We start from the raw sequence: 57,671 nt of genomic DNA, 5'->3' as shown, positions 1-57,671 counted from the left end.
ACCATGTTTGGACCCATCAAGGTCATATCATACTTAGAAGTATAAATTTTAAGTCCTTGATCATTGTCTAATTGAACAGGATAGTCCGGATCTTTTTCATCAACCCAAATAATTGAAAAATGTGAGCCAATACTGCAGCCGCCACCCTTGATGGAATATTTGCCGCCGCCATCATCGGTAATTAAGATCAAAGTCTTGTCAGCAATTTCTCTTCTTTTTAAATAATCTAATGCGGAGTCAGTAAATGTGATTTTTAGCATATTCGTTACTTCCTGTCTAAATCTCTTTACTTGTTAACTAGATTATACAAGAAAAAATTAGATAAGAAATTGATTTAGATCAAGAAAAGCTAACTTTTTAGTCGCCCCAGATGACGATCATTTCTTGCCATTCGCCACTTTGACCGATATTACGAAATTCTAAATTGAATACTTTGGCGTTCATATGGTTTTCTTGCCATTTTTCATAAGCTTCATTAGGCATATCTTCAGTTGATTGATACTTAAAAGAATCAACGTGTAAATTTTTAGCTAAAATAGCATTTTTGTCATTAAACATAACAATCACTTCTTTTCATATATTATTGTAGTCGATTTTCTAATGGTTGATACAAAAGCAGCTTATAATAGAAGTAAGAAGAAAATGATGTAATAGAAGAGAGGAAGAGCAATGCCACTTTGCCAATTATTTATTGATAAAAACAAATCACAATTTATGTTAATGAAAATGCCTGATGAAGTTACACCTGATAATTATCAAGGTTGGGTAAGTCAAAAAGAAGCTGAGAGTACTATTCAAGCATTTGAATTCCCTCAAAAGTTGCTAGATCAAATTGCTATGAAATATTTAGACGATAGTCAAGGGAGCGCCCCATATGAGGCTAAATATGTCTTAATGAAAGCGTCTGATGAAAATGTATTATTTGTTTCTAGCTTGGAATTAAGTCGTAATGGCGATGAAAAAATGGATGTAATTAGAAATGGTTTATTAATTGTGTTTGATGAAAACGAATTGCAACATTTTAGTGATGTTTTGCAAAAAGCGTGGAATGAAACAAATTAATAGTCTAAAAAAAGATAAGAAGGGGTAAGAATGACCCGTAAAATTGTTGATCAAACTTTTGAAGATGATCAGAAAAAGGATAATTATATTTTTATTTCTGACATTCATGGCAATTTAGAGACAATTGATTTAATTGAACAAGCCAAGAAAGACTATCCATTAGCTCAATTGGTTACCGGTGGTGATTATATTGATGGACGTGAACATGTTAAAGAAGTTTTGGATTATTTAATAGATCAGAAAAATCAAGGTGCCCTTGTTTTATTAGGTAATCATGAACAAATGATGCTTAATTTTGCTGAAGGAACTGAGCATCAAGATGGAATCTGGTTCTATAACGGCGGTGGGAAGACTTTAACCAATATATTTGGCCGGACGATTTTGCCCGATGAAGTTAGAGAAAGTAAATATTATCGTTTCTTAAAATCATGTCCGACAATGTATGATACACCGCAGATTATTTTTGTTCATGCGGGTGTGCGCCCTGATGAAAAATATAATGATCCCACTACATACAATAAGGTAGTTTATGGTTTGAAGTTTGATTATGACTTTTATCGGATTTGGGCACGAGAAGAATATTGGTATTCTGATCAAGCGGAAAAAATGATTTCCCATAATCGAACTGGTAAAACAATTGTGACGGGTCATACGCCTACAGCTGTTTTAGAAGGTAAATACGATGATGGGCGAAAAATGAAGCAACTGCAAAAGGATGACTGTATTGTTAGAAAAATGCAGTATCCAGGTGAACCAGCCAGAATTTTTACTGATGGTGGATCACATTCTGATCCTTTAATTTATCCACATAATGATGGCAATGTTGTAGTGCTTGATGGAAACGGTGAGATTGTTCGCGTTTATAATTGGAAAAATCCACAAGGAACAAAGTTTGATGAATAAGAAAAAGCATCCCGATTGGGATGTTTTTTAGATTTAGAGATCAAAAATATTAATTAGTCTTCAACTTTCTTAGCTTCGTTCATAGCCTTCATGATTGAAGGGTTCTTTGAGTGACAATCTTTGATCATTTGTAAATCTTCTTCAGTTAACTTAACTTCGTATTTAGTCATGATTTATTCCTCGCTTTTATTTAAAAATACATTTTTACTATAGCACTTAACTTTCTAACTGGAAAGAATCTATTTTGTTTGCAGCAATATTTCAGCTTGTTAAATACGAACATGCTTTTGCACATAGCAAGTTAAAAATAAAAGTGCTAGAAACCTTGATAGATCAGTATTTTGTATTATCTAAATAAATTTACACTAATGTTACAAATGTTACAATAATGTCATATTAAGTAATATTTTCTTAATGATTGAGTGATATTCTTGTTATGGTTCTGAAACGAAAAGCTTGTAGTATATACGATGTCAATTGAATACAGACAGACGAATAAGTGAAAATTCGTTACTTATATTATTTTTTATAACTTTAAGGAGAGAATTTTTTTGAAGATTAAATCTATCTTAGTTAAGTCAATTGCAGTAGCTGCTATGTCAGTTACAGGTTTAGTAGTAGCAAACAACGCAGGCTCAAACACTGCACAAGCTGCTATCGTCCAAAACGATGCAAGCGTAGTAACTGTAAACTACGTTTCAGATAATTCAATTACTGTATATAACAACTATGAAAACCCAGTAGCAACTGGTCAAACTTTAGCAAGCGACACTTCATGGAAAGTTATCAAGACTGCTTACGATTCAAAGGGCCACAAGTGGTACGACTTAGGTAAGAACCAATGGGTTCGTGCTAAGTACGTAACTATTGGTTACCACGCAGCTGCTATCCAAACTCAAACTACTGCTCAAGCTTCAACTCAAGCTCCAGCACAATCACAAACTCAAAATACTCAAACTGCTTCAAATACTAGCGCTTCATCATACACTTCAAACGCATCAGGCTCAGAAGCAAGTGCTAAGGCTTGGATTGCTAGCCGTGAATCAGGTGGCTCATACAGTGCTTCTAACGGTCAATACGTAGGTAAATACCAACTTTCAGCATCATACTTGAACGGTGACTACTCAGCTGCCAACCAAGAAAGAGTTGCTGACCAATACGTACAAAGCCGTTACGGTTCATGGACTGCTGCTAAGTCATTCTGGCAAGCAAACGGCTGGTATTAATCAGTTAAAAACTAAATAACAATTGAATAATAAAAAGGAGGCACTTTTCCAGATTCGGAGGGGTGTCTTTTTTGTAATTTAAAAGACTACGATATAATAAAACTATAATGTTGACAGTGCCTAGAAAGTGAGGACAATTATGAAAAAGAAAATGATGGTGACATTGCTCACTAGTGTCTGTTTAATGGGACCAGTTGGCATGCTTACGCAAACTCATCCTCAAGTAGTGCAAGCAGCCAGCAAAGGCAAACTGCGAGTAAAAGGAAATAAGAAAGTACGTCTTTATACCAATCGTGGTAAAAAATCTAAATATTACGCTTATACAAGCAGAACATATTCTTATTCTGCTAAGAAATATCTAAAAATTGGCAAGAAAAAGCATTTAGCTTATAAAATTGGTAATAACTCACATTGGATTTTAGCTAAGAATGCTAAATTGGTGAAGAAGACGGTTGAAAGATATAGTCAGGCCGTTATTAAGTTGCCAAGTGGTTATACACGTTCTGAACTATTAGAAGCATATAAAGGCCACCCAAGTGAAGAATTCATTGCCGCTTCGATGAAGGGCATGGAAGAAAATAATTTCTCACGCGTTGTCACAGGTGATACTGCAAGCGATAAAAGACTTATCAATCCAGACAAGCTTTCTGCAAGTGAACAACATGAATTAGCTGATTTTTCGTTAAGAGTAATTAATAGTGCTCGTGAACAATTAGGTCTTGAACCTTGGATTTATAGCACTGGCACGCAAGAATTAGCTGATGATATTGCTAAGGAATATGAAGAACACGGCCGTAGCATTAAAGATCAAGGACATTATGTGGAAGGTATTGTTAAAGCTTGTCAAAAGCATGGTCTTAAACTAGATGATAACTATGTAGAAGATATGGCCGGCTTTACTATTAATAAAACTACTATGCCAATGGGTGAAATGAAGCGCAACGTTTACTTTGGCTTAAAACAAATGATTTTTGGTTTTGCCGGATCTGGTGAAGATGAGCGTAAAAACAAGTCTTTGTACCGCGAATGGGAACATGCAGGTGACTTGTTCAATACTCAAGGATCAAGTCATGATGGCGATCATAATTATTATGGCTTTAGTATTTCTAAGACGGGCAAGATTTATTCAATGCACTTCATTAGCGTTCCAACTTTTATTGTGGGAAGTGAAAAGTACAACACCAACTTTAGGCCGTAAAAGTTAAATTAAGCACGTATTAAGCGTGCTTTTTTGATATGATAGATAAAAAATACTACGGAGGAAGCAATGAAAAAAACTTTATATTTACTGCGACACGGACAGACATATTTTAATTATTATCACAAGGTGCAAGGAAGGTGTGATTCTCCATTAAATGAGATGGGAATTCGTCAAGTAGAGATGGCACGCGACTACTTCCAAAAAAATAATATTCATTTTGACAAGGCTTTTTCATCAACCCAAGAACGTGCTTGTGACACTTTGGAGATTGCTACAGATCATCAAATGCCATATAAGCGATTAAAGGATTTGCGTGAAAAATGTTACGGTATTTTTGAAGGTCGAGATGAATTTTTGCTTCCTTGGAATTACAATAATCCTAATGTTGATCCAACTATGGAAAAGGACGAAGATGTTGTTAATAGAATGCATCGTGCAGTTGTGGAAATTTTAGACAACATCAACGATGGCGAAACTGCATTGATTGTTGGCCATGGTGACATTTTGGCCAAATATGTAAGAGATGTTGCTGATCCTAACTTTGCTGGTTTTGCCAATGCTTCTATTGTTAAGTTGTCAGTTGATGGTAAAAATGTTCATTTGGATAAGTATGTATGGCCTGCGGAGGGTTTGAAACAAATTTAAATGGCGATAAATTTATATTTAGTACGACATGGACAGACATTATTCAATGCCCAACAAAGAATGCAAGGTAGCTGTGACTCTGCTTTAACTAAGTTAGGTATTAAGCAGGCTGAAGCTTTGCGTGATTATTTTAAGAAAAAGCAAATAGTATTTGATAAGGCTTATTGTTCAACGCAGGAGCGCGCTAGTGATACGCTAGAAATTATTGTTGGTCCTGAAATGGATTATGAACGTTTGAAGGATTTAAAAGAGAAAAATTATGGACCATTTGAAGCTAAGAAAAACTTTTGGTGGCCGCTTATGAAGTTTAGATCCGGTTCAATGGAAGATAATCGTGAAGTGGTTGAACGAATGGAGCGCGGAATTAATTTGATCTTGCGGGATGCCAAAGACGGCGAAAATATTTTAGTAGTCGGTCATGGCGATAGCATGAGTCGGTATATTCGTGAAAAGGCTGGCAACCACAAGTTCCATGGCTTTCACAATGCTGAATATGTTCAACTGAAGAGCAACGGACATGAAGTTGAATATGTAAAAAGCTGCTGGCCTGCTAAAAAATTAAAAATTGAACAATTAACTGAAAAATAAAGAGTTCATTTTTTTACATTAGCTTATAATTAAGTATGCAAAGAATAAAAAACGAGGCAAGAAAAATGGATGAAACACCAATTTTTAAAATTACTAAATTAAATATTGCAGAAAATGATCGCGATGAATATATTCGCAAGGCTGAAAAGTATATGCGCGATTCTATCCCAGCTGAAGAAGGAACTTTAGTAATTGGCAGCGCTCATGATGATGCTAAGGGTGAAGACAATTACAAGATCGAATTATTCCGTAACAAGGAAGCTGAAGACGTGCACATCGCATCAATGTCAGCAGTAGATTTTGAAGAAACTGTAGATAGCATTAGCACTGACAAGAAGATCATCAACTTAAAGCCAGAAGTAATCACTACTCATGCACAAAAGGCTTTGAACAGCTATGCAGATAATTTCGTTATGCGTCTGGTAACTGTTGAAGTTAAAGAGAAAGATGCTGAAAAGTTCTCACATTCAGTTAAGAAGGAAATGACTACCAGCATTGCATCTGAACCAGGTATGGAAATTATGATGTCAGGTACTAACAAGGATAATCCTAACGAATGGAACTTTGTTGAAGTTTATGCAAACGATGAAGCATATGATAAGCATGTACAAAGTCCTCAATATAAGGAATATATTGAAGAAACTGATGGTATGGTTATTAGAAGAGATGTTAAGACTCTTGTACGTGATGCATTGGCAACTCAAGGTGCAATTGTGTTAGATTAATTTTGAAAAAGGGATGCTGCCGTAAGGTGGTATTTTTTTGTAGGGTAAAATATGACAGAAACAATTATTTTTGCTCACCGAGGCTTGCCGGTGAAGTTTGCAGAAAATTCTTTAGAAGGTTTTCGCTATGCAGCAAAGCATGGTGCAGAAGGCGTTGAGTTTGACGTGCATATGACTAAAGATAAAGTCCCCGTAGTTATGCATGACGAAGAGATTGATCGGACAACTGATGGTAGTGGCTATATCAAGGATTATACGTTGAATGAGATCAGGAAGTTTCATCTGAAAAATGGTGAGCCTGTACCTATGTTGAGAGAACTTTTTGAAATTTTGCAGGATAAAGATTTGTACATTAACTTAGAGTTCAAGACTAATAAGATTCACGATAAGGGAATCGAAGCTATTGTTTTGGCACTGGTAAAAGAGTATCACTTCGTGCATCCCATTATCTTTTCGTCTTTTAATTATCAAACGTTAAAAAACTGCCAGCAAATCGATCCGCATCAGCAATATTGCTTTTTAACCAAGGTTCCGGTTATTTTTCCACAAAGATTTGTTAGAAAAAATCATTTTGCGGCAATTCATCCACATTGGTACTTGCCAAGCAAAATTACACAGCGCATTTGGACTGTGGATAATCCTAAATTGGCTAAAAAATATATGAAACGCGGCGTAGCAGGCATTTTTACCAACAATTTTGAATTAATGAATCAGTTGAAAAAAGATTATTGAAGTATAATGAAAAAGAAAGTGAAAAAAAGAGGTGATAAAAGTGGCAACTATGAAGGATGTTGCTCAAAGAGCAGGGGTAGGAGTAGGTACGGTTTCTCGTGTGATTAATCATGTGCCAGGAGTTAAAGAAAGTACTCTAGTTAAGGTTAATCAAGCAATTAAAGAATTAAATTATATTCCAGATGAATATGCTAGAGGATTGAAGACCAATTCCTCAAGAACCATAGCTCTTATTTTGCCTTCAATTTGGTATCCATTTTTCTCAGAATTCGCTTATTATGTAGAAAAACGTTTAGATAATGAAGACTATAAAATATTATTATGTAATTCTAACGGTAATCCAGCAGAAGAAGCAAAATATATTAAGATGCTGAAGCAAAATAAAATTGATGCAATTATTGCGATTACCTACAGTGATATTGGTCAATATATTTATTCCAATATTCCATTCGTTAGTTTAGACCGTTATTTTGATAAAAAAGTATCTTATGTTACATCGGATAATTATGAAGGCGGGAAATTAGCTGCTAAAGAATTGCTAGAGCATGGTGCTAGAAACTTAGCTTATGTTGGTAGTCATAGTAAATATCTTAATGGGACTATGCTAAGAAGAGATGGTTTTAGAGATTATCTCGAGGATATTGGAATTGATTATAAAGAGATCTTTTTGCAAGAACCTGTAAAAGACTTTACACCGTATCTTTTAGAGATGTTAAAAGATAATCAAGAAATTGATGGAATTTTTTGTCATACAGATTCATTATTGCTGAAATTAAGAAAAATTTTGAATCAACATGGATATAGAGTTCCTGAAGATATTCAATTAATAGGATTTGATGGGATGAATTTGTCCTCAGATCTTCCATTAGGGATATCTACAATTGCCCAACCTGTTGAGCAATTGGCCAATGGTGCAGTTGACTTAGTTTTACGCAAAATTGCGGATCCTAGTTTGAAAAATGAAGCTAAAATGTACCCAGTAAGATATGTTGATGGAAATACCACAAAATAACTGTTGACAAGTTATGAAAGCGGTATTATTATTTAAATGTAAGTTGAAACGTTTCCAAAAAGGGAATGAAAATAGTTTTGTGCTAATAATTATTTTTAAGGCAAAAATAGAAACGTTTCAATTAATTAGAATTATGTTAGAGATAAGAAGCGTTTTATTTTTTGAATAGAATTGAAACGTTTCAAAGGAGAGAGACTATGAAAAAGTGGAAATTAGGAGTTGCAACAGTTGCCGCTATTGCAGCACTAGGTTTAGCAGGATGTAGCAATAACCAAGGGAGCAGCAACAGTAAGAACGTGACAATGTGGGTACACGTTTCAAATACTGACCCTGAAGGTAAGGCTCTTCAAAAGAATGTTAATGACTTTAATAAAGAAAACAAACACGGCTATAAAGCCAAAGTTCAATTTATTCCACGTTCTGGTTCAGGTGGTGGTTATGAAGATAAAGTTAATGCCGCTTTGAACTCCGGAAGTTTGCCAGATGTTTTAACTTTGGATGGTCCTAACACTGCTGCTTATGCTCATTCAAAGATTATTCAACCAGTTGGAAAATACATTCAAGGAAAAGATGATTTTGTAAAATCAATTATTGACCAAGGTACATATAACAAGAAGTTATATGCGATTGGTTACTCAGAATCAAGTATTGGATTCTATTACAATAAAAAAATGTTTAAAGAGGCTGGTATTAAAGATTCAGAACTTCCAACTTTGAGTAAGCCATGGAATTGGAATCAATTTAAAGATATTTGTAAGAAGATTACAAATCACTTCCACGAACCAGCAATTAACATGAACTTAAACGACCACTCAGAAATGGCTCTTTACTCATTTGCACCATTTGTATGGTCAGCTGGTGGTAGCATCACTAACCCTGCAGGTACTAAAGCTGTAGGTTACTTCAACTCAAAGCAAACTACTTCCGCCTTCCAATTAATTCAAGACATGGTTAAGGATGGTTACACTACTATTTCACCAAAGGATAAAGGCTTTGAAACTGGTAAGTACGCAATGTTTATGACTGGTGTGTGGGAAGTTCAAACTTTGCAAAATCAATATAAGAATTTAAAGTGGGGAGTTCTTCCATATCCAGTTTCACCGAAGACTAATAAAGAAGTTTCACCTACTGGTTCATGGCAATACGCAATGTCTTCAGCGGCTAAGAACAAGAAGGCAGCTGGTGCTTTGATTAATTATTTAGTAAGTAAAAAAGCTTTGATGACTAATGAACGTATTATGGGTAATACTGTTTTACCAGTACGTAAAAGTGTTGCTAAAGAATTAGTTCCTAAAGTTGGTCCAGCTATGAAATTCTTCATTAAGCAAAACCAAACTACAGGTCACGCTCGTCCAGTCCTAGTAAACTACCCACAAGTAACTAGAACATTTGCTGATACTGTTCAAAACGTAACTTTGTACAAGAAGAACCCTAATGTTCAAAAGGTAATGGACGAACAAGCTAAAGTTATTCAAAAGTACCTTCAGAAATAGAGAAGTAAAGGGGAATCTTTATGCAAGCTAAAGGTATAAAGAGACAGATCGGATGGCTGTACGTTTTCCCAGCAATTCTGATTCTGTTAACATTTTTAATCATTCCGTTCCTGATGTCATTTAGCTATTCTTTTACGAACTATAACATTTTGACACCATGGGCTAAACAATATGTAGGTTTTACAAATTACATTAATACTTTTAAAGATCCCGTATTTCTACAAAGTTTAAAAAACATTGCACAATTCGTCATCTTTATTATGCCAATTCAGGTTGGTGCAGCTTTAGGATTAGCTTTAATTGTTAATAAAAAGAGACCTGGAAATACATTTTTTAAGATTTCATTCTTTGCACCACAAGTTGTTTCATTAACTGTTGTTTCTATTCTTTGGATGTACATTCTTAATCCAGATCAAGGTTTGTTAAATGGTATTTTAGGTATTTTCCATATTAAACCTCAACCATTTTTGACTTCACCTAAACAAGCTATGTTTGCCATCATTGGGGTATCTGCTTGGCAAGGTGCTGGTTATCAGATGCTAATCTTCTTAGCAGGATTACAAAATATTCCAGATTCACTTTATGAAGCAGCTGAACTGGATGGCGCTAATGGTTGGCAAAGATTTTTACACATCACATTGCCAATGCTTAAACCAACTTCAATCATGATTTTAACGACTACTTTCATCAGTGCATTCAACTTGATGATTCAGCCAATGATCATGACGCAAGGTGGACCCGAAAACGCCACAATGACACCAATCTACTACATTTATCGTACTGGTTTTACTGACCGTCAATTAGGTTATGCAAGTGCTATGAGTGTAATCTACGGCATTATCATTATTATCTTTACTATTATTCAAAGAAAGATCACAAACGCCGGAGGTGACGAGAATGCATAAATTTATGACACGTAGAAGGTTTCATATAATTTGGACCACGGTGTTAATTACAATTTTAGCTTTATTCTTCTTGTTCCCATTGGTTTGGATGATCGTTTCTTCAATGAAACCTGAATCTCAAATTTATGCCAACATTAGTAACTTTAAGGCGTTCTTACCTTCAGGCAATATCTCTGATTGGGGCAAAGCTTATGTAAGCATCTTCCATAGATTCCCAGTAATGAGATACATTTTAAACAGTGTATTTTATGCAACAAGTGTAACGATAGGTTCAATTGTAGTAAATGCTTTAGCTGGTTATGGTTTCGCAAAATTCAACTTTACAGGACGCAAACTACTCTTTGGCTTATTAATTGCATTATTGGTTATCCCAGGTACTACACTTTTAATTCAGCAATTCCAAATTGCTAAAACTATTGGTATTTTGAATACGCCTTTGGCAGTTATTTTGCCAGGTATGTCTAGTCCATTCTATATTTACATGTTTAGAAATGCTTTCGCAGCAATTCCAGATAGTATTACAGAAGCTGCTGAACTAGATGGGGCAAGTAATCTAAGAATTTTCTGGAATATCCTTTTGCCAATGACGCTTCCTACAGTTGCGACAGTTGGAACACTATCATTCATAGGTAGTTGGAATGATTATGTATGGCCATTAATGGTATTGACCAATTCTGATCAATTCCCACTACAAGTAGCTATTACGAATATTAACAGCACGAACCCAGTTTACATGAATCAAGTTATGGCTATTTTGACCATTTCTACTGTTCCTTTGGTTTTAGTTTACATTTTCTTCCAAAAGTACCTTACTCAAGGAATGGGTTCTGTAGGTAATGGTGATAAATAATGAAAGAAAATTCATACTTGTATAAGAAAATAAGAAAAATTGATGATGATGAATTACGGCCAACTTTTCATTTTACTGCTCCAGTAGGATGGATTAATGATCCGAATGGATTAATTCATTATAAAAATTATTATCAATTGTATTATCAATATAATCCTTATGCTCCTCATTGGGACAACATGCATTGGGGACACGCTCGCAGCAAGGACGGTCTTCACTGGGAAGACATGCCAATTGCTATGAAACCTGATCATGAATATGACAAAACCGGTGTTTTTTCAGGTTCAGCTATTGAAAAAGATGGCAAGTTATATGTTCTTTATACAGGACATGTAGATGAAAATGGTCAAATTACGGAAACTCAATGTGTAGCTGTTTCGGATGATGGTGTTGATTTTAAGAAATATGAAAATAACCCAGTAATGACGGTAGCAGATTTGCCTGGAGAAACAGACGATAGCAACTTCCGTGATCCTAAGGTCTTTAAGCACGGTGACAAGTATTATTGTGTGGTTGCCGCAGCACTTGAAAAACATGGTAGCTTAGTTTTATTTGAATCAGATGATTTGCTTCATTGGTCATTTAAATCTGTTTTGCTTCAAGGTGAAGAATACGGCATTATGACCGAATGTCCCGATTACTTTAATATTAATGGTCAAGATTATTTAGCCTTTAGTGTAATTTTAGGCGATGGCAGAAATAGTGTTGTTTATCTTGCTAAGGGACATATGGATTGGCAAAACTTTAAGTTTAAGTTAGAAGAACAACATCGTTTAGATGATAGCGATGACTTCTATGCTTCTCAAAGCTTTGTAGATGAAAAAGACAATCGAATTATTATTCCTTGGTTGAGAAGTGCTGATCATGTTAACTATCTTGAAGAATCCGGTCATCTTTGGAACGGTATGATGGGGATCCCAAGAATGCTGACTACAATTAATGGTCAATTAATCCAAAAACCAATTGGAACAATAAATGATATGTCATTATCTGACAGTCAAGATATTGATTTAGGCAGTTATAAATTAACTGAAGAAATTCCTATTGATCATAGTTTGATATTAAAAGGCGATAATGGTGAGATTCACATTACTCGCAAAAAAGAAGATCAATATGTAATTGAAATTCATTCACCTGTATTTATTAAAACTGTTTCATGGCATCCAGATAATCATAAATTGACATTGGTGATTGATAATTCGAGCTTTGAACTCTTTAGTCAAAGTAAGACTTTAAGTATTGTTACTTTTGTTGCTGGAATAAAACAAGCAATGCTTAAAAAGGTAAATTAGCAAGGAAATGAAAAATGACAGAAGTAGATTTAAACCATATTTATAAAAAATATGATGGCAATGACAAGTATTCTGTAAATGACTTTGATTTGCACATCAAAGATAAGGAATTTATCGTTTTTGTCGGTCCTTCAGGTTGTGGTAAATCAACAACATTAAGAATGATTGCCGGTTTGGAAGATATTACCGAAGGTACGCTTGAGATTGATCATAAAGTCATGAATGATGTTGCTCCAAAGAACAGAGATATTGCGATGGTTTTCCAGAACTACGCTTTGTATCCACATATGACTATTTATGACAACATGGCCTTTGGATTAAAGCTTAGACATTATTCTAAGGAAGATATTGATAAAAAAGTAAAGCACGCAGCTGAAATTTTGGGTTTGACTAGCTATTTAAAGAAGAAACCCGCAGCTCTTTCAGGTGGTCAACGTCAGCGTGTTGCTTTGGGACGTTCAATTGTGCGGGATGCACCAATCTTCTTGATGGATGAGCCTCTTTCAAACCTTGATGCTAAATTACGTGTATCTATGCGTGCAGAAATTGCTAAACTTCATCAAAGATTAGGTACGACAACAATTTATGTTACTCACGACCAAACTGAAGCTATGACTTTAGCTGATAGAGTAGTAGTTATGTCAGTAGGTAAGGTACAACAAATTGGTACGCCACTTGAAGTTTACAACAAGCCAAAGAATATGTTTGTAGCCGGTTTTATTGGTTCACCACAAATGAACTTCTTTAATGTTCATTACAAGGATGGCCGTATTTCCGATGGTAAAGGCTTAAACATTGGCATCCCAGAAGGTAAGGCAAAGATGCTTAATGAGAAGGGCTATAACGATAAGGACATCGTATTTGGCATTCGGCCTGAAGACATTCATGCTGAGGAAGCATTCTTGGAAACGTGGCCTGATGCTGTAATCAGTTCAACAGTTGTAGTTTCCGAATTGCTTGGTGCTACAATTCAACTGTATCAAAAAGTCGATGGTACTGAATTTGTAGCCGATGTAAATTCACGTGATTACCACAAGCCAGGTGATCATGTAAAGATGGGTTTCGATGTTAATAAAGCTCACTTCTTCGATAAAGACACTACAATGGCTATTTACAATTAATAATTTTCTCTCCCCCCTAATTTTTGAAAAACAATTCGACATAATCCTCGATGATCAAAAATATTTATAGGTTCGATCTTTTCCCGAAGATTGAACCTATTTTTGTAAAGAAGGTTTAAAAATGAAATTACAAAATAAAGCGATGTTGATAACTTATGCAGATAGTTTAGGTCATAATTTAAAAGATTTATCTTACGTAATGGACCATTATTTTAAAAAGGCAATTGGTGGCATTCACTTATTGCCAATTTTCCCATCAAATGGTGACCGTGGCTTTTCGCCAACACGATATGATGTGGTTGATCCTAAATTTGGCTCTTGGGAAGACGTTGAAAAATTAGGTCAGCAATATTATTTGATGTTTGATTTTATGATCAATCATTTATCCAAGCATTCAGCTTATTTCCAAGATTTTGAGGCTAAGCATGATCAGAGCAAGTATAGTGATTTGTTCTTAAGCTGGGATAAGTTCTGGCCTGCTGGTCGACCAATACAAAAGGATATTGATTTAATTTATAAACGTAAAGCTAAAGCTCCATATCAAGATATTGAATTCAAAGATGGCAGTCATGAAAAGATGTGGAATACTTTTGGCCCCGATCAAATGGATTTGGATGTAAGAACTAAGACCACTCAAGAATTTATTAAGAATAATTTGCAAAATTTGGCTAAGCATGGTGCTAGTCTGATTCGTCTGGACGCTTTTGCTTATGCCATTAAAAAACTAGATACCAATGATTTCTTTGTGGAGCCTGAAATTTGGTCATTGCTTGAAGAGGTAAATGATTATTTGAAAGACACTCCAGCAACGATTTTGCCAGAAATTCATGAGCATTACACTATGCCATTTAAGGTGGCTAAGCATGGCTACTTCATCTATGACTTTGCTTTGCCAATGGTCTTGCTATATTCACTTTATAGCGGTAATAGTATACAATTAGCTAACTGGTTAAAGAAGTGTCCAATGAAGCAATTTACTACGCTAGATACTCATGATGGGTTAGGGGTAGTTGATGCTAAGGATGTCTTGACCGATGAACAGATTGATTATACAACCAAAAAGCTCTATCAAATTGGCGCAAATGTTAAGAAGAAGTATTCAAGTGCTGAATATCATAATTTGGATATCTATCAGATTAATACTACTTATTATTCTGCATTAGGTAATGATGATAAAAAGTACTTCCTTGCTCGGTTATTGCAGATCTTTGCACCAGGTATTCCTCAAATTTATTATGTTGGTTTGCTTGCTGGTGAAAATGATATTAAATTGCTGGAAAAGACTAAAGAAGGTCGAGACATTAATCGTCACTATTACGAATTAGATGAAATCGAAAAACAAGTTCAAAGACCAGTGGTTAAATCATTAATTAAGTTATTAGAATTCCGCAACTCCGTGCCTGCATTTGATTTGAATGGATCAGTTGAGGTAGAAACGCCTAGTGAACATGAAATTGTGATTACTCGAATAAATAAGGATAAGACAGAAGTAGCTAGTGCACATGTAGATCTTAAAAATTTGACTTATCAAGTTAAATATAATGATCAAGTATTTGGTTTTTAAAAGGCGTTGAAAAATGCAAAGATTATAATCATGATACTTTTGAGCAAATGTGAAAAAATCAAAATTTTTTTGAATTTTTCCTTGATATTTTTTCTTCATTCCCCTATACTAATATCTGTTGGGTGATCGAGAGGTCATTCAAATAGAACCAATCAAGTAAAAGGTTTGAAGATTGGGTTATAGCCAAGTGGTAAGGCAATGGTTTTTGGTACCATCATGCGCTGGTTCGAATCCAGCTAACCCAATAGGTGAGATCAAGCGGTGAGCTTGATCTTTTTTGTATTTAAAATTGAAAATGCTTTGACAAGAAACGAAGAAGTGTTTTTATTTAAGTTAACTTCAATTTTGCTCTTATTTACATTATGAGGTGACTAGTATGGTTGACTTAACAAAGCATATGAAAAAGGGATTAGTTGAACAAAAGCCAGGCCAGATTTTAGCTTTTAAGGTGCCTTTTACATTTTTGCCAAAATTTCGGCAGAATTAGAGCAGGCTGATACCAAGTTCATTTATGACCTAGTTGAAAAGGGACATGTTGCCGTAATTGCTGGATCATTTTTTGCTAAAGGCGGTGCAGGATACATTCGTTTGTCTTATGCAACTTCGATGGAGCAAATCAAGGAAGGCTTGAAGCGATTAGAAAAATATGTTGCAGAAAATAAGAAATAGTTGCAAATCAAAAGGACCGATGTTCGTGCATCGATCCTTTTTTTAAAATTCTAATTATTCCTCATTATCAAATGGATAAGTCATGCCCCAGGCAGTTCTAATACTGGTTAAAATATGGGCGATCATGCGAGATTTTTCTAATTCACCTTCGTCATGACCTTGTTCAATATACTTTTGAAAATCAGTGACTTCATATTTAAGTGCTTGGTCAGCCTCTCCAGCAGTCACCTTATCATAGCTTTCTTCATGGGCACTCTGGGTGTAAGTAATGTCCGCTTCAGTGCCGCGTGGGTATTGATTGATTTCAAAATAACCTTTGGTACCCGAAACTAAACCACGCTTAGGCTGCTTAGCCCGCATTGAGAGGGACATCACTGCCATTTGACCTTTTGAATTCTTCAAAATGATGCCGCTTTCTTCGTCAACGCCAGTTTCAAAGAATTTCACCGTGGTGTTGATACTTTCAGGATATTCATCCATAAAGCTGATAGCAAAAGCTGTTGCATAGCCACCAATATCCAGCAATGCACCACCAGCAAGGTCTTTATTAAAGAAGCGATTCTGCGGATCGTAGTCCTTGAGTGAGCCAAAATTAATTTGGATCATTTTAATTTCGCCAAATTTGCCCGCCTTAATCAGGTCTTGCATCTTTGGGTAGATTGGCATGTGATAAAGGGTAAAACCTTCCATTAAGATTAGGTGCTTCTCTTTAGCTAATTGAGCTACCTCATCAAATTGGCGCGCATTGATGGTAATTGCTTTTTCACAAAAGACGTGCTTGCCCGCATTGAGGGCCTTCTTAATGTAATCGTAGTGGAAAGTGTGCGGGGTAGCGATGTAGATGATATCAATGTTAGGATCGTTGATCATTTCATCAGGATTAGTGAAAGCATGTTGCACGTGCTTTTCTTGGACAAAGACATGTAGTGCTTCTTCATTGGGATTGGCGGCAGCATAAATTTCACCGTTGACTTTGTTCAAGGCGTCAGCCATGTCGTGTGCAATCCAGCCAGTACCGATAATTCCCCAATTAAATTTTTTCATGATTATTACCTCTCTTGAGTTCAATAATTTTTCCATCTTTTTCAGTAATTAATGAAGTAGCTAAGTCTTCAAATAGCGAAGAGCTGACTACGCCATTTTGTAAACAAATTTTGCGATTAAGTTCAGAAATATTGTGCCAATCTTCGTTAAATACATCAATTAAGTAGTTGCCCAAAGGCGTACGAGTGAAAATTGCTACTGATTTATCTTGGCGAATCTTGCTAGTCAAATGCAAATTGCTTAAATACTTCTGCACTTGATTAACACATGGTGGTGACACTTCAAGACAAAGCGGAATCTTCGGATTCAAAACAGGTTGTATTCTTTCACTAGGCAAGAGGAGGATAAACTGCTTGGCAATTTGGGCTGCTTGCTTTTCAAAAAGATGAATTCCACCTAAACTTTTTAAAACGTTAAAATTCTTATCGATACTGTCGCAGCCGTCGAAGGCTATATCGATCTTGGTTGCGGCAGTAGAAGGAAGGAGTTCTAATCCGAGTTCTTTGCACTTAAAGCAAGTAAGTTCGGATGGAGAATATAATGTGATGTTCAAGTTATGCTGCGCAATAGCTTGAGCTAGTTTAAATACAGTGCTTCCGCCACCAAGAGAAATAGTCATTTTCGGCTTGATTTTACTCAAGGCTAGTTCACTTATTGAATTAATTTTCATTTTGTTTTCTCCTGTGAAAATTATTTACAAGTATATATTAACTTGGTAAATGATTTTCGTCAATCAAATTATAAATTTATTTTCTTGAAAAATAAAACTATGAAAATTAATTACAGAGATGATATAATTTTGGCACAGAAAAGGTGAAAATAATGACTAAAATTATCGATACAATCTATAGCGAATTATCTACAATGTCAGCCAGTGATCAAAAGATTGCTCAAGTAGTCCTAAAACAACCTGAACAGGTAGTAAATTACACGATTTCAAAATTAGCAACTGAAGCTGGAGTAAGTGATGCTTCGGTGACACGCTTTTGTCATAATTTGAATTTAACGGGGTTTCACGATTTGAAAATTCAATTAGCCCAGAATGCGACTGAAAGTGTTTCACTTCAAAATATGTCACGTGATGATGCTAGTGCTAACTTGGAATTAATTGAAAAAAATAAAGTCGCAGAGATTAAGGCGACTTTGGAGAATGTGACTGAAGCCAAATTAGATCGGGTATTGCGGCTTTTGACTGAAAGCAGAATTGTGCAGGTTAGTGCAGAAGGTGATACTTATCCAGTGGCTTCTGATGCAGTGTATAAATTTAATCAGATTGGCTTGTTAGCGATTGATTCGGGCGGCACGATTGAAACGGCGATTGCACAGACAATGAATCTGAATAAAAAGGATTGTTTACTGGTGATTTCAAATTCAGGTGAAGCGGCTGGAATCATTAAGCAAATTAAGGTAGCTAAACAAAAAGGGATGCAGGTGATTGCGATCACCAATCGTGCTGATTCGCCGATTGCGCTATTAGCTGATGTGCATTTGAAGACGGCAGTCCGGCAGACAGTGATGCAGTCGCAGTATTATTTCTCACGGGTGGCAAGTATGACGATGATTGAAGCGCTGTATTTGTTGCTTATTGCGAGGGATGCAGAACGAGTTGAGCATATAAAAGAACATGAAGCGATCATTTCTAATCAAAAAATCTAAAATTACAATTTTTCAAGCGAACAGATGTGAAAATTACCCTTTTTTAACACACATAAAGGCAGTCATAAATCAATAACTTGTTTAAAACTTCACAAAAATGTAACGCTTTGAATCTTAATTGTAAAAGTACGGTAACTACAGTTTAACAAATAAAAGGTACAGTATTACTGGTGATTTTAGGAGGTATTCTTAAGATCACACACACGAGTCGATCCTGTTTTTAGTAATCAGGTTCGTAACATGCTATAATTATTTCACAAGCAGAAGGAGATATAACTTACTGCTTAGGATGAATTTCTGTTTCAGAAAGGAAAGGCCACATAATTATGAAAAAGAATACAAGAATTGTAAGTATGGCTGCTGCCGCTTTGTTGGCAGTTGCTCCTGTTGCAGCTTCAGCTGTTCCGGTTAATGCTGCTATTAGTTTAGGTACTGTAACTAATACTACTGGTACCACAAGTACTACTACAGCAACAACAGCTAAGCCAACTGATCGATCATACTTTACATATGGCAATCAAGTAATTGACGCTGCAAGTACTACCAATAAAACAGCTAATGTTGTACCAACTACTATTTCTATTAAGGTTAAAGATACTGTAGCTAGCGTTACTAAGTCAATTAATGATTTAGGATTGGTTTTCTTCAGTACAAATAATGCTAGCGGAGAAAAAGTTAACCTTAAAGATAGTGAAGTTGCTGCTATTCTTAAGAATGCAGGCGTAACTCTTGATAAAGATAACAAGAATATTACTGCAGTACCAACTAGTGATTTCAGTCTTACTTTAACTGGTACAGGTTCTACTTCTACACAAACAGCTACTGTGCAAATCCCAGTTGTAGTTTCAGGTTCAAGTTCAACTACAGATACTACTCAAAATCCAGTGATCAATTGGTCATTGAATGGTCAAAGCAAGGGCAGTGTTAATGGTCAAATATTCCAAGTAGCCGTTGGTTCACAATTTGATCCAACTAATTTCGTAAATAGTAATGGTGAGCCAGTTATTATTTCAGCTGTACAAAACAGCAATAATAATACTGCTGCTTCACTCGAAGCAACTTCAAATCCTGTTAACACTTCAGAAGCTGGTCGTTACTACAATGTAACTTTGACCGCTACTGGTTTAACAGGTAAGAAGACCACTGCAACATATACTGTTTTGATTACTTCAAGTCAAAAGCAAACTCTATATGCTAATGGCGCAAGTTCAATCGCAACTTATAGAATTTATGCTAATTATGTTTTAAGCGGCTCAACCACCTTTAAGGATGGCGATCAAGTTTACGTTGCTGACCAAACTAGAACTATTGATAACGTATCATACTCACAAGTTTCAACTAAGTCTAAGTCAGATGCTAATTCAAGCAACATTTGGGTTAAGACCTCATCGCTTGTTAAGCCAGCTGGTGATACTAACACCAAGACTTTGCCAGTAATGGTTGACTCAAGAGCTTACGACAAGAACGGTAACTACTTAGGTCACATGTACTATGCTTACAATGACATTGAAATTGTTCCAACTATTGTAACTATCAACGGTAAGACATACTACAAGGTAGCTAACAAGGACGAATACGTTCGTGTAACTAACATTACTGGTACTCAACGTAAGTTGCGTCACAATGCCTACATTTACTGGTCATCATACCGTCGTACCCCGGGTACTGGTAAGATGTACAAGGGTCAAACTGTAACTACTTACGGTGCTTCATACAGATTCAAGAATGGCAAGAAGTACTACAGAATTGAAGGTTGCAGAAACAACAACAAGCGTTACATCAAGGCTGTAAACTTCTATTAAAAAGTAGAATTTAAATAAACGAAAAAGTCGGTGCAAAAATGCATCGGCTTTTTTGCTGTACAATTAAAGAAATGTATTAAGTAATAAGAGGCAAAGTTATGAGCTTATGGATATTTTTAATTATCTTGATTTATTCTTTTTTGAAAACTACGGTTGAGTATGAAACAGCGACCAGATTATCATTGATCATCATTCCGCTATATTCTGCGATTATGATGATTTTAGGCATAGGTCAAAATTTTACACCTCTAACTATGCTTGTTACGTTGTTCTTGATTTTGTTTGGTATTGCAATAGGACTGTTTCAAACACGCAATGTTAAAGTTAAGATTAGTAATGAAAAAGATAAGCTAGGATTACCTAAAGTTAAAATTAAAAGAGGTGGGCATTACTTAGTTGGTTGGATTATTATCTTCATTCTTGGTATTCTGGTCGAATTGTTCTACGGTGCAGAAATGGATAAAACAGAACTATCAGAAAAATTGATTATTGAAATCTTACGAGATATTTCTAGTATTGTCATGTTCACCAATAAGAGTTCTTGGTTCATTTGGGTACTCAACGTTAGTTCTAGTTGGACTTATGATACATATTTATTATTGGAATATCCTAAGTTGCGGCAATATGTGGTTTTACGTCAAAAGGATTAATTTATTTGCAAAAAAATTGAAAATACCCTTGCATTTTACCTGAATATTGGTTATTATAATTAAGTCAGCTAACGGAGGAGTAGCGAAGTGGCTAAACGCGGCGGTCTGTAAAACCGCTCTCTCTGAGTTCGGCGGTTCGAATCCACCCTCCTCCATTGTTGAACGACAAGTAAAAAGTTCAGCTGGTATTGGGTTATAGCCAAGTGGTAAGGCAATGGTTTTTGGTACCATCATGCGCTGGTTCGAATCCAGCTAACCCAATAGTTCTAAAAGAACACCCAACCCAAAGAAAAAGCATCATATGGTGCTTTTTCTTTTTTGCGTTTTTAGTTAAAACTGTTTGAAATATTTCTAACATAATGTATACTTATAAAATGTTAGCATTATACAAAAAGTAAGTAAAGGGGGAGATGGAAGTTAAAAAATTTAAGCGATTTTTTTCCGGATTAATGGTCATAGAAATGGGATTGGTGTTAGCTGCATGTTCCTCTAACAGTGGATTATCTCAAGCTAACACTCAAACAATGAATACTTACGTCTCAAATGAAATTTCTACTTTAGATTCAAGTAAGTATGGTGATACTACTAGCTCAGAAGTATTACAGAATTCAATGGAAGGTTTGTACCGATTTGATAAAAATAATAAAGCTATTTTAGCTGGAGCTACTAGTGTTAAGCATTCTAAAGATCAACGCGTCTATACGTTTGATTTGCGTAAGAATGCAAAATGGTCTAATGGAGATCCAGTAACTGCAACGGATTATGTAACTGCTTGGCGCAGGACTGTAGATCCAAAAAATTCTTCATTAGATAGTGATAGCTATGCGATTATTAAAAATGGTACTAAAATTACACAAGGTAAGGCACCAGTTAACTCTTTAGGAATTAAGGCGTTAGGTAAATATAAATTACAGATTACTTTGGCTTATTCTATACCATATTTACCAGAAATTTTAGAGGGTGCACAATTTTATCCACAAAATACTAAACTCGTTAAAAAGTTAGGCTCTAAGTATGGAACTAGCAGTAAGAATTTAGTTTATAATGGACCATTTACAGTTATCGGTTGGACTGGCTCCAACTTAAAGTGGGTATATAAAAAGAATCCTAATTATTGGAATAAGAAAGATATTGTTTTAAATAAAGTCAACGTTCAAGTGGTACAAACACCATCGACAGGAGTGAACCTCTTTAGAAGTGGTCAACTTGACTATGCGGCTTTAACTTCGGATTTTGTTAAGCAATATGAAAAGAATCCTAATTTTCATACGCGTATAACGCCAACAAATGGTTACCTTTCATTCAATATTAAAAAGAAAGTAACCGGCAATGTTCATATTCGTCGAGCTATTAGTCAAGCGATCGATAAGCAGCAATTGGTTAAAACTATTTTGCATCAAGGTAAAGCAGCTAATGGTATTGTAGCGTCTGACTTTATTACTGATCAGTCAACTGGTAAAGATTACCGCCAAGATGCAGGTGATTTAGTAACTTATAATCCTAAGAATGCTCGTAAGGAATGGAACTTAGGCAAAAAAGAATTGGGCAAGGAAAAGATTAACCTAGAATTATTAACCTCTGACGTTGATGATTCTAAGCGTGTTGGTGAATTCATTCAAAGTAATTTGATGAAGAATCTTCCAGGTCTTAATTTAACAGTTAAATCGATTCCACTTAAATCACGGTTAGCTAATACCACTGATCATAATTATGATTTTGTCTTTGGTACTTGGCAGCCTAGTTATGAAGATCCGCTTGATTTCTTGACGGTGGGTGGTTTATTTAACCTGCAACCAGATTATCATAATGATAATTTCTGGCATCAAATTGATATGGCTAAAACCACTTATGCTACTAACCCAAAGAAGAGATTACAAGCTTTGATCAATGCCGAAAATCAATTGATCAAGAAGGATGCTTTTGCGGCACCGCTTTATCAAGCTGGTGTATCATACCTACTTAATAAGAAAGTGACTGGTTTCCAATTGTCACCTTACGGTAATGTCGCATATTATTGGAATGTAAAAATTAAATAAGATGTAATTGAGCAAATGCTTCAAAGCGTTTGCTCTTTTGGTGTAAAATATAAAATTGCGCCTTAAAAGAAAAAACAGGTAAAATAGAGGCTGACTTTTGACTAGAAAGGATTATTTATGGCTAGAATAATTAGAGTTGGCGGCTCTAGCAGCGCTACTAGTTGGCATGATGCATTAAATGATTTGCGTGCCGATGATGTATTGATGTTGGGACCCGGATATTATTATTTGCCTAGAGGTCGAGAATTAACCGATATTACAATTAAAGGAACTGGTAGTTTAGCTGAGGATACAACTATTTATGGTAACATCAGCGTTTCGGAAGATAGTCGTTATGTCACATTAGAAAATCTCTGCGTGAATACGACAACAGATAATAATAGTATTTTTGTACCAATAGAAACTAACGGTTATGTTACTTTAAGAAACTGTTGTGTTAAGGGGTATGGTACAGATACGGCAGCTATTGCCATTAATGGTAAAGTGACTCTTGAACTTTATTCAACTAAGATAACTGGTGGATCTGTTTCTATGTACGAAAATGCAGATTTTCGTTTAGAGATGAATGATTCACAAATTGATTATCCATCTGAAAATTATTGTGCTCTAGCTCTTGAAGGGCACGGAACGGCAATTATTAATAATTCTAATATTCGCGGCAGTATCAATACCTTTTTGAAAACAAATGCGGAATTGGATCTCAATAACTCTGAGGTCGATTATGTGTTATTGCACGGCCAAACTTGGATGAATATGCTTAATAGTACTCTTACTGCTAAGGATGATTCATGCCTTTATCTAAGTGATGATTGTTGGAGCAACATCGTTAATAGCAAATTTAACGGTGGGATTTATATCGATAAAAAGACGCATACTATTATCCAAAATTCAACTATTGATCGCATGATCGTAGTTGATGAGGCTAAGGTGACAATGAATAATTCCATTGTGATGGAGCATGCTGATTTTCAAGATAAGAGCAGTTGTGAGGCTACGCGGGTAACCTTTATCGGAAATATGAATTATGAATATTTTTTAGCCTTAAGTGGACATGCTCAATTGAATGGTCATGATTTAATTCTTCATCCTAACCAGGCGGATTTGGCAGTGCAGGACGAAGCTAAATTAAAGACCAACGTCTTAGCTGCGCAAACTGATACATTGAATGTGGAATATAATAAGCGTCCAAACGTTTATATTTTAGGGATGCACTGGACCGCTAAGAAAAAATAATCAGGCAAAATTAACTTAGTGTATGAAATGCAATCTAGACCAATTTAGCATATAATAATAATTGGTATTAAACTTTGGGGGTGTAGTTATGGAAGAACCAATGTACATCAAGATCCACAACCAGATTAAACGCGATATTGAAAACCACGTTTATAAAGTAGGGGACCGAATTCCAGCAGAACGTCAGCTATCAGTGCGCTTTGGCGTTTCACGGATGACTTTGCGCCAAGCAATTAAAACATTGGAAGAAGAAGGAATTCTTGAACGCCGACTAGGTAGCGGGACTTATGTTGCCAGTCAAAAAGTGCAAGAAAAAATGTCTGGTATCATGTCGTTTACTGAAATTACCAAAGCTAATGGCCAAGTACCTTCAAGTAAATTAATTTCCTATCAAGTAGGGAATCCATCTTTATCTGAAAAAGAACGCTTAGCTCTTAAGCAGGATGAAAATGTATTGCGCATGGAAAGAATTCGTTATGCAGATGATATTCCGATTTGTTATGAAGTAGTTACGGTGCCATATTATTTGGTTAAAGACTTTTCTAAAGAAGATATTTCTAGCCATTTGTATGAAACCTTGGAAAAGCGTAGCGGTTTTGAAATTGGCAAAGTAACGGAACACATTTCTGCGGCTATTGCTAATGAACAAGATGCGCGTTTATTGAAGGCCAAGAAGGGCGAACCTTTAATCACTAGACGACAGGTAACTGAACTGGCATCTGGACAACCATTTGAATATACACGTGCTCGTTACGTGGCTGAACGATTTGAATTTACTTTTTCTAAGTAGAATTAAAAGGACAAAATAAAAACTCCAATTTCACTCAAAAACTTGAGTGGAACTGGAGCTTTTTTTATTTTAGATCTTCTTTGATTTTAGTGGTTGAAATCCCTGGTGTTCTTGGCAAGTAAACAACCTTACAATAAGGCTTTAAGAAGTCAAACTTGCCTTCCCAATCGCTGCCCATTACAAAAGTATCGACATTGTACTTTTTAATATCGTCGATTTTTTGATCCCAATCTTTTTCAGGGATAACCTCATCAACGTAGCGAATAGCTTCCAAAATATATTTGCGTTCGGGATAAGTATTGTAAGCTTCCTTGTGCTTTTTGAATTCATTAAATTCATCAGTAGAAAGTCCTACAATTAAATAATCGCCTAATTCTTTAGCTCTTTTAAGCAGACGAACATGACCATAGTGAAGCAGGTCAAACGTGCCATAAGTAATTACCTTTTTCATTTTTTCTCCTTTTAACAAGACAATCTTATCATGTTTGAAGAAAAGATAAAACTTGAATATCATACGCGTACTTGCTTATTCCAATGGTAAAATAGATACTAGATGAAAAGACGCGTGAGGTGTGTGGAAATGGATAAAGTTAATATTTTAGGCGTTAATTTTGATAATAAAACTTTTAATCAATTTCAAAATGAATTTATTAGTCGACTGAATGATCACTTATCTACTTTTGTAGTAACTGCTAATCCTGAAATCGTAATGGCAGCTAACGAAAACCCAGAATTCATGAAAATTTTAAAAAATGATACAGATTATATCACTGCGGATGGTATAGGTATTGTTAAGGCGGCTAAGATGATTAAGCAGCCACTACCTGAAAGAGTGACGGGTTATGACTTGTTCACTTGGTTAATGAGTGTGGCTAACGACCGCGGCAGTCGCGTCTACCTGATTGGTGCTAAGCCGGCAGTAATTCATGTTGTGCAAGCTAAGGTAGCTAAAGAATACCCTAATATTAACTTAGTCGGCGCAGAAGATGGCTACTTTAAGGGAGACTTAGATTTAGTGGCTCGTAGAATTCAAAAAACTCAACCGGATATGGTCTTCGCAGCGCTAGGTTTTCCTAAGCAAGAAAAACTACTAGCTATTTTACGTAGAAATGAAACTCCAGCCTTAATGATGGGCGTAGGTGGCAGTTTTGACGTTTTCTCTGGCATGGTCAAAAGAGCACCGGAAATTTTTCAAAAGACGCATCTAGAATGGTTCTATCGTTTGATTACTAATCCATCTCGTTTTAAGCGAATGATGGTATTGCCTAAATTTGTTGTACGCGTTAAGCAATCGAAGAGAGGAAAATAATTAATTGATGAAGGTTTTGCATGTAAATGCTGGTCTTGAAAATGGTGGCGGTTTATCACATATTGTTAATTTATTAACTGAAGCCAAAAATGAAGGTAAAGATTTTGAATTATTGACTTTAGCTGAAGGTCCTGTAGCTCAGGCGGCTCGTGCAAAGGGGATTACTACCCATGTGCTTGGTGCTAATAGTCGTTATGATTTGGCTAGTTTACGTAAGTTAACCCAATTTATTAACAATGGACATTATGACATTGTGCATACGCATGGGGCTAGAGCCAACCTTTTTCTTTCTCTAATTTATAAAAAAATCAAAGCAACTTGGTGCATTACTGTGCATTCAGATCCATACTTGGATTTTGAGGAGCGTGGCATTTTAGGAAAAATTTTCACCAAGCTTAATTTGCGTGCGCTAAGAAAAGCTGATTGTGTTTTTGCAGTCACTAATCGTTTTGCACAGCTGCTCATTAATAAAGTCCAAGTGGATAAAAGTAAGGTACATGTAATTTATAATGGTATCTTTTTCCACAGCGATAGTGAGATTCCCGCTAAATATGAGCATACTTATTTCAATATTATTAATGTTGCCCGTACTGAAAAGGTTAAGGGCCAAGAATTGCTTTTAAAAGCTGTTAAAAAACTGGACGACCAACATATTCGTTTGCATATTGCAGGAGATGGTAGTCAGCTTGAGGCTTTAAAGGCTTTGACCAGACAATTAGACATGGCACCGCAAGTAACCTTTCACGGTTTTATGACTCATCATCAACTTAGCGGCTTATATAAGCGAATTGATTTGGCAGTTCTTACTTCATATTCAGAGAGTTTTCCACTTGTGCTTTTAGAAGCCACAGATAATTTAATCCCAATTTTGTCCACAGATGTTGGGGATATTCACAAGATGATTCCTGGGCCAGAATACGGCTTCATTGCTAAAACCGGTGATATTGATTCGATTGCAAAGGCAATTGGCGAAGCGGTAGATAAGTCAAACAAAGAATTGCGTCAAATTGCCAATAATGAGAAACGTTATGCGGAAGAACACTTTTCTGTAAGAAATCAATTAGAGACAATTCAAAAAGTTTACGACACATTGTCAAAAAACGTCTAAGAAAATCAAGTTCAAAAATAGCAATGTGATAGTATTGGCTGTATAATAATGAAAAATGAAATTTTAATTACAGAAAGGGAAACAATGTTTTACCCAGAATTAGACAAAGACGATTCACTCGCTTTGCATACTGATTTATACGAAATTAATATGATGTATACCTACTTCAAGAAAGGGATTGCCGATCGCAATGCTGTTTTTGAAGCTTTTTATAGAACTGAGCCATTCGGTAACGGTTATGCTGTTTATGCTGGTTTGGAACACATCATTGATTATTTAAAGAATTTAAAGTTTAAAGAAAGCGACCTGCAATATCTGAAAGAGCAGGAAGGCTATGATGATGACTTTATTGATTACTTGCGCAATTTAAAGCTCAAGCTCACCATCCGTTCAATGAAGGAAGGGGAATTGGTATTTGCGAACGAACCAATCCTTCAAGTTGAAGGTCCTCTTGCTCAATGTCAATTAGTTGAAACTGCTATTTTGAACATCATCAACTTCCAAACTTTGCTTGCTACCAAGGCTGCAAGAATTAGATTGGCAGTTAAAGATGATAGTTTGATGGAATTCGGTTCACGTCGTGCCCAAGAAACTGACGCAGCTATCTGGGGTGCACGTGCCGCTTACATTGGTGGTTTTGACTCAACCAGTAACGTTCGTGCCGGTAAATTATTCGGTATTCCAATCACCGGTACTCATGCTCACGCTTTAGTTGAAGCATTCGGCAGTGAATACGAAGCCTTCAAGGCATACGCTGAAACCCACAAGGATTGTGTCTTCTTGGTAGATACTTACGACACTGTTAGAAGTGGTGTGCCTAACGCAATCAAGGTTGCTAACGAAATGGGCGACAAGATCAACTTCTTAGGTGTTCGTATCGACTCCGGCGACATGGCCTACATTTCTAAGCAAGTTCGTAAGGAATTGGACGATGCCGGTTATCCTAATGCTAAGATTTTTGCCTCAAACGATTTGGACGAAAACACCATCACTAACTTGAAGATGCAAGGTGCCAAGATCGATGTTTGGGGTATCGGTACTAAGTTCATTACCGCTTATGACCAACCAGCCCTTGGTGCAGTTTACAAGTTAGTTGCCATGGAAGACGAAATGCACGCAATGCGTGACACCTTGAAGATTTCTTCTAACGCAATCAAGGTATCTACTCCAGGCAAGAAGCAAGTATGGCGTATCAGTGCTAACACTGCTAAGAAAAATGAAGGTGATTGGGTATCTCGCTATGACGAAGACCCACGTAAGTTTGACGCATTGTTCATGTTCCACCCTCAATATACTTACATCAACAAGGTGGTTACTGATTACACTGCTATTCCGCTTTTACACGACATCTTTAAGGAAGGTAAGCTTGTTTACAATCAACCTAGCCTTGATGAAATTAAAAAGTTTGTTGCTGATAATTTGGATGGCTTATGGGATGAATACAAGCGTAGCTTGAACCCACAAGAATATCCAGTTGATTTATCACAAAACTTGTATGAGAGTAAGATGGATCTTATTCAAGATATTCGTCGTAAGATTAGAGAAAGAAGCATTGGTCGATGAGAGAGTTACAAAAAGAAATTATTGCCTATGAACATGTTTTACCTGAAATTGATCCTAAAAAAGAAATCAGACGTTCAATTGATTTTTTAAAGGATTATTTAAAGGCTAATCCATTTTTGAAGTCATATGTGTTGGGCATTTCTGGTGGTCAAGATTCTACTTTAACTGGTAAGCTTTGCCAAATGGCAATTGAAGAAATGCGTGAAGAAACTGGTGATGATTCTTACCAATTTATCGCTGTACGTTTGCCATACGGCGTTCAAGCTGATGCTAGTGATGCTGCAGATGCTGTAGCTTTTCAAAAGCCTGATCAAGATTTAATTGTTAACATCAAGGAACCAGTAGATGCTATGGTGAAAGTAGTTGAAGCTAGTGGCCAAAAGATTACTGACTTTAACAAGGGTAATATCAAGGCTCGTCAAAGAATGGTTGTGCAATATGCCATTGCCGGTGCTAACAAGGGTGCCGTAGTTGGTACTGATCATGCTGCTGAAAACTTTAGTGGTTTTTACACTAAATTTGGTGATGGTGCCGCTGACTTAACTCCACTGTTCCGCTTAGACAAGCGCCAAGGCAAGATGCTTTTGAAGGAGTTAGGTTGCCCTGCTCATCTTTATGAAAAGGCTCCTACAGCTGACCTTGAAGAAGAAAAGCCAGATTTGCCAGATGAAGTTGCTTTGGGTGTAACTTACAAGGAAATCGATGACTACCTTGAAGGCAAGGAAGTTAGCGATAAAGCAGCTGATCAAATCGAAAAGTTATGGAAGAAGAGTGAACACAAGCGTCATTTGCCAGTTACTGTTTTTGATGATTTTTACAAGAAATAATCATTCACTAAAACTTGTTAAAGATTCAAAACCTTCTTATAATGAACTTGATCATAAGGGAGTAACGGCAATTTGCTTGCGGTAAATCCAACAGCCGAAGTAATCACTTCTGGATTTACCTTAATTTGTGAGACTTATGTGCTACAAGCATGTAAGTCTCTTTTTTATTATGAGAAAGGATGAAATAAAATGGCTCGAAAATATTACACAGAGACAATTCCCGATGTCGTTGATAATTTGAATACCGCCATCGACACTGGCTTGTCTAGTGAAGAAGCCAAAAAGAGATTAACAAAGTATGGTCCGAATTCTCTTGCTTCTAAAAAGAAGAAGAGCATGTTCATGCGCTTTGTTGATCAATTTAAAGATTTTATGATCATTGTTTTGATCATTGCTGCAATTCTTAGTGGGGTAGTTGCCCATGAATGGACAGACGCCGCAATTATCATGATCGTGGTTATTCTGAACGCTGTTTTAGGGGTGATTCAAGAGGCACGTTCTGAAGCTGCGATCGACGCATTAAAGCAGATGGCAACGCCGAGTGCGCATGTGCGGCGAGATAATGCTATTGTACAAATTCCAAGTACAGAACTTGTACCAGGCGATATTGTCTTGCTTGAAGCTGGAGATGTTGTTCCAGCTGATCTGCGGTTAATTAGAGCACATAGCTTAAAAATTGAAGAAGCTGCTTTAACCGGTGAATCGGTTCCTGTTGATAAAAGCGATGAAACTCTTCAAGGTGATGACATTGCCTTGGCTGATCGAATTAACATGGCTTATTCTAGTACCAATGTTACTTATGGTCGCGGTGAAGGGATTGTCGTTGGAACAGGGATGAATACCGAAGTTGGTAAGATCGCCACGATGCTTAACAATGCCGATGAAACCGACACTCCTTTGAAGGGAAACTTGAACCATTTAGGCAAGATCTTGACGATCATGATTTTGGCTATTTGTGTGATTGTGTTTGTTGTCGGGATGTTTACCAAGCAAGGCACGGAGCCAATGAATGCTTTGCTGATTGATATGTTCTTAGTTGCTGTTTCACTTGCCGTAGCTGCTATTCCAGAAGGACTTCCAGCAATTGTTACGATTATTTTGGCTTTAGGTACGCAAACAATGGCCAAACACAAGGCTATCGTCAGAAAATTGCCAGCTGTTGAAACTTTAGGTGCTACTGACATTATTTGTTCAGATAAGACTGGTACTTTGACCCAAAACCGGATGACCGTCGAAAAGATTTTTTATCGCGGCAGTTTGCATGATGATAATGATGAAATCGAGGAGGACAATCCGGCCTTATTATCAATGGTCTTGGCCAATGACACAAAGATTGAAAATGGTGGGGACTTGCTAGGTGATCCTACCGAAACGGCTTTGATTCAATATGCTTTTGATCAAAACATTAATGTTCATGACTTGCTTGAAGAACACAAGAGAGTGCAAGAAGTACCATTTGATTCAGAACGTAAGTTAATGAGTACCGTTAATAAGTATGGCGATAAGTTCTTTGTTGCCGTTAAGGGTGCTCCTGATGAATTACTTAAGCGCGTAACTTCGGTCAAAATTAATGGTGAAATTTCACCAATTACTGCAGAGCAAAAACAAGATATTTTACAAACTAACAAAGATATGGCTAAAAAAGCCTTGCGTGTCTTGGGCCTAGCTTACAAGATAGTTGATCAGACTTACGATGATCCAAGTACTGATAACGTGGAACAGGATTTAATTTTTGCAGGACTTGTTGGCATGATTGATCCAGAACGGCCTGAAGCAAAAGCTGCCGTAGCCGAAGCTCACAGCGCTGGTATTAGAACCGTTATGATTACTGGTGACCACCAAGTAACGGCTCAAGCGATTGCGGAAAGATTGGGGATCTTAGAGCCAGGACATGACGAACGTGTTTTGACTGGTGCACAGCTTGATCAATTAAGCGATGATTACTTTACTAAGCATGTTGGTGACTATAACGTTTATGCTCGTGTGTCGCCAGAGCATAAAGTAAGAATTGTGAAGGCATGGCAGGCAAATGATAAGATCGTTGCCATGACTGGTGACGGTGTTAACGACGCTCCAAGTTTAAAGCAAGCTGATATCGGGATCGGTATGGGAATTACCGGTACTGAAGTGTCTAAAGGTGCTGCCGATATGGTCTTAGCCGATGATAACTTTGCGACAATTGTTGAAGCAGTTAAGCAAGGACGCAAAGTCTTTAGCAATATTCAAAAGGCGATTCTTTACTTAATGAGTTGTAACGTCGGTGAAGTGTTAACCGTCTTTATGATGACGATGCTAGGCTGGGATATCTTAGCTCCAGTGCAGCTTCTTTGGATTAACTTGGTAACTGATACCTTGCCAGCCATCGCCTTAGGTGTGGAGCCAGTTGAAGATGGCATCATGAAGCGTAAGCCTCGTGGTAAAAAGTCTAACTTCTTTAGCGGCGGTGTAGCTAGCTCAATTATTTATCAAGGTATTTTGGAAGGAATCCTAGTGTTAGGTGCTTACCAGTTTGGTCTGCATGTTGGTCCACATATTGATAATCCAGCTTTGCAGCATGGGGATGCTTTAACCATGGCTTTCTTGACTTTAGGCTTGATTCAATTGTTCCATGCAATTAATTCAAAGTACTTACATCAATCTATTTTTAGAAGACATACCTTTTCTAACAAATGGTTCAATGGTGCGATCATCATCTCTGCTTTAGTGATGTCAGCCGTTGAGTTGCCGTTTATGACTAGATTCTTTGATGTCACTGAACTTAATGGTGCACAATGGGCAGTCGTATTAATAGCTGGACTTTGCATGATTTTGATCGTGGAAATCATTAAATTCTTTGAAAGAAGAGCCGGCAAAAGATAAAGTTTAGCAAAATAAACGAAAAAAGCTTGAGTAAACTCAGGCTTTTTTTGTATGCTTAAATCAGATTATTTTGAGGAAGTTATCAGATGAAAAGTTTTTTATTCCGCCTATATTTAGCATTGATGAAATTTAGAGCGCATTTTACGACGATGGAAAATAATAATATCGTTATCTTAAATGGCTCAGGTCGGTCAGGTTCAAATGGCTATGCCTTTTATAAATGGCTATTGCTTAATCATCTCGAATATAACGTCAGCTTGATTGAACCATGGCCATCATCTCACTTGAAATGGGAAGCCTGGCAAAAGATCGGTGCGGCGCGTTACGTCATTACAACGCACCAACCATTTAAAGTACGCAAGCATCAAATTAACGTTCAGCTTTGGCACGGTGTTCCACTTAAGCGGATGGGGATCATGGCAAACAATACTCGCTATCGTGATAATAAGCGTAATGAAAAATTGTGGCATAAGAATGCAGATATCGTCGCTTCAAGTTCAGATTTGTATGAGACACTCATGAGCGCCTGTATGGCGATCGAAACTGAAAAGTACCATAAGTTAGGCTTTCCTCGTCTAGATCTACTAGATAAGCCTGTTATTAGCAAAGAGCAATTGTTAAAAGATTTGTTTAACACTACTGATTCAGAAGCACAGATCGGGATTTACATGCCTACGTTTAGGTATGAGTTAGAAGATAAGACGATTATGGATAAAATCAAAGAAGGTAACTTTTTTGCATTTGAAGACTTCGATGGGGAAAAATTAAACGCCGAATTAGCTAAGCGACACCAATACTTAATTGTGAAATTGCATCCCTACGAAATGCGCTTATTCGCTAACTTCAAGAGTAATTATTCCAACATTGCCTTTTTAAACAATGATTACTTATTTGACCACAATTATGATTTGTATGAACTCTTGGGCGATACCGATTTCTTGATGACCGATTTTTCATCGATTTATTTCGATTATCTGCATCTTAATAAACCGATTGTCTTTGTCACTAACTTCTTACAGCAATATAAAAAGACGCGTGGACTTCTGCTTAGTCCGTATGATGAAATTACACCGGGTATTTGCGTTAATTCAGAAGCGGAATTAATCAATAATTTGGATCATCTTGATAATCAACAAATTGTCAATCGGCGTCTTTACTGGCTGCATTTAACTAGTGAGGCTAAGGGTGATTCATACTGTCAAAATGTCTTTGAATATATGACTCAAGAATATCGAGGTTAAGGTATTGCGTAAAACATTTTTAAATATCTTATATAATGCGGTTTATCAGATCTTTATCGTTTTAGTACCGCTGATTACAGTACCCTATCTTTCAAGGGTATTAGGACCAAAAACTTACGGAATCTACAGTAGTGTTAATAACACAGTCCAATTTTTGATGATCTTTTGTATTTTGTCAGTTTCTTATGTGGGGATGCGGACGATTTCAAAAACACGGACGTATGGTACACCTGAAGATTTAACTAAAGCATTTTGGGGATTATGGTATTTCCAGGGGATTGCTGGGATTATTACTATTGCTTTTACTGTTTTTATTACTACAGTATTCCATATTCAATATTGGTTTTATCTATTATTAATGGTGCCATATTTGATTTCTGCACAAGTGGATATCTCATGGTTCTTCCAAGGGTTAGCCGACTTCGGCCGAGTTGTTTTGAAAAATACTTGTGTAAAACTAGTCAGCGTTGTATTGATCTTATTATGGGTAAAATCACCAGCAGACTTGTGGAAGTATTTGTTAATCATGTCGGTTTCGACTATGCTTGGGTCCTTTGTCTTTTGGTTTGACATTCACCGTTATGTAGGCAAGCCAGTCGCTCATTTTTATAAGTTCAAAAAGACGGCAATTGCGATTGGTACGCTAATGATTCCGCAGATTGCGACCCAAATTTATACATCGTTAGATAAACCAATTTTGGGGCTTTTTTCAAGTTCAACCCAGGTTTCTTTTTATGATAATTCGCAAAGAATCTCAAACATGATCTTAGGCGTAATCACTAGTATTTCGCTTGTTATCATGCCGAAGATGGCCAGTGAAGGAAAAGAAGCACAAAAGGTAGTGATGAAGAAGTCCCTAGAAGCCACGGTAATGTTGGGGACATTATTTGCAGTAATCATTATGGCTAATACTAAACAATTCGTGCCATTCTTTTTCGGAAATCAATATATTCCAATGACACCGTTGATGTTTTGGTTTACCTTAACCATTATCATGATTCCAACCGGTGGGGTTTTTGCTAATCAGTTTGCTCTGGCTAATAGTCGGGACCGTGATTATGCTTTTCCGGTCGTAATTGGAGCGATTTTAGAAATTGTTTTAAGTTACGTGCTAGACCGTCCATATGGTGCGATGGGAGCAATGATCGCCATTTTAATTACTGAATTTGTTGTGTTAATACTTAGACTGTGGGTAGTACGCGATGGCTATCGATTTACATATGTCTTTCATGATGTGCCTAAATATATTGCAATTGCTTTGATTACCTTAGCTGCAGGGATGCTGATGCCTAACTTTGTTTCATCTGCATTTTTCAATATGGCAGTTAAATCAATTATCATGCTCGTAATTTATTTGGGCTTGATGTTCCTGTTTAAGTTGGACTTTAACAAAGATATTGTTAAACTGCTCAAGAATTTCTTTAAACGAGGTTAAAAATGATACCAAAAATAATTCATTATGTTTGGGTAGGTCATAATCCTAAGTCAAAAATAATTAAAGAATGTATTGCGACCTGGAAGAAAAATTTGCCTGCTTATCAATTCATTGAATGGAATGAAGATAATTTTGACATGCATGAAAATAAATATATTGAGCAGGCCTATCAGGCTAAAAAATGGGCCTTTGTTTCTGACTATATTCGTGCACGGGCAATTTATGAGCAGGGTGGTATTTATTTGGATACCGATGTGCGCGTAATTGATGATCTAACTACTTTGTTAAAAGATCAGGCTTTTATTGGCTTTGAGAACAAAGATTATCTCTCAGCCGCAATTTTTGGTGCGGAGAAAAAGCATCCCTTCATGCAAGATATTTTAGATTATTATCAAGATCGCAGTTTTGAATTCGATTCTCATAATCAAATGGCAGGAGTCAACAGCATTTCGGTTACTGACATCTTGATAGATAAATATGGCCTAAAAATTGGTAATAAAGAACAAATGCTTAAAGAGGGCATTCATGTTTATCCAGACGGCGTATTGTGCAATCCTTCCAAAGATTCCAAGTCTATCCATCTTTTTACAGGGACTTGGATGAACGGCAAGCATTCTTTTAAGCATAAGATCGTAACGGATTTAAAACGTCATATCAATACTCCAAAACAGGCTGGGCGATATGCTAAATGGATTCGGTAGAATTACAAAATTTAATAGAGCAAATTTCTCTGCAATGTTTTAATAGACCATTTTTGCATCAGGTAAAAATCAATCGCCGAATGACGACAACAGGTGGACGTTACCACCTTGATGATCATCATATTGAAATTAATGCGCATTTTTTAGCGCCACAATATCATGAATATTTGGTAGGCATTATTAAGCATGAATTGTGTCACTATCACTTGCATTTATTGCATCGTGGTTATCATCATCGCGATCGTGATTTTAAAATTTTGCTCCAAAAAGTAGGTGGCAGTCGCTATGCACCCGATATAGGCTTGCGTCGGCGTAAAAAATTTAATTATATTTATGTCTGTGAAAATTGCGGCTTGCATTATCCGCGTATGCGCCGAATTAATACTAGAAGGTATAGATGCGGTAAATGCAAGAGGCAGCTGCGTTTAGAGCAAAATTTTAAAGTTTCTAATAAATAAATTTAAATTATTTTCAATTTTCCCTTGCACATCTCTTAGATTTAGTCTATTATAGTTGATGTGCCGCGGGCGTGGCGGAATGGCAGACGCGCAAGACTAAGGATCTTGTGATCGCTTTAGATCGTGGAAGTTCGAGTCTTCTCGCCCGCACCAGTTAAGAAGTCGCAGTGAGCGACTTCTTTTTTTTACACAAAAATAGGTTATACTTTACTTAATGAATTAAAGGAAATAAGTATTATGGCAAAAAAGCGTAAGTCAAGGATACCTAAAAGCGTAAAGACCGTTGTACGTGTGTTTATCATTTTGTTTATTTTGTTAGTGGCATATGTAGGTTTTCATTACTACAGAAGATATGCAATTCAATCTGAACAAATTAGACAAGCACAACTGCAGCGTGAACAAGAAGCCGCAAAATTATTACGGCAAAAGAAAGCATTTATTAAAAAGATTGGGCCGATTGCCCGTGAAGTAGATAAATCATACGATTTATTACCAAGTATTACTGTTGCCCAAGCTTGTCTTGAAAGTAATTACGGGCAAAGCGATTTATCACAAAAATATAATAATTTATTTGGAGTGAAGGGAACTAATCCTAATACTTCTGCGGTGATGACAACTAAGGAATATGTTAAGGGCAAGTGGATCACTGTTAAGGCACGCTTTCAAATTTATGATTCATATGAGGCATCGATTAGAGCCCATGCGCGTCTATTCCAAAATGGAACGACTTGGAATCATCAACAATATAAGCATGTCTTAGCTTCTAAAGACTATAAGACTCAGGCGAAGGCTTTGGTTACTGATGGCTACGCTACCGATCCTGATTATGCGGATAAATTGATTAATTTGATTGAACAATTTGATTTGGAAAAATATGATAAGTAAAAGTAAAGCAGCAAAATGAATGCTGCTTTTTTTGGTATAATATTCGAGTTGCATTAGTAAATTTATTTTTTGTGAAGGGGACAATAATGAGCGAAAAATCTATCTTAGCCGGTTTGAATCCGCAACAGAAAAAAGCGGTTGAAACTACAGAAGGACCACTGTTGGTCGTTGCTGGGGCAGGTTCTGGTAAAACTTCTGTTTTAACTAGACGAATAGCCTACTTAGTTGAAGAAAATCAAGTTGCACCATGGAATATTTTAGCCATTACCTTCACCAATAAGGCGGCTAATGAAATGCGTGAGCGTGAACAAAAATTGCTAGGGCCAGCCGCTCAAAATATTTGGATGTCGACTTTCCACGCCCTTTGTGTTCGAATTTTGCGTAGAGACGCTGATAAGATTGGCTATAGTCATAACTTTTCTATTGCGGATTCTGCAGAACAATTGACTTTGGTAAAACATATTGAAAAGGATTTGAACATTAATCCTAAGATGTACGATCCACGTGGAATTTTGTCTGCTATTTCTAATGGAAAGAACGACTTGCTTGATCCTAAGGCTTTTGCTGCAAGTGCTAGTTCACCTTTTGATAAAATGGCAGCTAAGGTATATGAAGAATATCAAAGAAGACTGCGCCGTGATCAAATTATGGACTTTGACGATTTGATTATGCAGACTTTGGTTTTATTTAAAAAAGATCCAGATACTCTTCATTATTATCAAAATAAGTTCCGTTACATTTTGGTAGATGAATATCAGGATACTAACCAAGCTCAGTATGAACTCTGTCATGCATTAGCTGCACAATATAAAAATATTTGTGTAGTTGGGGATGCTGATCAGTCAATCTATGGCTGGCGTGGTGCTAACATGGAAAACATCATGAATTTTGAGCAAGATTACAAAACTGATGGAGTTAGAACTGTTAAGCTAGAACAGAATTACCGTTCAACTGGTCATATCTTATCAGCCGCAAACTCAGTGATTAAAAATAATCAGAACCGTAAGGCAAAGAATTTATGGACTGATCAAGGCGAGGGTGCCAAGGTTACTTATTATCAAGCTCAAAGTGGTGATGATGAATCCCACTACATTATTTCGAAAATTAAGGAAGAAGTAGAAGCTAAAAAACGCACTTACAAAGATTTTGCCATTCTTTATCGAACTAACGCCCAATCACGTACAGTCGAAGAAGCTTTTGTTAAATCAAATATTCCTTATCAAATCGTGGGAGGTCACAAATTCTACGACCGTAAAGAAATTAAGGACATTATGGCTTACTTGAAGTTGGTCGCAAATCCTGCGGATACAATGAGCATGAATCGTATTATCAATGTGCCTAAGCGTGGTATTGGTGCAGCGACTGTGGATAAGTTGTTGGCATTTGCGGATGAAAATCACTATAATGCCTTGGATGCCATGGATCATGTGGCAGAAAGTCCAATTAATACCAGAGCTGCTAAAAAGTTAAGCGATTTTGGCACAAAATTGAGGGATGCAATAGCTTATGCACAAACGCATGGCGTAACTGGTTTAACTGAAAAGATCTTGTCTGACTTTGAATATACTGATGCTTTAAGAGCAGAAAATACTATTGAAGCTGAAACTAGATTAGAGAACTTGGATGAATTCTTATCAGTTACTAAGCGTTTTGATGATCATTATGAGCCCGATGAAGATGAATCAAATCCGTTGAGTGACTTCTTGGCAGAAGTTTCATTATTGAGCGATCAGGATGATTTAGATGAAGATGATAATCAAGTTGCTTTAATGACTTTGCATGCTGCTAAAGGTCTAGAATTCCCAGTTGTTTTCTTGGTCGGCATGGAAGATGGGTTGTTCCCATTGCAGCGAGCAATGATGGATGATAATGAACTTGAAGAAGAGCGCCGTTTAGCTTATGTAGGAATTACTAGAGCTAAGAAGGAACTTTATTTGACTAATGCATATTCACGGATGATGTACGGTCGTATGCAAAATAATCCACCTTCAAGATTTTTGGATGAAATTGATCCTAAAGATTTGCAAAAAGAAGAAAGCAATCAACTTCAAAGTAGCTTTATTAAATCTAATTTTCAATCACAACCTGCACCATTTGCGCGTAAAGCTGAACGAGCTCGTGCCCAAGTTTATACTGCTAAAAAGGCTTCTGGTGCTGTAGGTGCCGAAAAGAAAGGCTGGAGTGTTGGCGATCAAGTTGAACATAAAGCTTGGGGCCGCGGTGTTGTAACCAAAGTCAATGGCACAGGGGAAGATATGGAATTAGATATTGCCTTCCCAGATAAAGGAATTAAGCGTCTTCTAGCAGCTTTTGCGCCTATTAAGAAGGTATAATAAAGATAAAAATAAAAGGATTTTTAATCAGGAGGTAAAAATGGCTAAGATTACTCTTGATGAAGCTAAAAAAGAAGCAGCTTCTCTTAGAACCCAGCTAGATGAATGGGCCGATGCGTATTACTCTAAAGATGCGCCTGAAGTTGAAGACAATGTTTATGATCAAAATTACAACCGTTTGCTTGAATTAGAAAAAGCTTTCCCTGAAATTGTTACGCCTGATTCAATCACTCAGCGTGTAGGTGGAGAAATCGATAGTGATTTTACAAAGGTTAACCACCCAATTCCTATGCTTTCAATGGGGGATGTTTTTTCTAAGGAAGAACTTAAGGAATTTGACCAACGAATGCAAAAGCTGGTTGGTCACCCCGTGGAATATAATGTCGAATTAAAGATCGATGGCTTATCTTTATCACTTGAATATCAAGACGGTAAATTGGTTCGTGCATCGACTCGAGGCAATGGTTATGTTGGTGAAGATGTAACGGCTAATGCACGTTATATTGCGGATATTCCTCAAGTTTTACCAGAACCTTTAACTACTGAGGTTCGCGGCGAATGTTATATGGGAAAAGAAGCTTTTGCCAAGTTAAACCAAGAGCGTGAAGAAGAAGGCTTGATCGTTTTTGCAAATCCACGTAATGCGGCTGCTGGCTCACTTCGTCAGCTTGATCCTAAGGTTACTAAGAAACGTCAACTAAGTACTTTTATTTATACATGGGTTAATCCACCGCGCGAGATTACCAGTCAGCACCAAGCGATTGAACGCATGCATGAATTAGGTTTTCATACTAATGAAACAGGTCGCAAATTAGCTAACCTTGATGAAGTGTTTAATTTTATCGACGAATACACGGCTAAGCGTAATAGTCTAACATATGGTATTGATGGAATTGTTCTAAAAGTTGATGATTTAAGTCTTGAACAGCAATTAGGAAATACCGTGAAGGTGCCACGCTGGGAGATTGCTTATAAGTTCCCACCAGAAGAGCAAGAAACGATCGTGCGTGATATCGTTTGGACAGTTGGCCGAACCGGTGTTGTAACGCCAACGGCAGTCATGGATCCTGTCCAACTGGCAGGTACAACCGTTGCAAGAGCTTCACTGCACAATCCAGATTATTTGAATGAAAAAGGCGTTCGGATTGGTGATACCGTTAAGCTTCATAAAGCCGGCGATATTATCCCTGAGATTTCTGAAGTGGTTTTATCAAAGAGACCAGCAGATTCTGTGCCTTATGAAATTCCTACTACTTGTCCGTCCTGCGGGCAAAAATTAGTCCACTTAGAAGATGAAGTAGCCTTGCGTTGCATTAATCCATCTTGTCCAGCTCAAGTGGAAGAAGGCATTACTCACTTTGCTTCTCGTCCTGCCATGAATATTGCAGGTTTAGGTCCTAAAATTGTTAAGCAATTGATTGCTAAGGACTTAGTGCATAATGTAGCTGATCTTTATCATTTAACAAATGAAGATCTTGCCCAACTTGATCACTTTAAAGAAAAATCCATCAATAATTTGTTAACGGCAATTAATAATTCCAAAAATAATTCTGTTGAATTATTGATTACTGGTTTAGGAATTGACCATGTTGGAGCTAAGGCAGCCCGCTTAATTGCGCAAAAGTTTAAAAATCTAGCAAAGATTATGTCACTAGGGGTGCAAGATATTGCTTCAATCGATACAATAGGCATGACGATTGCAGAATCAATGACAACATATTTTGCTCAACCTGAAGCACAAAAATTAATTGAAGAATTAAGAGAAAGCGGACTTAATATGGACTACTTAGGTGCAGATGAACCAGAAGCAGCACCAGATAATCCATTTAAAGATAAAACCGTTGTTTTAACAGGTAAATTAGAGCATTATACAAGAAGTGAATTTACCAAGAAATTGCAGGCTTTAGGTGCTAAGGTCACAGGATCTGTATCGCGTAAAACTGATTACGTAATTTATGGAAAAGATGCTGGATCTAAGTATAATAAAGCTGAGCAACTGGGAGTACCACTTCTGACTGAAGAAGAGGCAATCGCACAAATTGAATAAAGGACAATTATTGTGAAAAAATATTTGCAGATTATAGCTTTAGCTGGGGCAATGCTCACTCTGAGTGGTTGTGGTAAATTAAAAGATTCAAGTTTAGCAAATAATGCCACTACTACTTCAACAGCTAAAAAGAAAAGTTATCAAACAACCAATACAGGTAAAAATGGCTACACCGTTTTAATGAAAAATGGTCGCTATGTAATTAGTCCAATTGCTGGTTTAACCGCAACTGATAATGATAATTCAGTTGATACGCGTGAATTAGAGCGTGGCTTAATCCAGATTTCTAAAAATCAATTTTCACCTAACCAATATGTGTTCCAAGAAGGACAATACTTAGATACTTCAACAGTGACAGATTGGCTGATTAGAAAGTCTAAGAGCAATCCAAAGGGCTTGAATCCAGCTGATAATGGCAAAAATGGTCCTGATACTCGTAATCCAATTTATTTGGAAGAAATTGTAGAGCAAGACTATTTAACTGGTTCAGGTTCAAAGTATCAACTTGGTGGAATGAGCTTAGGTTTAGCAATGAATTCTGTTGACTATTACCAAAAAAAGCGTGATGGTGCAGAATTTAAGACTGAAATTTCAAGAGCTGAACAAAAGGCTCAAGGTGAAAAAATTGCTAATGAAATTGTAGCTCGTTTGCGTAAGAAGAAGGCTTTGAAGAATATTCCAATTACCATTGGATTGTTCTCAAAGACAGAAAAAGATTCATTAGTTGGCGGAACTTACTTTGCTTACGGGACAGCGGCCGCTAATAGTAGTAAAATAACTAAATGGAAATCCGTGTCGGAAAAAATGCAAGTTTTACCGACAACTGGTAATGAAAAAGCAATTAATAGTGATGATGCATCTCACTTTAATGATTTTAAGGCAGCTATTCAGAATTACTTCCCTAATATTAGTGGAGTAACAGCAACTTTGCGTTATGATAATGGCAAGCTTGCTCAAGAAAATATTTCAATTACCACACAATTTTATGGTTATGAGCAAATTCAGAGTTTTACTCGTTTAGTTTTGTCATCGGCAAAGAAATATCTGTCTAATAATGTTCCAATTGAAATTAAAATTGAATCGGTTGATGATGTGCAAGCATTAATTGCTAAGGAAACCGGCGACAGTGATTATCAAGTCCATGTATATGGTGGCGAATAGGAGGTATTTGCGTGGAAATCACAAAAGATACCATTAAACACGTTGCGACTCTTTCGCGACTTGCGTTTAATGAAGAGGAATTAGATAAATTTACAGATCAAATGGGATCAATTATCAACATGGCAGATCAACTTAGTGAAGTTGATACTGAAGGCGTTGAAGAAACTGTTCAAGTTGTTGATCGTGATACTGTATTTAGAGAAGATAAACCTGAACACTGGCAAGGACAAAACAGAGAAACATTAATGGCTAATGTTCCTGAAAAGGCTAACGGCTACATTAAGGTTCCTGTAATTATTAATAAGGATGAGGACGAGTAATGAATTACTTAAACGAAAATATTGATTCATTAAATAAAAAACTTGCCAGCGGTGACTTGTCAGCAGATAAGTTGGCTCAAGATACTGTGGCAAACATTAAAGACACAGATAAGAAGTTAAATGCTTGGATTACTGTAGTAGATGATGCAAAGCCTGCAGAAAACCTTGATTTTTCAAAGAGTAAATTAGCAGGTATTCCAATTGCCATTAAGGACAACATTATTACTAATGGTATTAAGACTACTGCAGCAAGTCATATGTTGTACAATTACATGCCAATGTATGATGCAACAGTTGTTTCTAAGCTTAAGAAGGCTGGAGCAACCTTTGTTGGTAAGACCAACATGGATGAATTTGCTATGGGTTCTTCAACTGAACACTCATACTATGGTGCAACCCATAACCCATGGAACTTAGATAAGGTTCCTGGTGGTTCATCCGGTGGTTCTGCAGCAGCAGTTGCTGGTGGTCAAGTTGTAGCAGCTCTTGGTTCAGATACTGGTGGTTCAATTCGTCAACCAGCTGCATTCAATGGTATTTTTGGTATTAAGCCAACTTATGGCCGTGTATCTCGTTGGGGTCTTATCGCATTTGGTTCTTCACTTGATCAAATTGGTGTAATGACTAAGCGCGTTAAGGATTCAGCAGAAGTACTTAATGTAATTGCAGGTGGCGATGAACACGATTCAACTGTTTCAACTCGTGAAGTTCCTGACTTTACCAAGTTTATTGGCCAAGATGTTAAGGGTCTTCGCGTAGCCGTTCCTAAGGAATACATGGAAGCAGTTAGTGGTGAAATGCGTGAAGTTATCCAAAAGCAAATTGATGCTTTAAAGGATGCCGGTGCAATCATCAATGAAGTATCATTGCCACATACTAAGTACGTTGTGCCAGACTACTACATCATCGCTTCAAGTGAAGCTTCATCAAACCTTCAAAGATACGATGGTATTCGTTACGGTTATCGTGCAGAAGACACTAAGAACTTGCTTGATGTTTACGTTAAATCACGTTCTGAAGGTTTTGGTGCAGAAGTTAAGCGTCGTATCATGCTTGGTTCATTTGCACTTTCAGCTGGTTCATACGATAGATTCTTTAGACAAGCTGCTAAAGTTAGAACATTAATCTGCAACGACTTCGATAAGATCTTTGCTGAAAACGACGTAATCGTTGGACCAACTACTACTGAACCTGCATTTGGTATTGGTGAAGAAGTTTCTGACCCAATCAAGATGTACAACAACGATATTTTGACTATTTCTGCAAACTTAGCAGGTATTCCTGCAGCTAGTGTTCCAGCTGGTTTAGTTGATGGTATGCCTGTCGGCTTACAAGTTATGGCTAAGCGTTTTGATGAAGGTAATGTCTTCAAGACTGCTGACTTTATTGAACGCACAAATAAGTTTTATGAAAAAACACCAACTGGAATGGAGGATTAATTGAATGAATTTTAAATCGACTATCGGACTTGAAGTCCACTTCGAATTAAAGACAAAGAGTAAGATTTTCTCTCCTTCACCAGTAACTTACGGTGCTGAACAAAACACGGAGACGAATGTTATTGACTGGGCTATGCCTGGTACCTTGCCAATGGTTAACAAGAACGTATACCGTTTAGGTATTATGGTTGCCATTGCAACTCATGCTCACATTTTGCCAACTACGCACTTTGACCGTAAGAACTACTTCTATCCTGATAACCCAAAGGCTTACCAGATTACTCAATTCTTCCAACCACTTGCTCGTGATGGTTACATTGAAGTAGAAGTTCGTGGTAAGAAGAAGAGAATCGGTATTCATGAAATGCACATCGAAGAAGATGCCGGTAAGAACACTCACGGAACTAACGGCTTCTCATACGTTGACTTAAACCGTCAAGGTGTTCCACTTCTTGAAGTTGTTTCTGAACCTGATATGGAAGACCCAGAAGAAGCTTACGCTTACCTTGAAAAGTTACGTAAGATTGTTCAATTTACTGGTGCTTCTGACGTTAAGATGGAAGAAGGTTCAATGCGTGTTGATACCAACATTTCTATTCGTCCAGCTGGACAAAAGGAACTTGGTACCAAGGTCGAAATGAAGAACTTGAACTCATTTGATCACGTTCGTCGTTCACTTGCATACGAAGAAAAGCGTCAAGAACAAGTTCTTCTTGCTGGTGGTCACATCCAACTTTCAACCCGTCGTTTCGATGAAGCAACTGGTAAGACTGTTTTGGAACGTGTTAAGGAAGGCGCATCAGATTACCGTTACTTCCCAGAACCAGATATTGCTCCTGATCACATTAGCCAAGAATGGATCGATCAAATTGCTAAGGAACTTCCAAAGAGCCCATTTGATCGTTACGATGACTATGTTAACAAGTTTGGTTTGAAGCCATACGATGCAAATGTTTTGCTTCAAACTAAGGAAAGCTCAGACTTCTTCGATGCTGCTGTAGCTGCTGGTGCCGATCCAACACTTGCTGCTAACTGGATGAACACTCAAGTAAATGGTTACTTGAACGATCACCGTGTAAGTTTGAATGATATTAAGCTTACCCCAGAACACTTAGCTGAAATGATCAAGTTGATCAAAGATGGTACTATTTCATCTAAGATCGCTAAGAAGGTCTTTGCTGAAACTATTGCCAATGGTACTGATCCTAAGAAGTATGTTGAAGACAACGGCATGGTTCAATTGTCAGATACTTCAGTTTTGGCTCCAATGGTTAAGAAGGTTGTTGATGATAACCCTCAATCAGTTGAAGACTTTAAGAATGGTAAAGATCGTGCAATTGGTTTCTTAGTTGGTCAAATCATGAAGCAAACTCGTGGTAAGGCTAACCCTAAGATGGTTAACAAGTTGCTTAACCAAGAATTGCAAAATCGTTAATTTTTAGAACGTTAAGGTAGTAATTATGACTAGTAAAGCAAGATTAATTTATAATCCTGTATCCGGTCACGAGCAAATGCCCAAAAATGTGGCCGATATTTTAGATGTATTAGAGCAAGCTGGCTACGAGGCTAGTGCGTTTAGAACTACACCTGAAGAAAATAGTGCTCGTAATGAAGCTACTCGTGCTGCAAAGGAAGGCTTTGACCTGATTGTAGCTGCTGGTGGAGACGGTACGATCAATGAGGTAGTTAACGGAATTGCATTTTTAGAGCATAGACCTAAGATGGCAATTATTCCTGCTGGTACTACTAATGATTATGCACGTGCATTAGCCATTCCACGTGATAATATTCCAGATGCAGCGAAAGTTATTCTGAAAAATAAAACACGGAAAATGGATATCGGTAAAGCAGTTTTTGGCAATCAAACTCAATATTTTGTAAATATTGCTGCCAGCGGTTCTTTAACAGAATTAACGTATGGTGTGCCATCTGAAGTTAAATCAGCTTTAGGGTATGCTGCATACTTAATTAAGGGTGCAGAAATGTTGCCTCGCTTGACAGAGAACGAAATGCGCTTGACTTACGATGATGGCGTATATGAAGGCAAGCTCTCCATGTTCTTACTTGGAATGACCAATTCAATTGGTGGCTTTGAACAAGTTATGCCAGATGCACAACTTAGTGATGGCTTATTCCAGTTAATTGTGGTTAAGCCCTCTGACCCTGTCAGCATGATGAAGTTGATGGCTTTAGCCTTGAATGGTAAGCACGTTGATGATCCTAATATTATTTATACCAAGACGCGTAGCTTAAAGGCCGAGCTGATCGGTAAGAGTGCAGGACAAGATTTGCCAGTTAACCTTGATGGTGAAATTGGTGGTTATTGCCCAGTAGAATTTGATAATTTACAACAACGCATTGAATTTTACGTTGGTAAATAAAAGTTAAAATTATAAAAATAAATGGAGCTTAGCTAATTGCGCTAAGCTCCATTTTTAGGTGAAAAATGTTTAAACTGCATAAAGTGTTCGATAGTCGACATTATCGAAGGCTATCATCAGTTCAGAAGGAAGAATTAAAAGAAGCAAGGGAGAAAGTGCGTCAAGCGCAGCAAAAAGAGCCTGAAAGATTGCGAGAACATGTTGAAACTTTTAATGATGCAGTAATTGCAATCATTATTACGATTATTGTTTTGCAAATACAGCCCGCTTTTAAAACAAGCCAATATTTAGAATTTTTAGGAAATATCGTGATTTTCATTATAGCTTTCTTTATTATTGCGGATTTTTGGTATGATTTGCATTTAGCTTTTTCTTATTTCATCTTTAAACCTGATAAAATTACCGCTATTTGTGATTTTTGTTTGTTGGCTACTTATCGCTTTTACCTGTGATGACTAAGTGGATCATGATGCGAGATTCCGCCTTTGCGGTGACAAATTTTGGAATTGTGTATTTCATTGCTCAAATTTTAAAAGTGTTTGTGCAATATTTCGGTGCCAAGCCATTGATGCGAAGCCCGCAGGTAATGAACATTATGATGGTAAAAACTTCGGTACATAGAATTATTCTGGTTCTTGTTTTGACAATATTTTTGATTCTATTATCATTGATTTTACCTAGAGTGGCTATGTTTCTATATATTCTTATTCCGTTTATTTCATTCTTAATGCCCATTAATAGTAGAGGGTTTAGATAAAAAAAGAGATGCAGATTTTCTGCATCTCTTTTTATTGATATTAGTCGCGATCTCCGCCCATGCCAAAAATTTGAAGCAAGAACAAGAAGATGTTCACGAAATCTAAGTAAAGTTGCAATGCACCAAGTACAGCTAAACCATTGGTTGAAACTTGACTGCCATAGTTGTTGTAAATTGCCTTCATCTTTTGTGCATCATAAGCAGTTAATCCAGTGAAGATCACTACACCAATGATTGAAAAGACGAAACTTGCAACGGAATTGCGCAAGAAAATGTTAACGACCATCGCAACTATTAAACCGATTAAGGCAGCTCCTAAGTAAGAACCCATGTTGTTTAAGTTCTTCTTAGTGAATGTACCAAAGATAGCCATTGCACCGAATACAGCTGCAGATGATACAAATGCTGTACCGATTTGAGCTTGGGTGTAGAAGCCAGCTAGAAGTGCAAATTCAAAGCCATAGATTACGGCTAAGATCATTAACATTACAAAGCCAGCAACAGGATTTCTAGTAGCTTTAAAATTGATGCCCAATGATAAACCAATTGGAACAAAAAGAATAATCCACATCATTGCAGGTGGCATTTGCATCACTGCTGATCTAAAGACAGTCATGGTCAAAAATGCGGCAATAGCTGAAACTAAAACAGATAGTCCCATGTAGCCATACATTTTTGAAAGAAAACCGTTAACTTCTGCAACGTCATGAATTTCACGACGTCCAGGATTTGAAAAGTTATCCATATTGTATGTCACTCTTTCTTTTATTTAGTTGTCTTAATATATTTTAACGTATTTAGAAAAAAAGTGTAGTATTGCCGTTTATAGAGTTAGTTTTTAAGGTTTTCTTATGATTGTTATAGCTAGAGCAAATAAGTTTTGTAGTGTGTTCTTTTCCCGTATAGTTAAATTAAGGAAGTGATTTTATGGATAAAAAATATTCAGATAATGAAGTACGCGGTGAACGTAGTAGTCGTCCAGAGCAGGTAGAGAAAAAAGGTTTAGTTTTAAGTTTTACTAAAAATGCGTGGGAGAAATATCAGCAATTAACGGGATCACAAAAAACATTTATTGATCGCGAATTAGATGATTTGAAATTTAAGCGAAATAATCAAAAAAGCAAAATGGTGAACGCCGAGCTAGATCAAGCGCTTGTTTTTGAAAAGAATGGTGCAGAAATTGTGATCACTGATATTGTGTATGAACCATATCGTGAAAGTGAAGAGCATAAGAAAGCCCAAATTAGAATGGAAAATATGAATAACTAAAAAAGAGTGCTCAGGCACTCTTTTAATTTTAAAGTTTATTTTTTGTCTTTAGCCCACTTTAAACCGATACCAGTAAATCCGCTGATGATTGAGAATACCGGTGAAAGTAAACTAAAGAATGCAAATGGTAAGAATTGTAAAACTGGAACGCCCAAGGTAGCGGCAGCAAATGAACCGGCAACGCCCCATGGAATTAAGTAGTTGATAACACTACCACCATCTTCAAGTACACGGCTAAGTGCAAGTGGTGAAAGCTTAATTCTATCAAAAGCAGGTTTAAATGCTCGACCTGGCAAAATTACTGATAAGTATTGTTCACCAACAAACAAGTTAATGCAGATACCTGAAAGAATAGTAACAGTAATTAAACGACCTGGCTTTCTCAAATGCTTAACAAGTGGTTCCATTGCGCTTTGAACTACGCTGAATTTCATTAACATCCCCCCTAATGAAAGAGTAGAGATGATTAGGGCAACAGTAGCCATCATGCTAGAAATACCACCACGAGTAAGCAAGGCGTTAACAGAAGCATCACTAGTTTTGGCAACAAAACCATTCATGATTAAATTATTTAATGATTGCACTGATTCGTGAGGATTTTGGGCAAAAATCATGATGACAGTTGCTGCAATGTTGATGAAAAGAGTAGGGATAGCTGGAACCTTACGCCAAGCGCAAAGTAGCATCAAAACGATTGGAACGATTGCCCACCAAGAAATAGAGAAGTTAGTTTGTAAAACGTGAGAAGTACGTTCAATCTTAGTTAGATCCATTTGACCGCTGTTACCAAGAATCCAGAACAGAATTAAGGAAACAACAAATGATGGGATAGTTGACCACATCATGTTCTTGATGTGGGCGAATAATTCACTTTCAGCCACTGCAGATGACAAATTAGTTGAATCTGATAATGGAGACATTTTATCGCCAAATACGGCACCTGAGATGATAGCACCGGCAACTAAAGCTGGATTTGCATTCATGCTGGCACCAATACCGAAGAGAGCAATCCCAACTGTAGAGATAGTAGTAAAACCACTACCAATGGCTACCCCAACGATTGCACAGACTACAAAAACAGATGGAACAAAGAAACTACCACTAATTAAATGGAAACCCAATACCATGATGGAAGGGATAATACCCGCTTTAATCCAAAGACCAATTAAGGCACCAATTAAAATAAAAATAAAGATAGGGATGATGGCTACGCCAATACCTTCTTTAATACCATCTTGGACATCTGTCCAGGTAAAGCCGCGAAGTCTTGCCCAGAATGTGAGCAAAAGAACCGTGAATAAAACGGGTACTTCTGGCGATAAACCGAACTTGATTACTGAAATACCTAAAATAGCCAATAAAGCTATGAGGATAATAATTGATTCCGTAAAGGAGACTTTTTGCTTTTTCATTTTTATTCCTCCAAATAAAAAAATCCCGTTGACTAAATAGTCAACGGGACGACGATAGCCGTGGTACCACCCACTCTTTCAAGCATAAGAGCTTGAATCTCTATCAGATGGTAACGGTTCTGAAAAGTTATCCGAACAATATTTAATCACGATGTAATTCGTCTAACTTCGCCTGACTGGTTCGCACTAACCACCAGATCTCTGAACGCTTAACGAAGCAGCTACTTTGTCGTTGATTGTTGGAAAATATGATAGCAAGATTAAAAAAATCTGTCAATACTTTTAGATAAAATAATTTTGTAGTAATTTTAAATCGAGTATTATAATAGAAAAGAATTAAATGGTTTATTAAAAAGGCTGAGTGTTTATGGAAAAGAATCAAGTTATAGATTTAGAAATCACTGATCTTTCATACGAAGCAATGGGTGTTGCTCATTACAATGGAATGACGGTATTCGTAACGAATGCACTTCCAGGAGAAATAGTTAGTGCAAAAATTTTAAAAGTTAAGAAGAATTTTGCTTTTGCAAAAATTGAAAAAATTAAAAAAGAAAGCCCTGATCGAGTAAAAGTTGAATTAAATCGGGGCGTTCAAACTGGTTTAGCTTCACTTGCGCATATTAAATATGATAAGCAGCTTGCTTTTAAGCGTAATCAAGTAGTTAACCTGCTTAAAAAGGCACATTTAGAAAATATTGAAGTTGGGGAAACTTTAGCTAGTCCTGAAGAAGTTGGTTACCGTAATAAGGCGCAAGTTCCTGTGCGTGAAGTAAATGGCAAACTTGAAATTGGCTTCTTTAGACGTCATTCGCATGATTTAGTGCCTTTGACTAATTTCTTTACTACTGATCCCGAAATTGATCGAGTTTTAGTAGCCGTAAGAGATATTTTGCGTAAATATAAAGTGCTCGCTTATGATGAAATTAATAATAAGGGCGAAGTGCGTTACTTAGAAGTTCGTCGTAGCAAATCTACTGGCGAAATGATGGTAATTTTAGTTTGCTTGCACAAAGATTTCATGCAATTACCAAATGTTGCTGCAGAAGTTAGCCAAATTCCAGGCGTTTCTGGTTTGATTTTAAATTATAATCCTAAGAAGACAAACGTGATTTTGGGACAAAAGGATTACTTGGTATTCGGTAATGATCAAATTACTGATCAAATTGGAGATTTGAAGTTTAGAATTTCACCTCAAAGTTTCTTCCAAATTAATTCTTTGCAAACACCTCGTTTGTACAATTTGGCAATCAAACAGGCTGATTTAAAACCAGATGATGTTGTAATTGATGCTTACTCAGGTATTGGAACTATTGGGTTAAGTGTTGCTAAGCATGTTAAAGCAGTTCGAGGCATTGAAGTAGTTCGGGATGCGATTAAAGATGCTAAGGATAATGCTAAGCTTAATGATATTACTAATGCTAAGTATTATTTGGGTAAGGCAGAAGAAATTATGCCACGTTGGGCTAAGAGTGGTCTTAAAACCGATGTAGTATTTGTTGATCCGCCAAGAAAGGGATTAACTCCTGAATTTATTAATGCAACTGTTAAGACAGGACCTAAGAAGGTCGTTTATATTTCATGTAATCCTGCCACCTTGGTGCGTGATTTGCAATTGTTCCAAGAAAAGGGTTATGAATTTAAGCGTATTGATCCTGTTGATATGTTCCCACAGACTCCACATGTTGAAGCCGTAACTGTTCTTACAAAGAAGTAAAAAATGATTATTAAACCACTAATTTCTGAAGATGAGGCAAAAGAAACAAGTCAACTTTTTCAAAAGTGTTGGCAGTATACATATAAAAATATATTGCCAGATGTATTTTTAGATAATATTCCTGAAAATGCTTGGGTTAAACGATTAAATGAGAGTGGTCGTCACAACTTGATTTTTGTTGATGATGATAATCAAATTCGTGCAGCCGTAAGTTATGGTCGTCCTCGTGATACGCGCATGCTCGGATGCGGTGAATTAATGGCTCTTTATGTTGAACCTAATTTTCAAGGATTTAATATTGGGAAAACTCTACTTAATGCTGCCGAAAACGAATTAAAAAAGATGGGGTATGGCAAGATCTATCTATGGTGCATTGATGGAGACGAAAATGCACGACAATTTTTTGAACATTTTGGTTGGATTAATAATGCAACTGAAAAATTTGTAGAAATTGCTGGAAAAGAATATAAGTACTTGCTATATCAAAAGAATTTGCATGATTAAAAGAAGATAGATTAAAAATAGATATTGGTCAATTTGATCAATATCTATTTTTTTGCAAAAAACACTTGCGCTTTTATCTCACTTTAGTATAATAGTATCTGTTCGGCTATGGAGGATTACCCAAGTGGCTTAAGGGGACGGTTTTGAAAACCGTTAGGCGGTTCTGCCGCGCGTGGGTTCAAATCCCACATCCTCCTCTGATTGGTCCATTGGAGCAGTGGTTTATCTCGCCTCCCTGTCACGGAGGAGATCGTGGGTTCAAATCCCACATGGACCGTTTTATGGCGGAATTGGTGAAGGGGTTAACACACTGGTTTGTGGATCCAGCATGCGTGGGTTCGAATCCCACATTCCGCCCCATAATGGAGGATTAGCTCAGCTGGGAGAGCATCTGCCTTACAAGCAGGAGGTCACAGGTTCGAGCCCTGTATCCTCCATATTTTTTTACTCTTATTATCGCTGATAATAGGAGTTTTTGTTTTTTAAAGGGGAAATTTGAATGAATAAAAAACAAATTACGATGGTCACCATTGCCTTGATGTTAGGTAATGTGATGTCAGGACTTGATGGGACGATTATTAATACCGCAATTCCAGCGATTGTTGCAGCTTTGCATGGAATTCAGTTTATGGGATGGATTGTTGCAATTTTCTTATTAGGGATGTCTATTTCAATTCCAATTTGGACTAAGATAGGCGAGAAAATCACTAATAAAAAGGCCTTTGAAATTTCACTGATTTTGTTTGTTTTAGGTTCTGCTTTACAAGGTATGGCACCTAATATCATCTTTTTCTTATGCTCTAGATTCATCATGGGGATCGGTGCTGGTGGTATGGGGTCTCTTCCTTATATCATTGCCGGTTATGTTTTTAAAAATATTAAAACCAGAACTAAGGTATTAGGCTACTTAACAGCAAGCTGGAATGGAGCTGCTATTTTAGGACCATTGGTTGGTTAATCGATGCCTTTTCATGGCACTGGGTTTTCTATATTAATATTCCAATTGGTTTGATAGCGTTAATCATCTGTCTTGTTTACTACAAGCCTGTTACACCAGAAAAAACACCAGTCTTCGATATTCCTGGTGCCGGATTATTAGTTATTGGATTGCTTTTATTCTTAATGGGCGTTCAACTAGTTGGGTTAACAGCTAACTGGATTGTCATTAGCTTGACTATTGTTAGTCCAGTGTTTATTGTTCTCTTCTTTATTCGTGAGAATCATGCGGCTAATCCAATCATTCCGGTATCCTTATTTAAAAATAAAGATTTAGACGGTGATTTTCTTTTATTTGCCTTCACTTGGGGTGCATTTATTGCTGTTAATACTTATATGCCGATGTGGGCTCAAGCATTACTCGGTTTATCTGCACTTTTAGGTGGGATGACTCTGATTCCTAACTCAATCGTAGAAATCATTGCTTCCCAAAGCGTAGCGGCTATTCAAGAACATATGACAACATTTAAATTGGCTTTAATTGGAATCATTGCGATGATGATTTCGTCCGTCGGTTTGTTTTTGGCTGATATTCATACGCCAGTACAGATATTGACGTTTATTGGTGCGTTTTCAGGAATTGGTGTTGGCTTTATCTTCGTTGCTATGCAGTTAAAAGTGCAACTAGATGCTGGATTAAAGAATATGGCTACAGCTACTTCAACGTCATATTTGATTAGAATTTTGGCACAAACTGTGATGGCAGCTGTGTACGGCGTAATTATGAACTTGAACTTAGCAAGTGGAGTTCATACGCATAAAGGTATTACGATGGCCATGATGAATAAATTGAGTGACGCCAAAAGTGCAAAATTATTGCCGCAGAATTTAGTACCAACTATGAGAACTATTTTCCATGCCGGAATCAAAGAAATTATGTTGGTATCGTTAATTTTGTTAATCATTGCCTTTGTGCTGAATTTCTACTTTAACTTTGGTAAAAAGCGCAAGAAATTGCAATAATAAGACATTAAAGCATAATGTGTTTTTCCGCATAATTAATTAAATCTTCGAGTGGAGTTTGATAATCCTGCTTAACCCACCAAATTAAGAGCATATAAATTCCGCCTGATTGGTAGGCGACTGCATAATCTGGTAAATTTAAGTCTGGGTGGTAGACACCAAGCAGCTTTTTCAAATAGCGAGTTTGAAAGTTTAATAGACTGCCTTCAAAACCAGCATCTAACAAGATTTTCATGACTTTAGGATTTTCTTTAAAAAATGTCAGATAAGCAATTAGCTGTTTGGTCAATGTCTTTAATTTATGTTCATTAATATCAACAATAAATTTTTTATATTGATTAGCTAAAAATAGCGTTAGTACGTCATTTTTTTGACTATAGTTACGATAAAAAGAAGTACGAGAAACATGAGCTTTACGCGTAATTTCTGCAATGGAAATTTCAGCGTAAGGCTTTTTTTGTAATAAAGAAAATAAGGCTTCTTCTATCTGTTGCTGCGTGTGCAGACTTTTCATATTCATAAAAAATCATCCTTTGATTAGTTTTAATTTGACAAATGATATCGCTTACACTATTATTATAGCTGTAAATAGTTACAGGTGTAACGATTATTTGAAAGAAGTGTAAATTATGCATTATAGCAATGGTAATTATGAAGCATTTGTAAAGGCTGAAAAGCCAAAAGACGTTGATCAAAAATCAGCATATATTGTTGGATCAGGATTAGCTGCTCTTGCCGGCGCTGTATTCTTGATTCGTGATGGACAAATGAAGGGCAATAGAATTCACATTTTTGAAGAATTGTCTCTTCCTGGTGGTTCAATGGATGGTATTTACAATAAAGAAAAAGAAAGTTATATCATCCGTGGTGGTCGTGAAATGGAGCCACACTTTGAATGTTTGTGGGACTTATTCAGATCAATTCCTTCAACCGAACATGAAGGCGAATCAATTTTGGATGAATTCTATCGCTTGAATAGAAAAGATCCAAGCTATGCTAAAACCCGTGTCATCATCAATCGCGGCGAAGCTTTACCAACTGACGGTCAACTATTGTTAACACCCAAGGCAGTAAAGGAAATCATCGACCTTTGCTTAACACCTGAAAAAGATTTGCAAAATAAGAAGATTAACGAAGTCTTTACCAAAGAATTCTTCCAATCCAACTTCTGGCTTTACTGGTCAACTATGTTTGCCTTTGAACCATGGGCAAGTGCAATGGAAATGCGTCGCTACTTGATGCGTTTCGTTCAACACGTTGCCACATTGAAGAATTTATCATCACTTCGCTTTACTAAGTATAACCAATATGAATCATTAATTCTGCCAATGGTTAAATATTTAAAGAACCATGGCGTACAATTCCATTACGACACTGTAGTAGATAACATCTTTGTTAACCGTTCAGATGGTAAAAAAGTTGCCAAGCAAATTGTTTTAACTGAAAAAGGTGAAAGAAAGACAATTGATTTAACTGAAAACGATCTTGTCTTTGTCACTAACGGTTCTATCACTGAAAGCACTACTTATGGTGATAACTTCCACCCAGCTCCAGCAGAGCATGAATTAGGTGCTAGCTGGCAATTATGGAAGAACTTGGCTGCTCAAGATGAAGACTTTGGTCATCCAGAGGTCTTCTGCAAGGATATTCCAAAGGCTAACTGGAGAATGTCAGCTACAATTACCTTTAAGAATGATGATATTGTGCCATTTATTGAAGCAGTTAATAAGAAAGATCCACACAGTGGTTCAATTGTTACTAGTGGACCAACTACGATTAAGGATTCTAACTGGTTATTAGGTTACTCAATTAGTCGTCAGCCACACTTTAAGGCACAAAAGCCAAATGAATTGATTGTTTGGCTCTATGGCTTGTTCTCAGACACTAAGGGTAATTATGTTGAAAAGACTATGCCTGACTGTAATGGTATTGAATTGTGTGAGGAATGGCTTTACCACATGGGTGTTCCAGAAGAAAGAATTCCTGAAATGGCTGCAGCTGCAACTACTATTCCAGCACATATGCCATACATTACTTCATACTTTATGCCAAGAGCATTAGGGGATAGACCAAAGGTAGTTCCAGATCATTCAAAGAACTTAGCCTTCATTGGTAACTTTGCGGAAACTCCAAGAGATACCGTCTTTACTACTGAATATTCAGTTAGAACCGCGATGGAAGCTGTCTACACTTTGCTTGATATCGACCGTGGCGTACCTGAAGTATTCGCTTCTGCATTTGATGTCAGAATGTTGATGAATGCGATGTACTACTTGAACGATCAAAAGAAGCTTGAAGACCTTGATTTGCCAATGCCTGAGAAGTTGGCAATTAAGGGGATGCTCAAGAAGGTTAAGGGCACTTATGTTGAAGAATTGATGAAGAAGTATAAGTTGATTTAGACAATAAAATATTGTGAAAAACAGAGCAACTGTCGCGTCATGCGGCAGTTTTTCTGTTATTATTATGGTATTGAGTTTTAATAGTGATTTTAATTAGAAAAGAAGGATATTATTTTAGACTCGAAACCCGCCCGATGGGGCACAAAAGCATACCGTGACGCAAAAGATTTATACATGAAGGCCTTTCCTGCATGGGAAAGATTCTCAATGTTTTCACTATTAGCAATGTCACTTCACCGTAATGTTAAGTTTCACGCAATTTACAATGGAGATCAGTTCTGCGGCATTACTTATTATGCCGAAAACGATAAGACGGTTTATTTGACCTACTTGGCAATCAATGAAGAATTGCGCGGCCAAGGCTATGGTTCCAAGATTTTGACCATGC

General features: G+C 36.8%; 51 protein-coding genes, 8 tRNA genes and 3 pseudogenes (2 of these 62 cut by a window edge). 54 read left to right on the top strand and 8 right to left on the bottom strand.

All coding sequences use genetic code 11. The annotated features are described in order from the left end of the window. Positions 1–260: the 5' portion of an iron-sulfur cluster biosynthesis family protein gene (locus tag JEM49_RS06395; RefSeq protein ID WP_025006071.1), read on the bottom strand. Its footprint begins 139 nt before the window's first position; 260 of the gene's 399 nt are visible here — the first part of the coding sequence; it begins with the start codon at positions 258–260; the stop codon falls past the left edge of the window. Positions 261–357: 97 nt separating this feature from the next. After that, the gene (locus JEM49_RS06390) at positions 358–558 is read right to left on the bottom strand and encodes a hypothetical protein (protein WP_025006070.1); all 201 of its coding nucleotides are present in this window, start codon (positions 556–558) and stop codon (positions 358–360) included. A gap of 111 nt (positions 559–669) precedes the next feature. Here JEM49_RS06390 and JEM49_RS06385 point away from each other — a divergent pair, with 111 nt between their 5' ends. From JEM49_RS06385 to JEM49_RS10530, 17 genes and pseudogenes are all read left to right on the top strand, one after another. Further along, positions 670–1,062 carry a hypothetical protein gene (locus JEM49_RS06385; protein WP_087235709.1) on the top strand — a complete coding sequence of 131 codons (393 nt, stop codon included), beginning with the start codon at positions 670–672 and terminating at the stop codon, positions 1,060–1,062. A 30-nt stretch (positions 1,063–1,092) separates the two neighbouring features. Then, the gene (locus JEM49_RS06380; RefSeq protein WP_201874203.1) at positions 1,093–1,965 is read left to right on the top strand and encodes a metallophosphoesterase family protein; all 873 of its coding nucleotides are present in this window, start codon (positions 1,093–1,095) and stop codon (positions 1,963–1,965) included. A gap of 551 nt (positions 1,966–2,516) precedes the next feature. Continuing rightward, positions 2,517–3,191: an aggregation-promoting factor gene (gene apf / locus JEM49_RS06375; protein WP_087363312.1), complete on the top strand. Its 675-nt coding sequence runs from the start codon at positions 2,517–2,519 to the stop codon at positions 3,189–3,191. 139 nt (positions 3,192–3,330) lie between these two features. After that, a complete protein-coding gene (locus JEM49_RS06370; RefSeq protein WP_201874200.1) occupies positions 3,331–4,389 on the top strand; it encodes an SEC10/PgrA surface exclusion domain-containing protein in 1,059 nt (352 codons plus the stop codon). 69 nt (positions 4,390–4,458) lie between these two features. After that, complete coding sequence (locus JEM49_RS06365; RefSeq protein WP_025006065.1) at positions 4,459–5,037, top strand: histidine phosphatase family protein; 579 nt, start codon at positions 4,459–4,461, stop codon at positions 5,035–5,037. Beyond that, a complete protein-coding gene (locus JEM49_RS06360) occupies positions 5,038–5,625 on the top strand; it encodes a histidine phosphatase family protein (protein ID WP_098045927.1) in 588 nt (195 codons plus the stop codon). It begins immediately after the preceding gene. 65 nt (positions 5,626–5,690) lie between these two features. Further along, complete coding sequence (locus tag JEM49_RS06355; protein ID WP_087175870.1) at positions 5,691–6,350, top strand: putative quinol monooxygenase; 660 nt, start codon at positions 5,691–5,693, stop codon at positions 6,348–6,350. A gap of 51 nt (positions 6,351–6,401) precedes the next feature. Further along, the gene (locus JEM49_RS06350; RefSeq protein ID WP_191335720.1) at positions 6,402–7,082 is read left to right on the top strand and encodes a glycerophosphodiester phosphodiesterase family protein; all 681 of its coding nucleotides are present in this window, start codon (positions 6,402–6,404) and stop codon (positions 7,080–7,082) included. A 40-nt stretch (positions 7,083–7,122) separates the two neighbouring features. Beyond that, the gene (locus JEM49_RS06345) at positions 7,123–8,094 is read left to right on the top strand and encodes a substrate-binding domain-containing protein (RefSeq protein WP_201874187.1); all 972 of its coding nucleotides are present in this window, start codon (positions 7,123–7,125) and stop codon (positions 8,092–8,094) included. Between the two features lie 197 nt (positions 8,095–8,291). After that, the gene (locus JEM49_RS06340; protein ID WP_087363306.1) at positions 8,292–9,587 is read left to right on the top strand and encodes an ABC transporter substrate-binding protein; all 1,296 of its coding nucleotides are present in this window, start codon (positions 8,292–8,294) and stop codon (positions 9,585–9,587) included. A 20-nt stretch (positions 9,588–9,607) separates the two neighbouring features. Next, on the top strand, positions 9,608–10,492 hold the full coding sequence (locus tag JEM49_RS06335) for a carbohydrate ABC transporter permease (RefSeq protein WP_013085935.1): 885 nt from the start codon (positions 9,608–9,610) through the stop codon (positions 10,490–10,492). Further along, entirely contained in the window at positions 10,485–11,342 is an 858-nt protein-coding gene (locus JEM49_RS06330) for a carbohydrate ABC transporter permease (protein ID WP_201874185.1), read from the top strand. The genes JEM49_RS06335 and JEM49_RS06330 overlap by 8 nt, the downstream gene beginning before the upstream one ends. Next, positions 11,342–12,634, top strand: coding sequence for a glycoside hydrolase family 32 protein (locus JEM49_RS06325; RefSeq protein WP_201874183.1), 1,293 nt, complete (start codon positions 11,342–11,344; stop codon positions 12,632–12,634). Before JEM49_RS06330 ends, JEM49_RS06325 begins: the two co-directional genes overlap by 1 nt. A 14-nt stretch (positions 12,635–12,648) precedes the next feature. Beyond that, a complete protein-coding gene (locus JEM49_RS06320; RefSeq protein WP_087175876.1) occupies positions 12,649–13,755 on the top strand; it encodes an ABC transporter ATP-binding protein in 1,107 nt (368 codons plus the stop codon). Positions 13,756–13,876: 121 nt separating this feature from the next. Continuing rightward, entirely contained in the window at positions 13,877–15,319 is a 1,443-nt protein-coding gene (gene gtfA, locus JEM49_RS06315) for a sucrose phosphorylase (RefSeq protein ID WP_201874181.1), read from the top strand. Between the two features lie 173 nt (positions 15,320–15,492). Then, positions 15,493–15,564, top strand: a tRNA-Gln gene (locus tag JEM49_RS06310). 202 nt (positions 15,565–15,766) lie between these two features. Beyond that, a pseudogene (locus JEM49_RS10530) lies at positions 15,767–15,988 on the top strand (aminotransferase class I/II-fold pyridoxal phosphate-dependent enzyme); the annotation flags it as partial. 54 nt (positions 15,989–16,042) lie between these two features. Here JEM49_RS10530 and JEM49_RS06305 read toward each other — a convergent pair. Next, positions 16,043–17,032, bottom strand: coding sequence for a Gfo/Idh/MocA family protein (locus tag JEM49_RS06305; RefSeq protein ID WP_201874174.1), 990 nt, complete (start codon positions 17,030–17,032; stop codon positions 16,043–16,045). After that, positions 17,019–17,702 carry a ribose-5-phosphate isomerase A gene (locus JEM49_RS06300; RefSeq protein ID WP_201874172.1) on the bottom strand — a complete coding sequence of 228 codons (684 nt, stop codon included), beginning with the start codon at positions 17,700–17,702 and terminating at the stop codon, positions 17,019–17,021. Before JEM49_RS06300 ends, JEM49_RS06305 begins: the two co-directional genes overlap by 14 nt. A gap of 152 nt (positions 17,703–17,854) precedes the next feature. On the opposite strand from JEM49_RS06300, the gene JEM49_RS06295 reads away from it, so the two are divergent. The 8 genes from JEM49_RS06295 to JEM49_RS06260 all read left to right on the top strand — a co-directional run bounded on the left by JEM49_RS06295 (position 17,855) and on the right by JEM49_RS06260 (position 25,199). After that, positions 17,855–18,688 (top strand): MurR/RpiR family transcriptional regulator, encoded by an 834-nt coding sequence (locus JEM49_RS06295; RefSeq protein WP_201874170.1) that lies wholly within the window; start codon positions 17,855–17,857, stop codon positions 18,686–18,688. 326 nt (positions 18,689–19,014) lie between these two features. After that, positions 19,015–20,490, top strand: a complete 1,476-nt coding sequence (locus JEM49_RS06290) for an SLAP domain-containing protein (RefSeq protein WP_201874168.1) — start codon at positions 19,015–19,017, stop codon at positions 20,488–20,490. Between the two features lie 98 nt (positions 20,491–20,588). Continuing rightward, positions 20,589–21,140 (top strand): hypothetical protein, encoded by a 552-nt coding sequence (locus JEM49_RS06285; protein ID WP_087235699.1) that lies wholly within the window; start codon positions 20,589–20,591, stop codon positions 21,138–21,140. 73 nt (positions 21,141–21,213) lie between these two features. Beyond that, positions 21,214–21,295, top strand: a tRNA-Tyr gene (locus tag JEM49_RS06280). Positions 21,296–21,329: 34 nt separating this feature from the next. Further along, positions 21,330–21,401, top strand: a tRNA-Gln gene (locus JEM49_RS06275). A gap of 188 nt (positions 21,402–21,589) precedes the next feature. Next, positions 21,590–23,176, top strand: a complete 1,587-nt coding sequence (locus JEM49_RS06270) for a peptide ABC transporter substrate-binding protein (protein WP_201874207.1) — start codon at positions 21,590–21,592, stop codon at positions 23,174–23,176. A gap of 117 nt (positions 23,177–23,293) precedes the next feature. Next, positions 23,294–24,409, top strand: coding sequence for a hypothetical protein (locus tag JEM49_RS06265; RefSeq protein WP_025006042.1), 1,116 nt, complete (start codon positions 23,294–23,296; stop codon positions 24,407–24,409). Between the two features lie 88 nt (positions 24,410–24,497). Beyond that, entirely contained in the window at positions 24,498–25,199 is a 702-nt protein-coding gene (locus JEM49_RS06260) for a GntR family transcriptional regulator (RefSeq protein WP_201874162.1), read from the top strand. A gap of 64 nt (positions 25,200–25,263) precedes the next feature. Here the strand turns inward: JEM49_RS06260 and tagD are convergent, their stop codons facing one another. Beyond that, complete coding sequence (gene tagD, locus JEM49_RS06255) at positions 25,264–25,650, bottom strand: glycerol-3-phosphate cytidylyltransferase (RefSeq protein WP_025005397.1); 387 nt, start codon at positions 25,648–25,650, stop codon at positions 25,264–25,266. Positions 25,651–25,779: 129 nt separating this feature from the next. Here tagD and JEM49_RS06250 point away from each other — a divergent pair, with 129 nt between their 5' ends. The 19 genes and pseudogenes from JEM49_RS06250 to JEM49_RS06160 all read left to right on the top strand — a co-directional run bounded on the left by JEM49_RS06250 (position 25,780) and on the right by JEM49_RS06160 (position 48,023). Further along, positions 25,780–26,508, top strand: coding sequence for a WecB/TagA/CpsF family glycosyltransferase (locus JEM49_RS06250; protein WP_201874160.1), 729 nt, complete (start codon positions 25,780–25,782; stop codon positions 26,506–26,508). Between the two features lie 7 nt (positions 26,509–26,515). Beyond that, on the top strand, positions 26,516–27,616 hold the full coding sequence (locus JEM49_RS06245; RefSeq protein WP_025005399.1) for a glycosyltransferase family 4 protein: 1,101 nt from the start codon (positions 26,516–26,518) through the stop codon (positions 27,614–27,616). Positions 27,617–27,700: 84 nt separating this feature from the next. Then, positions 27,701–29,179: a nicotinate phosphoribosyltransferase gene (locus tag JEM49_RS06240; RefSeq protein ID WP_025005400.1), complete on the top strand. Its 1,479-nt coding sequence runs from the start codon at positions 27,701–27,703 to the stop codon at positions 29,177–29,179. Then, positions 29,176–30,006 carry an ammonia-dependent NAD(+) synthetase gene (gene nadE / locus JEM49_RS06235; RefSeq protein WP_087175884.1) on the top strand — a complete coding sequence of 277 codons (831 nt, stop codon included), beginning with the start codon at positions 29,176–29,178 and terminating at the stop codon, positions 30,004–30,006. Before JEM49_RS06240 ends, nadE begins: the two co-directional genes overlap by 4 nt. A 189-nt stretch (positions 30,007–30,195) precedes the next feature. Continuing rightward, the gene (locus tag JEM49_RS06230; protein ID WP_201874158.1) at positions 30,196–32,865 is read left to right on the top strand and encodes a calcium-translocating P-type ATPase, PMCA-type; all 2,670 of its coding nucleotides are present in this window, start codon (positions 30,196–30,198) and stop codon (positions 32,863–32,865) included. Between the two features lie 86 nt (positions 32,866–32,951). Further along, positions 32,952–34,106, top strand: a complete 1,155-nt coding sequence (locus tag JEM49_RS06225; protein ID WP_201874151.1) for a CDP-glycerol glycerophosphotransferase family protein — start codon at positions 32,952–32,954, stop codon at positions 34,104–34,106. 4 nt (positions 34,107–34,110) lie between these two features. Continuing rightward, complete coding sequence (locus JEM49_RS06220) at positions 34,111–35,541, top strand: oligosaccharide flippase family protein (RefSeq protein WP_201874149.1); 1,431 nt, start codon at positions 34,111–34,113, stop codon at positions 35,539–35,541. A gap of 2 nt (positions 35,542–35,543) precedes the next feature. Continuing rightward, positions 35,544–36,242 (top strand): glycosyltransferase family 32 protein, encoded by a 699-nt coding sequence (locus JEM49_RS06215; protein WP_087175888.1) that lies wholly within the window; start codon positions 35,544–35,546, stop codon positions 36,240–36,242. Next, a complete protein-coding gene (locus JEM49_RS06210) occupies positions 36,230–36,700 on the top strand; it encodes a SprT family protein (protein ID WP_025005406.1) in 471 nt (156 codons plus the stop codon). Before JEM49_RS06215 ends, JEM49_RS06210 begins: the two co-directional genes overlap by 13 nt. 65 nt (positions 36,701–36,765) lie before the next feature. After that, positions 36,766–36,853: transfer RNA gene (locus tag JEM49_RS06205), tRNA-Leu, on the top strand. Between the two features lie 84 nt (positions 36,854–36,937). Next, complete coding sequence (locus tag JEM49_RS06200) at positions 36,938–37,585, top strand: glycoside hydrolase family 73 protein (protein ID WP_025005407.1); 648 nt, start codon at positions 36,938–36,940, stop codon at positions 37,583–37,585. A gap of 86 nt (positions 37,586–37,671) precedes the next feature. Beyond that, positions 37,672–39,918: a DNA helicase PcrA gene (gene pcrA / locus JEM49_RS06195; protein WP_098043717.1), complete on the top strand. Its 2,247-nt coding sequence runs from the start codon at positions 37,672–37,674 to the stop codon at positions 39,916–39,918. A gap of 40 nt (positions 39,919–39,958) precedes the next feature. Continuing rightward, positions 39,959–41,965: an NAD-dependent DNA ligase LigA gene (gene ligA / locus JEM49_RS06190; protein WP_098036670.1), complete on the top strand. Its 2,007-nt coding sequence runs from the start codon at positions 39,959–39,961 to the stop codon at positions 41,963–41,965. 12 nt (positions 41,966–41,977) lie between these two features. Further along, positions 41,978–43,126 (top strand): CamS family sex pheromone protein, encoded by a 1,149-nt coding sequence (locus tag JEM49_RS06185; protein WP_201874142.1) that lies wholly within the window; start codon positions 41,978–41,980, stop codon positions 43,124–43,126. Positions 43,127–43,137: 11 nt separating this feature from the next. Then, positions 43,138–43,446 (top strand): Asp-tRNA(Asn)/Glu-tRNA(Gln) amidotransferase subunit GatC, encoded by a 309-nt coding sequence (gene gatC / locus JEM49_RS06180; RefSeq protein ID WP_025005411.1) that lies wholly within the window; start codon positions 43,138–43,140, stop codon positions 43,444–43,446. Beyond that, positions 43,446–44,885 carry an Asp-tRNA(Asn)/Glu-tRNA(Gln) amidotransferase subunit GatA gene (gene gatA / locus JEM49_RS06175; RefSeq protein ID WP_201874140.1) on the top strand — a complete coding sequence of 480 codons (1,440 nt, stop codon included), beginning with the start codon at positions 43,446–43,448 and terminating at the stop codon, positions 44,883–44,885. Before gatC ends, gatA begins: the two co-directional genes overlap by 1 nt. Positions 44,886–44,889: 4 nt before the next feature. Then, on the top strand, positions 44,890–46,320 hold the full coding sequence (gene gatB, locus JEM49_RS06170) for an Asp-tRNA(Asn)/Glu-tRNA(Gln) amidotransferase subunit GatB (RefSeq protein ID WP_003626901.1): 1,431 nt from the start codon (positions 44,890–44,892) through the stop codon (positions 46,318–46,320). 25 nt (positions 46,321–46,345) lie between these two features. Then, positions 46,346–47,266, top strand: a complete 921-nt coding sequence (locus tag JEM49_RS06165) for a diacylglycerol kinase family lipid kinase (RefSeq protein ID WP_087175893.1) — start codon at positions 46,346–46,348, stop codon at positions 47,264–47,266. 65 nt (positions 47,267–47,331) lie between these two features. Next, a pseudogene (locus JEM49_RS06160) lies at positions 47,332–48,023 on the top strand (TMEM175 family protein). A gap of 40 nt (positions 48,024–48,063) precedes the next feature. Here the strand turns inward: JEM49_RS06160 and JEM49_RS06155 are convergent. Further along, positions 48,064–48,768 carry a Bax inhibitor-1/YccA family protein gene (locus JEM49_RS06155; RefSeq protein WP_025005413.1) on the bottom strand — a complete coding sequence of 235 codons (705 nt, stop codon included), beginning with the start codon at positions 48,766–48,768 and terminating at the stop codon, positions 48,064–48,066. A 182-nt stretch (positions 48,769–48,950) separates the two neighbouring features. Between JEM49_RS06155 and JEM49_RS06150 the strand changes: the two genes are divergently transcribed. Then, positions 48,951–49,292, top strand: coding sequence for a hypothetical protein (locus JEM49_RS06150; RefSeq protein WP_025005414.1), 342 nt, complete (start codon positions 48,951–48,953; stop codon positions 49,290–49,292). A gap of 35 nt (positions 49,293–49,327) precedes the next feature. Here JEM49_RS06150 and nhaC read toward each other — a convergent pair whose 3' ends face one another. Next, on the bottom strand, positions 49,328–50,704 hold the full coding sequence (gene nhaC, locus JEM49_RS06145; protein ID WP_098045698.1) for a Na+/H+ antiporter NhaC: 1,377 nt from the start codon (positions 50,702–50,704) through the stop codon (positions 49,328–49,330). Positions 50,705–51,071: 367 nt separating this feature from the next. Here nhaC and rlmD point away from each other — a divergent pair, with 367 nt between their 5' ends. The 7 genes and pseudogenes from rlmD to JEM49_RS06110 all read left to right on the top strand — a co-directional run bounded on the left by rlmD (position 51,072) and on the right by JEM49_RS06110 (position 54,881). Then, the gene (gene rlmD, locus JEM49_RS06140; RefSeq protein ID WP_201874138.1) at positions 51,072–52,418 is read left to right on the top strand and encodes a 23S rRNA (uracil(1939)-C(5))-methyltransferase RlmD; all 1,347 of its coding nucleotides are present in this window, start codon (positions 51,072–51,074) and stop codon (positions 52,416–52,418) included. Between the two features lie 3 nt (positions 52,419–52,421). Continuing rightward, a complete protein-coding gene (locus JEM49_RS06135) occupies positions 52,422–52,922 on the top strand; it encodes a GNAT family N-acetyltransferase (RefSeq protein ID WP_201874136.1) in 501 nt (166 codons plus the stop codon). 110 nt (positions 52,923–53,032) lie between these two features. Further along, positions 53,033–53,119 (top strand) — tRNA-Ser (locus tag JEM49_RS06130). 6 nt (positions 53,120–53,125) lie between these two features. Next, positions 53,126–53,199: transfer RNA gene (locus JEM49_RS06125), tRNA-Asp, on the top strand. A gap of 7 nt (positions 53,200–53,206) precedes the next feature. Next, positions 53,207–53,282: transfer RNA gene (locus JEM49_RS06120), tRNA-His, on the top strand. A gap of 4 nt (positions 53,283–53,286) precedes the next feature. Next, positions 53,287–53,359 (top strand) — tRNA-Val (locus JEM49_RS06115). 62 nt (positions 53,360–53,421) lie between these two features. Then, a pseudogene (locus JEM49_RS06110) lies at positions 53,422–54,881 on the top strand (MFS transporter). Positions 54,882–54,888: 7 nt separating this feature from the next. Here JEM49_RS06110 and JEM49_RS06105 read toward each other — a convergent pair. Continuing rightward, a complete protein-coding gene (locus JEM49_RS06105; protein ID WP_201874134.1) occupies positions 54,889–55,401 on the bottom strand; it encodes a TetR/AcrR family transcriptional regulator in 513 nt (170 codons plus the stop codon). Positions 55,402–55,510: 109 nt separating this feature from the next. Here JEM49_RS06105 and JEM49_RS06100 point away from each other — a divergent pair, with 109 nt between their 5' ends. Continuing rightward, a complete protein-coding gene (locus tag JEM49_RS06100; RefSeq protein ID WP_201874133.1) occupies positions 55,511–57,283 on the top strand; it encodes an oleate hydratase in 1,773 nt (590 codons plus the stop codon). 111 nt (positions 57,284–57,394) lie between these two features. Next, on the top strand, positions 57,395–57,671 hold the 5' portion of the coding sequence (locus JEM49_RS06095; RefSeq protein WP_255404982.1) for a GNAT family N-acetyltransferase. It continues 257 nt past the right edge of the window; 277 of the gene's 534 nt are visible here — the first part of the coding sequence; it begins with the start codon at positions 57,395–57,397; its stop codon lies off the right edge, out of view.

It is taken from the genome of Lactobacillus sp. A27 (genome assembly GCF_016742815.1).
In the GTDB taxonomy this organism is placed as follows: domain Bacteria; phylum Bacillota; class Bacilli; order Lactobacillales; family Lactobacillaceae; genus Lactobacillus; species Lactobacillus gallinarum.
This window is presented reverse-complemented; position numbering and strand designations above follow the sequence as displayed.

What these genes read in the sequence shown, in the direction of transcription:
- JEM49_RS06370 (WP_201874200.1), top strand. Translation starts at nt 3,331, where the DNA reads ATGAAAAAGAAAATGATGGTGACATTGCTCACTAGTGTCTGTTTAATG.
- JEM49_RS06100 (WP_201874133.1), top strand. Translation starts at nt 55,511, where the DNA reads ATGCATTATAGCAATGGTAATTATGAAGCATTTGTAAAGGCTGAAAAG.
- JEM49_RS06210 (WP_025005406.1), top strand. Translation starts at nt 36,230, where the DNA reads ATGGATTCGGTAGAATTACAAAATTTAATAGAGCAAATTTCTCTGCAA.
- JEM49_RS06365 (WP_025006065.1), top strand. Translation starts at nt 4,459, where the DNA reads ATGAAAAAAACTTTATATTTACTGCGACACGGACAGACATATTTTAAT.
- nadE (WP_087175884.1), top strand. Translation starts at nt 29,176, where the DNA reads ATGAGAGAGTTACAAAAAGAAATTATTGCCTATGAACATGTTTTACCT.
- JEM49_RS06150 (WP_025005414.1), top strand. Translation starts at nt 48,951, where the DNA reads ATGGATAAAAAATATTCAGATAATGAAGTACGCGGTGAACGTAGTAGT.
- JEM49_RS06245 (WP_025005399.1), top strand. Translation starts at nt 26,516, where the DNA reads ATGAAGGTTTTGCATGTAAATGCTGGTCTTGAAAATGGTGGCGGTTTA.
- JEM49_RS06105 (WP_201874134.1), bottom strand. Translation starts at nt 55,401, where the DNA reads ATGAATATGAAAAGTCTGCACACGCAGCAACAGATAGAAGAAGCCTTA.
- tagD (WP_025005397.1), bottom strand. Translation starts at nt 25,650, where the DNA reads ATGAAAAAGGTAATTACTTATGGCACGTTTGACCTGCTTCACTATGGT.
- JEM49_RS06385 (WP_087235709.1), top strand. Translation starts at nt 670, where the DNA reads ATGCCACTTTGCCAATTATTTATTGATAAAAACAAATCACAATTTATG.
- JEM49_RS06350 (WP_191335720.1), top strand. Translation starts at nt 6,402, where the DNA reads ATGACAGAAACAATTATTTTTGCTCACCGAGGCTTGCCGGTGAAGTTT.
- JEM49_RS06260 (WP_201874162.1), top strand. Translation starts at nt 24,498, where the DNA reads ATGGAAGAACCAATGTACATCAAGATCCACAACCAGATTAAACGCGAT.
- JEM49_RS06360 (WP_098045927.1), top strand. Translation starts at nt 5,038, where the DNA reads ATGGCGATAAATTTATATTTAGTACGACATGGACAGACATTATTCAAT.
- gatA (WP_201874140.1), top strand. Translation starts at nt 43,446, where the DNA reads ATGAATTACTTAAACGAAAATATTGATTCATTAAATAAAAAACTTGCC.
- JEM49_RS06230 (WP_201874158.1), top strand. Translation starts at nt 30,196, where the DNA reads ATGGCTCGAAAATATTACACAGAGACAATTCCCGATGTCGTTGATAAT.
- JEM49_RS06265 (WP_025006042.1), top strand. Translation starts at nt 23,294, where the DNA reads ATGGCTAGAATAATTAGAGTTGGCGGCTCTAGCAGCGCTACTAGTTGG.
- JEM49_RS06225 (WP_201874151.1), top strand. Translation starts at nt 32,952, where the DNA reads ATGAAAAGTTTTTTATTCCGCCTATATTTAGCATTGATGAAATTTAGA.
- JEM49_RS06165 (WP_087175893.1), top strand. Translation starts at nt 46,346, where the DNA reads ATGACTAGTAAAGCAAGATTAATTTATAATCCTGTATCCGGTCACGAG.
- JEM49_RS06335 (WP_013085935.1), top strand. Translation starts at nt 9,608, where the DNA reads ATGCAAGCTAAAGGTATAAAGAGACAGATCGGATGGCTGTACGTTTTC.
- JEM49_RS06135 (WP_201874136.1), top strand. Translation starts at nt 52,422, where the DNA reads ATGATTATTAAACCACTAATTTCTGAAGATGAGGCAAAAGAAACAAGT.
- JEM49_RS06285 (WP_087235699.1), top strand. Translation starts at nt 20,589, where the DNA reads ATGAGCTTATGGATATTTTTAATTATCTTGATTTATTCTTTTTTGAAA.
- pcrA (WP_098043717.1), top strand. Translation starts at nt 37,672, where the DNA reads ATGAGCGAAAAATCTATCTTAGCCGGTTTGAATCCGCAACAGAAAAAA.
- JEM49_RS06320 (WP_087175876.1), top strand. Translation starts at nt 12,649, where the DNA reads ATGACAGAAGTAGATTTAAACCATATTTATAAAAAATATGATGGCAAT.
- JEM49_RS06240 (WP_025005400.1), top strand. Translation starts at nt 27,701, where the DNA reads ATGTTTTACCCAGAATTAGACAAAGACGATTCACTCGCTTTGCATACT.
- JEM49_RS06390 (WP_025006070.1), bottom strand. Translation starts at nt 558, where the DNA reads ATGTTTAATGACAAAAATGCTATTTTAGCTAAAAATTTACACGTTGAT.
- JEM49_RS06300 (WP_201874172.1), bottom strand. Translation starts at nt 17,702, where the DNA reads ATGAAAATTAATTCAATAAGTGAACTAGCCTTGAGTAAAATCAAGCCG.
- gatB (WP_003626901.1), top strand. Translation starts at nt 44,890, where the DNA reads ATGAATTTTAAATCGACTATCGGACTTGAAGTCCACTTCGAATTAAAG.
- JEM49_RS06155 (WP_025005413.1), bottom strand. Translation starts at nt 48,768, where the DNA reads ATGGATAACTTTTCAAATCCTGGACGTCGTGAAATTCATGACGTTGCA.
- JEM49_RS06270 (WP_201874207.1), top strand. Translation starts at nt 21,590, where the DNA reads ATGGTCATAGAAATGGGATTGGTGTTAGCTGCATGTTCCTCTAACAGT.
- ligA (WP_098036670.1), top strand. Translation starts at nt 39,959, where the DNA reads ATGGCTAAGATTACTCTTGATGAAGCTAAAAAAGAAGCAGCTTCTCTT.
- JEM49_RS06355 (WP_087175870.1), top strand. Translation starts at nt 5,691, where the DNA reads ATGGATGAAACACCAATTTTTAAAATTACTAAATTAAATATTGCAGAA.
- JEM49_RS06380 (WP_201874203.1), top strand. Translation starts at nt 1,093, where the DNA reads ATGACCCGTAAAATTGTTGATCAAACTTTTGAAGATGATCAGAAAAAG.
- nhaC (WP_098045698.1), bottom strand. Translation starts at nt 50,704, where the DNA reads ATGAAAAAGCAAAAAGTCTCCTTTACGGAATCAATTATTATCCTCATA.
- JEM49_RS06200 (WP_025005407.1), top strand. Translation starts at nt 36,938, where the DNA reads ATGGCAAAAAAGCGTAAGTCAAGGATACCTAAAAGCGTAAAGACCGTT.
- JEM49_RS06330 (WP_201874185.1), top strand. Translation starts at nt 10,485, where the DNA reads ATGCATAAATTTATGACACGTAGAAGGTTTCATATAATTTGGACCACG.
- JEM49_RS06325 (WP_201874183.1), top strand. Translation starts at nt 11,342, where the DNA reads ATGAAAGAAAATTCATACTTGTATAAGAAAATAAGAAAAATTGATGAT.
- JEM49_RS06295 (WP_201874170.1), top strand. Translation starts at nt 17,855, where the DNA reads ATGACTAAAATTATCGATACAATCTATAGCGAATTATCTACAATGTCA.
- JEM49_RS06215 (WP_087175888.1), top strand. Translation starts at nt 35,544, where the DNA reads ATGATACCAAAAATAATTCATTATGTTTGGGTAGGTCATAATCCTAAG.
- JEM49_RS06305 (WP_201874174.1), bottom strand. Translation starts at nt 17,032, where the DNA reads ATGAAAAAATTTAATTGGGGAATTATCGGTACTGGCTGGATTGCACAC.
- JEM49_RS06290 (WP_201874168.1), top strand. Translation starts at nt 19,015, where the DNA reads ATGAAAAAGAATACAAGAATTGTAAGTATGGCTGCTGCCGCTTTGTTG.
- rlmD (WP_201874138.1), top strand. Translation starts at nt 51,072, where the DNA reads ATGGAAAAGAATCAAGTTATAGATTTAGAAATCACTGATCTTTCATAC.
- JEM49_RS06250 (WP_201874160.1), top strand. Translation starts at nt 25,780, where the DNA reads ATGGATAAAGTTAATATTTTAGGCGTTAATTTTGATAATAAAACTTTT.
- JEM49_RS06340 (WP_087363306.1), top strand. Translation starts at nt 8,292, where the DNA reads ATGAAAAAGTGGAAATTAGGAGTTGCAACAGTTGCCGCTATTGCAGCA.
- gtfA (WP_201874181.1), top strand. Translation starts at nt 13,877, where the DNA reads ATGAAATTACAAAATAAAGCGATGTTGATAACTTATGCAGATAGTTTA.